This is a genomic window from Nocardioides sp. NPDC051685 (assembly GCF_044453405.1).
Lineage (GTDB): Bacteria > Actinomycetota > Actinomycetes > Propionibacteriales > Nocardioidaceae > Nocardioides.
Genome location: NZ_JBITCR010000019.1, coordinates 1 through 54,072 on the forward strand (window position 1 = coordinate 1; position 54,072 = coordinate 54,072).

62 protein-coding genes (1 of these 62 only partly in view) are annotated in these 54,072 nt (G+C 68.4%); 27 read left to right on the forward strand and 35 right to left on the reverse strand.

Going from position 1 to position 54,072, the window contains the following annotated elements:
• Positions 1-36: 36 nt before the first annotated feature.
• The 4 genes from ACIA03_RS28985 to ACIA03_RS29000 all read right to left on the reverse strand — a co-directional run bounded on the left by ACIA03_RS28985 (position 37) and on the right by ACIA03_RS29000 (position 2,952).
• Complete coding sequence (locus ACIA03_RS28985) at positions 37-540, reverse strand: hypothetical protein (protein ID WP_396988969.1); 504 nt, start codon at positions 538-540, stop codon at positions 37-39.
• A complete protein-coding gene (locus ACIA03_RS28990; RefSeq protein ID WP_396988970.1) occupies positions 537-869 on the reverse strand; it encodes a hypothetical protein in 333 nt (110 codons plus the stop codon). Before ACIA03_RS28990 ends, ACIA03_RS28985 begins: the two co-directional genes overlap by 4 nt.
• Positions 870-932: 63 nt before the next feature.
• Positions 933-1,292: a hypothetical protein gene (locus ACIA03_RS28995; RefSeq protein WP_396988971.1), complete on the reverse strand. Its 360-nt coding sequence runs from the start codon at positions 1,290-1,292 to the stop codon at positions 933-935.
• Between the two features lie 517 nt (positions 1,293-1,809).
• On the reverse strand, positions 1,810-2,952 hold the full coding sequence (locus ACIA03_RS29000; protein WP_396988972.1) for a DUF3560 domain-containing protein: 1,143 nt from the start codon (positions 2,950-2,952) through the stop codon (positions 1,810-1,812).
• Positions 2,953-3,786: 834 nt separating this feature from the next.
• Between ACIA03_RS29000 and ACIA03_RS29005 the strand changes: the two genes are divergently transcribed.
• Positions 3,787-4,911: a response regulator transcription factor gene (locus ACIA03_RS29005; protein WP_396988973.1), complete on the forward strand. Its 1,125-nt coding sequence runs from the start codon at positions 3,787-3,789 to the stop codon at positions 4,909-4,911.
• Positions 4,912-4,951: 40 nt separating this feature from the next.
• Here ACIA03_RS29005 and ACIA03_RS29010 read toward each other — a convergent pair whose 3' ends face one another.
• A complete protein-coding gene (locus ACIA03_RS29010) occupies positions 4,952-5,296 on the reverse strand; it encodes a hypothetical protein (protein WP_396988974.1) in 345 nt (114 codons plus the stop codon).
• Positions 5,297-5,706: 410 nt separating this feature from the next.
• Between ACIA03_RS29010 and ACIA03_RS29015 the strand changes: the two genes are divergently transcribed.
• Together ACIA03_RS29015 and ACIA03_RS29020 are read left to right on the forward strand one after the other, a co-directional pair.
• Positions 5,707-6,069 (forward strand): hypothetical protein, encoded by a 363-nt coding sequence (locus ACIA03_RS29015; RefSeq protein WP_396988975.1) that lies wholly within the window; start codon positions 5,707-5,709, stop codon positions 6,067-6,069.
• A 590-nt stretch (positions 6,070-6,659) separates the two neighbouring features.
• Positions 6,660-7,223 (forward strand): HD domain-containing protein, encoded by a 564-nt coding sequence (locus ACIA03_RS29020; protein ID WP_396988976.1) that lies wholly within the window; start codon positions 6,660-6,662, stop codon positions 7,221-7,223.
• 18 nt (positions 7,224-7,241) lie between these two features.
• On the opposite strand, the gene ACIA03_RS29025 is transcribed toward ACIA03_RS29020, so the two are convergent.
• Together ACIA03_RS29025 and ACIA03_RS29030 are read right to left on the reverse strand one after the other, a co-directional pair.
• A complete protein-coding gene (locus tag ACIA03_RS29025; protein WP_396988977.1) occupies positions 7,242-7,715 on the reverse strand; it encodes an NUDIX hydrolase in 474 nt (157 codons plus the stop codon).
• Positions 7,712-8,458, reverse strand: a complete 747-nt coding sequence (locus tag ACIA03_RS29030) for an XRE family transcriptional regulator (RefSeq protein WP_396988978.1) — start codon at positions 8,456-8,458, stop codon at positions 7,712-7,714. The genes ACIA03_RS29025 and ACIA03_RS29030 overlap by 4 nt, the downstream gene beginning before the upstream one ends.
• A gap of 75 nt (positions 8,459-8,533) precedes the next feature.
• On the opposite strand from ACIA03_RS29030, the gene ACIA03_RS29035 reads away from it, so the two are divergent.
• From ACIA03_RS29035 to ACIA03_RS29045, 3 genes are all read left to right on the forward strand, one after another.
• The gene (locus ACIA03_RS29035) at positions 8,534-9,298 is read left to right on the forward strand and encodes an HAD family hydrolase (RefSeq protein WP_396988979.1); all 765 of its coding nucleotides are present in this window, start codon (positions 8,534-8,536) and stop codon (positions 9,296-9,298) included.
• A gap of 210 nt (positions 9,299-9,508) precedes the next feature.
• Positions 9,509-10,132 carry a TetR/AcrR family transcriptional regulator gene (locus tag ACIA03_RS29040; RefSeq protein WP_396988980.1) on the forward strand — a complete coding sequence of 208 codons (624 nt, stop codon included), beginning with the start codon at positions 9,509-9,511 and terminating at the stop codon, positions 10,130-10,132.
• A gap of 375 nt (positions 10,133-10,507) precedes the next feature.
• The gene (locus ACIA03_RS29045; RefSeq protein ID WP_396988981.1) at positions 10,508-10,858 is read left to right on the forward strand and encodes a single-stranded DNA-binding protein; all 351 of its coding nucleotides are present in this window, start codon (positions 10,508-10,510) and stop codon (positions 10,856-10,858) included.
• A gap of 73 nt (positions 10,859-10,931) precedes the next feature.
• Here the strand turns inward: ACIA03_RS29045 and ACIA03_RS29050 are convergent, their stop codons facing one another.
• The 9 genes from ACIA03_RS29050 to ACIA03_RS29090 all read right to left on the reverse strand — a co-directional run bounded on the left by ACIA03_RS29050 (position 10,932) and on the right by ACIA03_RS29090 (position 20,746).
• Positions 10,932-12,035: a hypothetical protein gene (locus ACIA03_RS29050; RefSeq protein WP_396988982.1), complete on the reverse strand. Its 1,104-nt coding sequence runs from the start codon at positions 12,033-12,035 to the stop codon at positions 10,932-10,934.
• Between the two features lie 248 nt (positions 12,036-12,283).
• Positions 12,284-12,811, reverse strand: coding sequence for a hypothetical protein (locus tag ACIA03_RS29055; RefSeq protein ID WP_396988983.1), 528 nt, complete (start codon positions 12,809-12,811; stop codon positions 12,284-12,286).
• Positions 12,811-13,491 (reverse strand): AAA family ATPase, encoded by a 681-nt coding sequence (locus tag ACIA03_RS29060; protein WP_396988984.1) that lies wholly within the window; start codon positions 13,489-13,491, stop codon positions 12,811-12,813. The genes ACIA03_RS29055 and ACIA03_RS29060 overlap by 1 nt, the downstream gene beginning before the upstream one ends.
• A gap of 713 nt (positions 13,492-14,204) precedes the next feature.
• Positions 14,205-15,773, reverse strand: coding sequence for a ParB/RepB/Spo0J family partition protein (locus ACIA03_RS29065; protein ID WP_396988985.1), 1,569 nt, complete (start codon positions 15,771-15,773; stop codon positions 14,205-14,207).
• 455 nt (positions 15,774-16,228) lie between these two features.
• Positions 16,229-16,831: a hypothetical protein gene (locus tag ACIA03_RS29070; RefSeq protein WP_396988986.1), complete on the reverse strand. Its 603-nt coding sequence runs from the start codon at positions 16,829-16,831 to the stop codon at positions 16,229-16,231.
• Between the two features lie 106 nt (positions 16,832-16,937).
• The gene (locus ACIA03_RS29075; protein WP_396988987.1) at positions 16,938-17,969 is read right to left on the reverse strand and encodes a YhcG family protein; all 1,032 of its coding nucleotides are present in this window, start codon (positions 17,967-17,969) and stop codon (positions 16,938-16,940) included.
• 34 nt (positions 17,970-18,003) lie between these two features.
• Complete coding sequence (locus tag ACIA03_RS29080; RefSeq protein ID WP_396988988.1) at positions 18,004-19,866, reverse strand: hypothetical protein; 1,863 nt, start codon at positions 19,864-19,866, stop codon at positions 18,004-18,006.
• A gap of 236 nt (positions 19,867-20,102) precedes the next feature.
• Complete coding sequence (locus ACIA03_RS29085) at positions 20,103-20,324, reverse strand: hypothetical protein (RefSeq protein ID WP_396988989.1); 222 nt, start codon at positions 20,322-20,324, stop codon at positions 20,103-20,105.
• A 92-nt stretch (positions 20,325-20,416) separates the two neighbouring features.
• The gene (locus tag ACIA03_RS29090; protein ID WP_396988990.1) at positions 20,417-20,746 is read right to left on the reverse strand and encodes a hypothetical protein; all 330 of its coding nucleotides are present in this window, start codon (positions 20,744-20,746) and stop codon (positions 20,417-20,419) included.
• 384 nt (positions 20,747-21,130) lie between these two features.
• Between ACIA03_RS29090 and ACIA03_RS29095 the strand changes: the two genes are divergently transcribed.
• The 11 genes from ACIA03_RS29095 to ACIA03_RS29145 all read left to right on the forward strand — a co-directional run bounded on the left by ACIA03_RS29095 (position 21,131) and on the right by ACIA03_RS29145 (position 32,972).
• Positions 21,131-23,005 carry a hypothetical protein gene (locus tag ACIA03_RS29095; protein WP_396988991.1) on the forward strand — a complete coding sequence of 625 codons (1,875 nt, stop codon included), beginning with the start codon at positions 21,131-21,133 and terminating at the stop codon, positions 23,003-23,005.
• Positions 23,002-23,484, forward strand: a complete 483-nt coding sequence (locus ACIA03_RS29100) for a hypothetical protein (protein WP_396988992.1) — start codon at positions 23,002-23,004, stop codon at positions 23,482-23,484. Before ACIA03_RS29095 ends, ACIA03_RS29100 begins: the two co-directional genes overlap by 4 nt.
• Positions 23,481-24,200, forward strand: coding sequence for a hypothetical protein (locus tag ACIA03_RS29105; protein WP_396988993.1), 720 nt, complete (start codon positions 23,481-23,483; stop codon positions 24,198-24,200). The genes ACIA03_RS29100 and ACIA03_RS29105 overlap by 4 nt, the downstream gene beginning before the upstream one ends.
• Entirely contained in the window at positions 24,197-24,484 is a 288-nt protein-coding gene (locus ACIA03_RS29110) for a TrbC/VirB2 family protein (RefSeq protein WP_183551725.1), read from the forward strand. Before ACIA03_RS29105 ends, ACIA03_RS29110 begins: the two co-directional genes overlap by 4 nt.
• A 70-nt stretch (positions 24,485-24,554) precedes the next feature.
• Positions 24,555-25,271 (forward strand): hypothetical protein, encoded by a 717-nt coding sequence (locus ACIA03_RS29115; protein WP_396988994.1) that lies wholly within the window; start codon positions 24,555-24,557, stop codon positions 25,269-25,271.
• Complete coding sequence (locus ACIA03_RS29120) at positions 25,268-26,626, forward strand: hypothetical protein (protein WP_396988995.1); 1,359 nt, start codon at positions 25,268-25,270, stop codon at positions 26,624-26,626. The genes ACIA03_RS29115 and ACIA03_RS29120 overlap by 4 nt, the downstream gene beginning before the upstream one ends.
• Complete coding sequence (locus ACIA03_RS29125; protein WP_396988996.1) at positions 26,623-28,137, forward strand: SCO6880 family protein; 1,515 nt, start codon at positions 26,623-26,625, stop codon at positions 28,135-28,137. The genes ACIA03_RS29120 and ACIA03_RS29125 overlap by 4 nt, the downstream gene beginning before the upstream one ends.
• Positions 28,137-29,684 carry a hypothetical protein gene (locus ACIA03_RS29130; protein ID WP_396988997.1) on the forward strand — a complete coding sequence of 516 codons (1,548 nt, stop codon included), beginning with the start codon at positions 28,137-28,139 and terminating at the stop codon, positions 29,682-29,684. Before ACIA03_RS29125 ends, ACIA03_RS29130 begins: the two co-directional genes overlap by 1 nt.
• Positions 29,681-31,534 carry a type IV secretory system conjugative DNA transfer family protein gene (locus tag ACIA03_RS29135; protein ID WP_396988998.1) on the forward strand — a complete coding sequence of 618 codons (1,854 nt, stop codon included), beginning with the start codon at positions 29,681-29,683 and terminating at the stop codon, positions 31,532-31,534. Before ACIA03_RS29130 ends, ACIA03_RS29135 begins: the two co-directional genes overlap by 4 nt.
• Positions 31,531-32,415 carry a DUF4913 domain-containing protein gene (locus ACIA03_RS29140; RefSeq protein ID WP_396988999.1) on the forward strand — a complete coding sequence of 295 codons (885 nt, stop codon included), beginning with the start codon at positions 31,531-31,533 and terminating at the stop codon, positions 32,413-32,415. Before ACIA03_RS29135 ends, ACIA03_RS29140 begins: the two co-directional genes overlap by 4 nt.
• Positions 32,416-32,462: 47 nt before the next feature.
• Positions 32,463-32,972, forward strand: a complete 510-nt coding sequence (locus ACIA03_RS29145; protein ID WP_396989000.1) for a hypothetical protein — start codon at positions 32,463-32,465, stop codon at positions 32,970-32,972.
• Between the two features lie 38 nt (positions 32,973-33,010).
• Here the strand turns inward: ACIA03_RS29145 and ACIA03_RS29150 are convergent, their stop codons facing one another.
• The gene (locus ACIA03_RS29150) at positions 33,011-33,250 is read right to left on the reverse strand and encodes a hypothetical protein (protein ID WP_396989001.1); all 240 of its coding nucleotides are present in this window, start codon (positions 33,248-33,250) and stop codon (positions 33,011-33,013) included.
• A 302-nt stretch (positions 33,251-33,552) separates the two neighbouring features.
• On the opposite strand from ACIA03_RS29150, the gene ACIA03_RS29155 reads away from it, so the two are divergent.
• Positions 33,553-34,596, forward strand: coding sequence for a hypothetical protein (locus ACIA03_RS29155; RefSeq protein ID WP_396989002.1), 1,044 nt, complete (start codon positions 33,553-33,555; stop codon positions 34,594-34,596).
• A gap of 98 nt (positions 34,597-34,694) precedes the next feature.
• Here ACIA03_RS29155 and ACIA03_RS29160 read toward each other — a convergent pair whose 3' ends face one another.
• The 6 genes from ACIA03_RS29160 to ACIA03_RS29185 form a co-directional block, all read right to left on the reverse strand.
• The gene (locus tag ACIA03_RS29160) at positions 34,695-35,030 is read right to left on the reverse strand and encodes a YnfA family protein (RefSeq protein WP_396989003.1); all 336 of its coding nucleotides are present in this window, start codon (positions 35,028-35,030) and stop codon (positions 34,695-34,697) included.
• Between the two features lie 12 nt (positions 35,031-35,042).
• The gene (locus ACIA03_RS29165; RefSeq protein WP_396989004.1) at positions 35,043-35,360 is read right to left on the reverse strand and encodes a hypothetical protein; all 318 of its coding nucleotides are present in this window, start codon (positions 35,358-35,360) and stop codon (positions 35,043-35,045) included.
• A complete protein-coding gene (locus tag ACIA03_RS29170; protein WP_396989005.1) occupies positions 35,357-35,779 on the reverse strand; it encodes a MerR family transcriptional regulator in 423 nt (140 codons plus the stop codon). Before ACIA03_RS29170 ends, ACIA03_RS29165 begins: the two co-directional genes overlap by 4 nt.
• Positions 35,776-36,099: a hypothetical protein gene (locus ACIA03_RS29175; RefSeq protein ID WP_396989006.1), complete on the reverse strand. Its 324-nt coding sequence runs from the start codon at positions 36,097-36,099 to the stop codon at positions 35,776-35,778. Before ACIA03_RS29175 ends, ACIA03_RS29170 begins: the two co-directional genes overlap by 4 nt.
• A gap of 91 nt (positions 36,100-36,190) precedes the next feature.
• Positions 36,191-37,039: a sulfite exporter TauE/SafE family protein gene (locus ACIA03_RS29180; protein ID WP_396989007.1), complete on the reverse strand. Its 849-nt coding sequence runs from the start codon at positions 37,037-37,039 to the stop codon at positions 36,191-36,193.
• A 190-nt stretch (positions 37,040-37,229) separates the two neighbouring features.
• Positions 37,230-37,904 carry a class I SAM-dependent methyltransferase gene (locus tag ACIA03_RS29185; protein WP_396989008.1) on the reverse strand — a complete coding sequence of 225 codons (675 nt, stop codon included), beginning with the start codon at positions 37,902-37,904 and terminating at the stop codon, positions 37,230-37,232.
• A 55-nt stretch (positions 37,905-37,959) separates the two neighbouring features.
• On the opposite strand from ACIA03_RS29185, the gene ACIA03_RS29190 reads away from it, so the two are divergent.
• The 5 genes from ACIA03_RS29190 to ACIA03_RS29210 all read left to right on the forward strand — a co-directional run bounded on the left by ACIA03_RS29190 (position 37,960) and on the right by ACIA03_RS29210 (position 40,837).
• Entirely contained in the window at positions 37,960-38,346 is a 387-nt protein-coding gene (locus tag ACIA03_RS29190) for an ArsR/SmtB family transcription factor (RefSeq protein ID WP_396989009.1), read from the forward strand.
• A complete protein-coding gene (locus ACIA03_RS29195; protein WP_396989010.1) occupies positions 38,343-39,056 on the forward strand; it encodes a cation diffusion facilitator family transporter in 714 nt (237 codons plus the stop codon). The genes ACIA03_RS29190 and ACIA03_RS29195 overlap by 4 nt, the downstream gene beginning before the upstream one ends.
• Positions 39,053-39,553, forward strand: coding sequence for a signal peptidase II (locus ACIA03_RS29200; protein ID WP_396989011.1), 501 nt, complete (start codon positions 39,053-39,055; stop codon positions 39,551-39,553). The genes ACIA03_RS29195 and ACIA03_RS29200 overlap by 4 nt, the downstream gene beginning before the upstream one ends.
• 151 nt (positions 39,554-39,704) lie before the next feature.
• Entirely contained in the window at positions 39,705-39,968 is a 264-nt protein-coding gene (locus ACIA03_RS29205) for a hypothetical protein (protein ID WP_396989012.1), read from the forward strand.
• 221 nt (positions 39,969-40,189) lie between these two features.
• Positions 40,190-40,837: a hypothetical protein gene (locus ACIA03_RS29210; RefSeq protein ID WP_396989013.1), complete on the forward strand. Its 648-nt coding sequence runs from the start codon at positions 40,190-40,192 to the stop codon at positions 40,835-40,837.
• Positions 40,838-41,144: 307 nt separating this feature from the next.
• On the opposite strand, the gene ACIA03_RS29215 is transcribed toward ACIA03_RS29210, so the two are convergent.
• From ACIA03_RS29215 to ACIA03_RS29235, 5 genes are read right to left on the reverse strand one after another with little or no spacing between them, the layout of a single operon-like run.
• Entirely contained in the window at positions 41,145-42,854 is a 1,710-nt protein-coding gene (locus ACIA03_RS29215; RefSeq protein WP_396989014.1) for a hypothetical protein, read from the reverse strand.
• Complete coding sequence (locus ACIA03_RS29220; RefSeq protein WP_396989015.1) at positions 42,832-43,245, reverse strand: hypothetical protein; 414 nt, start codon at positions 43,243-43,245, stop codon at positions 42,832-42,834. The genes ACIA03_RS29215 and ACIA03_RS29220 overlap by 23 nt, the downstream gene beginning before the upstream one ends.
• Entirely contained in the window at positions 43,242-44,120 is an 879-nt protein-coding gene (locus ACIA03_RS29225; RefSeq protein WP_396989016.1) for a hypothetical protein, read from the reverse strand. Before ACIA03_RS29225 ends, ACIA03_RS29220 begins: the two co-directional genes overlap by 4 nt.
• Positions 44,121-44,175: 55 nt before the next feature.
• On the reverse strand, positions 44,176-46,215 hold the full coding sequence (locus ACIA03_RS29230; RefSeq protein ID WP_396989017.1) for a relaxase/mobilization nuclease domain-containing protein: 2,040 nt from the start codon (positions 46,213-46,215) through the stop codon (positions 44,176-44,178).
• Positions 46,215-46,673: a plasmid mobilization protein gene (locus ACIA03_RS29235; protein ID WP_396989018.1), complete on the reverse strand. Its 459-nt coding sequence runs from the start codon at positions 46,671-46,673 to the stop codon at positions 46,215-46,217. The genes ACIA03_RS29230 and ACIA03_RS29235 overlap by 1 nt, the downstream gene beginning before the upstream one ends.
• 239 nt (positions 46,674-46,912) lie before the next feature.
• Between ACIA03_RS29235 and ACIA03_RS29240 the strand changes: the two genes are divergently transcribed.
• The 3 genes from ACIA03_RS29240 to ACIA03_RS29250 all read left to right on the forward strand — a co-directional run bounded on the left by ACIA03_RS29240 (position 46,913) and on the right by ACIA03_RS29250 (position 48,629).
• On the forward strand, positions 46,913-47,269 hold the full coding sequence (locus ACIA03_RS29240; RefSeq protein ID WP_396989019.1) for a hypothetical protein: 357 nt from the start codon (positions 46,913-46,915) through the stop codon (positions 47,267-47,269).
• Between the two features lie 361 nt (positions 47,270-47,630).
• Positions 47,631-47,807, forward strand: coding sequence for a hypothetical protein (locus ACIA03_RS29245; protein WP_396989020.1), 177 nt, complete (start codon positions 47,631-47,633; stop codon positions 47,805-47,807).
• Positions 47,808-47,861: 54 nt separating this feature from the next.
• Positions 47,862-48,629: a GNAT family N-acetyltransferase gene (locus tag ACIA03_RS29250; RefSeq protein WP_396989021.1), complete on the forward strand. Its 768-nt coding sequence runs from the start codon at positions 47,862-47,864 to the stop codon at positions 48,627-48,629.
• A 12-nt stretch (positions 48,630-48,641) separates the two neighbouring features.
• Here ACIA03_RS29250 and ACIA03_RS29255 read toward each other — a convergent pair whose 3' ends face one another.
• Positions 48,642-48,989 (reverse strand): hypothetical protein, encoded by a 348-nt coding sequence (locus ACIA03_RS29255; protein WP_396989022.1) that lies wholly within the window; start codon positions 48,987-48,989, stop codon positions 48,642-48,644.
• A gap of 68 nt (positions 48,990-49,057) precedes the next feature.
• Between ACIA03_RS29255 and ACIA03_RS29260 the strand changes: the two genes are divergently transcribed.
• Positions 49,058-49,246, forward strand: coding sequence for a hypothetical protein (locus tag ACIA03_RS29260; RefSeq protein WP_183551823.1), 189 nt, complete (start codon positions 49,058-49,060; stop codon positions 49,244-49,246).
• A 623-nt stretch (positions 49,247-49,869) separates the two neighbouring features.
• Here ACIA03_RS29260 and ACIA03_RS29265 read toward each other — a convergent pair.
• The 6 genes from ACIA03_RS29265 to merB form a co-directional block, all read right to left on the reverse strand.
• The gene (locus ACIA03_RS29265) at positions 49,870-50,400 is read right to left on the reverse strand and encodes a hypothetical protein (protein ID WP_396989023.1); all 531 of its coding nucleotides are present in this window, start codon (positions 50,398-50,400) and stop codon (positions 49,870-49,872) included.
• A gap of 162 nt (positions 50,401-50,562) precedes the next feature.
• The gene (locus ACIA03_RS29270) at positions 50,563-51,573 is read right to left on the reverse strand and encodes a tyrosine-type recombinase/integrase (protein WP_396989024.1); all 1,011 of its coding nucleotides are present in this window, start codon (positions 51,571-51,573) and stop codon (positions 50,563-50,565) included.
• A 122-nt stretch (positions 51,574-51,695) separates the two neighbouring features.
• Positions 51,696-52,595 carry a cytochrome c biogenesis CcdA family protein gene (locus tag ACIA03_RS29275; RefSeq protein ID WP_396989025.1) on the reverse strand — a complete coding sequence of 300 codons (900 nt, stop codon included), beginning with the start codon at positions 52,593-52,595 and terminating at the stop codon, positions 51,696-51,698.
• A gap of 2 nt (positions 52,596-52,597) precedes the next feature.
• On the reverse strand, positions 52,598-53,131 hold the full coding sequence (locus ACIA03_RS29280) for a TlpA family protein disulfide reductase (protein WP_396989026.1): 534 nt from the start codon (positions 53,129-53,131) through the stop codon (positions 52,598-52,600).
• Entirely contained in the window at positions 53,128-53,487 is a 360-nt protein-coding gene (locus ACIA03_RS29285; RefSeq protein ID WP_396989027.1) for a hypothetical protein, read from the reverse strand. The genes ACIA03_RS29280 and ACIA03_RS29285 overlap by 4 nt, the downstream gene beginning before the upstream one ends.
• Before the next feature lie 27 nt (positions 53,488-53,514).
• On the reverse strand, positions 53,515-54,072 hold the 3' portion of the coding sequence (merB, locus tag ACIA03_RS29290; RefSeq protein WP_396989028.1) for an organomercurial lyase MerB. The gene runs 120 nt beyond the window's last position; only the last 558 of its 678 coding nucleotides appear in the window; the start codon falls outside the window, past its right edge; its stop codon occupies positions 53,515-53,517.

Below are 54,072 nucleotides of genomic sequence, written 5' to 3' on the forward strand. Positions count from 1 at the left end.
CCGCCGGCCCGGAGGCCGGCGGTTCGCCGCGAGGGGCTATTCGAGGCGGTCGTGGATGGCGACGGCGCCGTAGAAGTAGTGCCCGAGTCGGCGGCTGATGAGGTCGGTGAAGCGGCTGTCACCGGTGGCGTAGTTGCCTCCGGCCATGGTGGCGGGGACCTTGGTCCAGGTGTGGCCGTCGAAGTCGTAGACGGGGACCAGGGCGGCGGTGATGCCGTGGTAGTGGTTGCGGATCTCCAGGGCGACGGGCCAGGAGGCGGTCGACGGGGTGAAGACCTGGCTGTCGGCCTCGAGCGCGACGACGTGCTCGACGGGCTGGTCGGGGTTGGTGATGTCGTGCCCGGTCCATCCGACGAGGGTGATGCTGTCGTGGCCGGGTGCGGAGATGCCGCCGTTGGTGGCGTCCATGTAGGCGAGGGGCCCGGTGGTCTGGTGGAGCAGGTGCAGGTTGAGGCCGCGGATCTCGTCGAAGGCTCCGCACAGCGGAGTCCGGGCGTTGGCCTGGCTGATGCCTCGGGTTCGGGTGGTCATGGTGCTCATCGGTTGTTCTCCTTCTCGGTGCCGGCGAGGGCGTCGGTCGCGTCCTGGTCGTGCTCGTCGGGCGGGGTGGCGTTGAGGTAGCGGGCGAAGTCGGCTTTGGCTTCGGCGAGGGTGTCGGCGTGGGTGGACCAGCTGGGGCCGCTGCTGCTGGCGACGTCGAGCTCGTAGCCCTTGGTGGTGTCGGCGTGGGTGCTGATGCAGGCGGTGAAGTGGCTGCCGTCGACGTCGGCTTCGGCGAGGAAGATCGGGCCGGTGCCGAAGTGGCGCTCGCCGCGGCTGACGGTGATCCAGGTCGGCTCGATCGCCTCGGTGGTCTGGGTGGTGCTCATCGGTTCGTCTCCTTCGGAGGGGTGCGGGGAGGGCCTGCGGTGGCCCTCCCCTGGTGTGGGTGGTCAGCTCGCGAGCGGGATCGGGACCCGCTGTCCGTGGGCCTGGTGGTAGTGGTCGGCCTTGGCGCTGAGCGCGTCGGCCCAGTCGCGGGTGTCGTGGGTCCAGTCGCACAGGTCGCACTCGACGGTCCCGATCCCGGAGGCGTCGCCGGTGTCGACGGGGACCCAGGACTCGGGGCGTACGTGGCTGAGGCGTACGTCGGTCTCGGGGTTGTAGAGGACGACGTTGGGGAGGGCGAGGCCGTGCTGGTTGACGTCCTGGCAGCAGCACTCGCGGATGAGGTCGTACTCGCCGTGGAGGAAGTGCTGGGAGCCGCGGTAGCGGACCTTCTGCGTACGCTTGCGGGCCTTGGGCGCGGGCATGGCTGGTACTCCTTCTGCGCCGGGAGTCGGGTGGTGGCTTCTGGGTTGCCGACCGTTTTTTGGACCTCCCCGGGCAATGGAGATGGCGACGGCCGGTGGAGCCGCGGAGGGCAACCACCGGGACCGGGCCGACTAGCGAAGTCGGTGAGGAAATAAGCGGAGCTTGCGGAGCGCCGATCCGAGTTCGTGCGGGCGGGCCGGCGCCGTAGGCGCGGTGGTTGCGTGGAGCGGCGCGGCCGTCAGAATCGGAGGCCCGGGGAGGACCAACAACGTCTTGTGTTCAGGGCTGCACGGCCCGAAGGGCCGTTCGATCGGCCGGCCTCTGTCGTCGGCCGCCTGTCGCTGTTGACTGTGCGTTTGCCCCGTCGGGGCTTGGTGCTGTCCAGCGCAGCTGGTCGGCTGGTCGACTTCGCGGTTTCCGGGTGTTGCCGGCATCGCCGCGACGCGGGACAGCTGGCCGGGGGAAGACCGGGAGGTCCTCCCCCGCCGGCCGCCAACTGGCGGCGCTCGTCGCTGGTCAGGACCGACCAGCTGACCTCTTCCGGCTCATCGCGGCCTCGTACGCCTTCAGCTTGAGCTTGGCCTGTTCACCTTCGCCGTAGCGGCGGTCGATCTTGGCGCGGGCGTCGTCGATCAGCCGCTGCAGCTGGTCCTCGGAGAACTCATCGGCCGACTTGTGGTCGGTCACCTTCTCCCAGTCGGCGGTCCACGTGCTCCCCGTGAACCACGGGATCGAGGCCGACTTCGCGTTCGACTTCAGCACCGGATACCAGTCGCCGCCGTACTTGATGAAGTCACCCGGTGCGACCGTGTCGCGGCTGTAGGTCTTGACCCCCGCCGCGTCGAGCTGGGACCGGTCGAAGTCGACCTGGTCCTGGGCGCGCTCGATGTAGCGCTCCAGATCCGTCTTCCGCTGCCCCGTGGCCGGGCGGTTCCCGAACACCGAGTCGCCGTCGGCGTTGGTGTACCAGGTCGGTTTGGTGCCCTCGAGCTCACGACGCCACTTGCGGATGTCGGCCTCGTTCTTCTTGATCCGGTTGCGGACGGTGACCGGGTTGATGGCACCCTTCGCGGCCTCGGCGGCACGTTCAGCGGCCTCGCGGGCCGCGGTGGCGTCCTTCTGGGTCTCCCACGCCCGGGCCCCGAGCTCCTGCATCTTGGCGCGCTTGTTCGCGAACGCACGCCCCGATGCGGTGTCGGTGATGTTCGGCTGCCCCAGCGGGATCGCGGAGAGGTAGTCGTTCGATCGTTTCTCCTGCGCCTCGGCGGCGGCCTGCAACCGGTCCGCCTGTGCGGTCTTCCGCTCGGCGCGCTCGTTCGCCCGCTCGAGCTTGGCGGCGTGACGCTCTGCGGCTGTCTGCCGGCGGCCGTCGGACTCGACCTCGGCACCGGGCAGCGCCCGTTGCAGTGCGGCGACCTTCCGGTCGCGGGTTTCCTGCCGCAGATTGCGCGGCAGGTACCAGGCACCGAGGTTGCGGGACCACTTGAACCCTTCAGCCTTCAACGCGTCGACCTGGGCGTGGTCACCGCGCGTGGTGCCGTGCACGAGGGTGCCTTCGGCGGTGTGCTCCACCCGCACCCCAGCACCAGGCTCAGCCGTCGTCGTAGTGCCGGCGCGCTCCTCGTCCTTGCCGCCGTAAGTCTCGATCTCATGAGCCATCAGAAATGCTCACTTCCTGCGCCGGGACCGGGTGTCGGCTTCTGGGTTGCCGACCCTTTTTTCGCCCTCCCCGGGCAATGGAGATGGCGACGGCCGGTGGAGCCGTGGAGGTCAACCATCGGGACCGGTCCGGGCGGTAAGGAAGTAAGCGGAGCGCCGTCCGGCCGGGCCGGCGCCGCAGGCGCGGTGGTTGACCGGAGCGGCGCGGCCGTCAGAATCGGAGGCCCGGGGAGGACGAAAACTTCACGTTGGTGCCGGCGTACGCCGGCTCGATCCCGGCGGAGCCGGGCCCTGGCTCTGTTGCCTCTAGGTGCCTGGCACACGACCCCTTGCCGGATGGACCGGGCCACGGCGGGGGCTACGACGACCGGCTGCGTCCTGGTCAGCTGTGGTGACGCCCAAAACGGAAAGTGGAGTCGTGGTTCCACCCACGACTCCACTCCGCTGAGAGCCCTGACTGGATCCCTTGAGCGGGTCACCTCGCCGACGGGAGTCAGGACAACGCGGCTCCGGGTGTCCGCGCGCTCTACAGCTGGCAGGTCTCGTGGCGACCAGCGCGTCCAGGACACGCTATTCACAGCTGGCTGCTGCGATAGTTTCTGTGGCTAAGACGCCTTGCTGACCTGCGTGATGAGGACTCTACTGGACCGAGTGCCGAAACTTACGCTCAGAATGCTGCGTCTTTCGCTGAGCAGCTACGCGTGTTCGTCATAGTAGACTAGACACCAAGGCAGTCTTAGCAAGAACGCTAATGTGATAGCAGACGAGTTACTCCGTCGTGTTGTGGAGAAGTATGTAGGACTGCATAGATCCGGGTAGAGCATAGGAGCAACCGTGTCCGCCAAGAGCGTTCAAGTCGCTGCCACCGAGGTGCAGGAGACGGAACTGGAGACCCTCGAGAGGGCGCCCGTGTGGTCGTTGAGAGCGGCCCAGGACCTGGCTGCTCGCACTCCCGCGCGCACGTCGATCCCGGTGCGCCGGACGTTTGTGAACGCGGGCGAGACCGGCGGTCGCGCCCCGCTGGCCGAGCTGGTGGCGCGGCGCGGCCGCGGCGGTGCTGTTCCGTTGAAGTTGTACTTGGCCCTTATCTGGCGGTGTTCGGCACCACCGTTCTCCACTGACATCCAGGCCCGCTTGTGGGCCGCGCTGCTTGGGCTGCCTGAGCCGGACACGCACGGCGCCCGACGGGTTGCCAACGCCCTCGATGTCCTCGAGGGGATGGGCCTCATCAGTCTTGAGCGTCGCCGCGGTGAGTCGACGGTGATCACCCTCCTGGACGAGGCGGGCACCGGTGAGCCGTACTCGTTGCCCTCGGGCCCGAACACGTCTGGCTACACCTACTTCAAGGTGCCGATCGAACTTTGGACGGTGGAGGGCGATATCCAGGTGATGTCGGCGGCCGGGGTTGCGATGCTTCTAGTTCTCCTCGAGGGCCGCAATCTCGACGGCGAGCCGACGTGGTGGAGCACTGAGCGCTTCCCTGCACGCTATGGGCTCACCCCGACCATCAGGTCCCGCGGCACCAGCGAGCTCGTCGGGCGCACTCTCCTGTTTGTGAACAAGAGGGCCGTCTCGAAAACGTCCGGGTTCAGTTCTCAGCGGGTCCGCAACACCTACCAGCTCCTCGGCCGCGCCGTGCCACGGGAGAAGGCAGCGGCGAAGTCTTCCCCGCCGAGCAACACCCCGCGGTCCAAGGCGCCCGTCGGGTCGCCCCGGGTCACGAAGATGACCTACAGGGGCAAGACGTCTGTGTCCGTGTCCGGGTTCACCGCTGCGGAGAACCAAGTCCTCGTGCGCCTCGGCGAGGGGCTGACTAATCGCGAGATCGCAGCCGCGCTGGGCGTCTCGGAGAATGCGGCCAGGAACCTGGTGTCCAGCGTCCTCTCGAAACTCCACGTCCAGCGCCGTACACAGGCTGCCCTGATCGCGGCCCAGCTCGGGATCGTCCCGTCCGACTGAGTCGAACGGGACGACGAGCTCTCTTGACCGACGCTGGGGATCAGATCCGGACGACGAAGAGTCCGGGCTCGACCTGCTCGACGCCAGCGGCGGCGCTGGTGGTGGCGTCGACGTCGTGGATGCCGTCCCAGGCGAGGTTCCACGTGTCGCAGAGGTCGCGGTACCAGTCGAAGAGCTCGGCGGGGCTCTGCTCGCCGGCCGGGTAGAACGCCTCGATATCGATGAGAGCGATCGTCGGCTCGCCGTAGCCGCCATGCTGGACGTGGATCGGCTCGTTGGGGCGGCCGGACCAGACGAAGCTGAGGAGCGATGCTCGGTCGTAGTAGGCCAGGTGAGGCATCCCGTCGACGATGGCCGGGGCGGTCTTGATGTTGTAGCGAGACATCGGTTTGCCCTTCCTGCGCCGGGTCCTGGGTGGCCGCTTGGGTGCTGGCCGTTCTTGGCCCTCCCCGGGCGTGGAGAGGACGTCGGGGCCGGTGGAGCCGGGCCGGTCAACCCTCGGGACCGGCGGGAGCCGAGAAAGTCGGTGAGGAAATCAGCGGAGCTTGCGGAGCGCCGATCCGACTTTGTCGGTGGACGACGGCGCCCCATTGGGGTGCGAGGGTTGACCGGGCTGGCGCGGCCCTGAGGCTTCGCCTAGCGCTGGGGATGCTCTCCGAGAAGCGGCAGTCCCGGGAGCGGACCGTGGTGGCGCGGCTCAGGACGGGCCGATCGTCAGCTCCTGCTCGCGAGCAAACTCGTGGTCGTCGACGTGATCCCCCTGGGCGACCTGGGCGCGGGGTTGATACTGGGTCGATGACGTACGTCGGCCGACCGTTGCACAGCTTCCTCGGGTCGGAGGTCTTCGACCTGCTCGGCCAGCAGGCCGACCGGATCCGTCGTGCCGATGGCACGATCCCCGCCGCCAGCGAGGTGGCGAAAATGCTCGAGGCTGTGCGCGGACACCTTACGGACGCGGCCGCAGCCGCTGACGGCTATGTGCTTGCTCCGCGCCTTGCGATCGGCGAGCTGGTCGACCTGACCGACGATGCAGGCGAGACCGTCCTCGAGCGCGGACTACGGGTCGTCGACGTGCGCGACCACCACTTGGTCGCAGTGGTCGACCGTCAAGGCCGGCGCAGCACACACCTCGACTTGGTGCTGCGCTCCTCGCCTTGAGCCTTCACCAGACCCAGGCCTGACGCGCGGGCATTGCCCCGGGATCTGCTCCCGGGGCAATGCCCCCTCCTTCCGGGAGCCGGCTGACTGAACAGGAGGTGGCAGCACCTCGGGGCTATCCCCCGGCAGGGAGTCCTTCGGGGACCGGGTCCGGGCCGCGCGGGGCGACCCTCTGGCTCGGTGCTTCCCGTGCCAGCCCCGGCCTCGAACGGGACGGTCGGTGTCGGCCGCTATGGAGTTGGAGTCCCTCGACGGGAAGGGTTTTCGCGGGTCGAGAAGAGTGCCAGCGTCTTGTGCGCTGGCTGGGCGACCCTCCGGCTCGTGAAGGACGAGCCAGGTACCGGCTTCCCGCCGAGGGAGTTTGGGGCGGGTGAGACGGGCTTTCCGCCTCACCCGGTGTGGCTTCCCCAACCACGGGACCAGATCGGGCCGCATCAGCTGGCCGAGCTGCAAGGGCCGACGTAGGAGGGCACTGCTTCCCTTGCGGCTCGGCGGCGCGGCCTATGGTCCGTGAGCGGTTGGGGAAGGTGACAACCGGGGAAGGCGTGGACGACCGTCAGGCCCTACTCCCCCGGGTTAGCGTGATGTCTGTGGGAGACCTGGTGGTGAATGCGGCGGTGGTGGCTGAGCAGTACGTCGCGCCTTTGGGTCGCCGATGGCGGCATGTGCAGGGTGTCGCCCGTCGCGCCCTCGAGCTCAGCGTCGGCCTCGAGGCCGACCAAGTCGAGACCGTGGTCTCGGCGGCGTGGCTGCACGACATCGGCTACGCACACGAAATTTCCTCAACTGGCTTCCACCCGCTTGATGGTGCCCGCTGGCTGCGTGGCCAGGACTGGCCACCCGAGGTGGTGAAGCTTGTCGCGCATCACTCCGGTGCCCGGTTTGAGGCACGCGAACGCGATCTCGTGGGAGAACTGGCGGAGTTCGAGTTCGGGGACACCGAGCTCGACGACCTCGTGGCGGCCGCCGATCTAACCACCGGTCCCGGCGGTGAGCGGCTGAGCTTCGATGAGCGGGTCGCGGAGATCCTGACCCGCTACGAGCCTGACAGCGTGGTTCACCGCACGTGGTTGACGGCTGCCCCGACCGTTGGCCAGGTGGTTGCCCGGGCGGAGGCTCAGGCTGCTGCGCGAGCCTCCGTCCGGGGTCTGTGAACGAGTCAGCGGCGCGAGTCAGTCTGCGACCGGGTACCGCTGATTGAGGTAGTCGTCGATCTGGCGGCGCATGGTCGGGTGGATGTCGTATTGGTCGAGCGCGGCCTCGGCAACCCAACGTACGTCGGAGGCCTCGTCGTTGACCGTGGGCTCTCCTGCGACGGGCCGGCCGATGAAGGTGACTTCGTACTCCTGACGGACCTCGCCGTCGCTGAGGTACTCGATCAGGTGCGCGGGGTCGCTATAGACGCCAAGCAGGCCGGTGACCTCTGCGCGTACGCCGGTCTCTTCCTCGCCCTCGCGTATGGCGCAGGCGCTCGGCGTTTCGCCGAACTCCTGCTTCCCACCGGGCAGTGCCCACTGGCCAGTGTCGCGTCGACGCTGGAGCAGGATCTCGCCGGCGTCGTTGACGACCAGGATGTTCGACGCCGGTACCAGTGAGTTGGGCTTGGGGGCGTCAGGGTTGCGCCAATGCTCGATGCGAGTGTTCACGCCAGGCCCCAGGGCTTCGATTGGTCCCAGACCTTCTCGAAGCTCTCGGTGTACTTATGGAACATGGAGTCCTCTCCGAGGTCGCGGATGTGGAGCAGTGGGTTGGCACTGGCCGGGCTGCCCCAGATGTGCGGGTTGATCATGGCATCTGAGTCGTAGCGGAAGATCGAGGCGTACACGGCGCACCCATGCAGCCGGACCTCGCACCCTGGTGAGCGGGCGAGGTCTGTGAAGTAGCTCAGGCTCGCGCCGATCTTCGCTCCGAGCGCGGCGCCAATGCCTTCCTCCTCGCCTCGCAGTGCGACCGCGGCGCTGTCAGGGTCACCGAAGCAGAGCCTGACCTGGGCGCCGGCCGCAGCGCGTCGGATCAGCATCGCAGGCAACCGCGGGTTGCTCTGGGCGAGGAAGGTGCCGGAGAAGACGAGTACGTCGATGTGTTGCTCGGCGTGATCGAGCAGCGTGCGCCACACGGCCTGAGGCACACTGGCGCGATCGGGATAGGTCGCTACCAGCTCGGAGCGGGCACCTGTACTGGCGTAGGAGTCGTGGTGCGTAGAGTCGGGCCACAGGTAGGCCGCGGAGACGCCCAGCGCGGCGGCCGCCGCGCGCTGGTTCCGTGCGTGTGGCTGGCGGCCGGTCGTGATCCATCGCTGCACCGTCTTGGCGTCGGTGTCGATCTTTTGGGCGAGCTCGGCGACAGAAATCCGTTGCTGAGCCAGCGCTCCCCGGAGGCGCTCGTTCATGCCGACCAGCGTACGGGACTTTTAGGGGACGTTTCACGCGTGCCGGGCCGTGAGTTCGTGCGTAGGCTGCTCGGTATGGCCGTGATCTCCGAGACGTTCAGGCCCGCGACGGTGTCGTCGCCGGCTCCTCCCTCCGCAGCGGAGCACGGGTTGTTGGTCTTGTGGGACGTTGACCACACGTTGGTGGACAACGGCGGCGTCAGCAAGGAGACCTACGCAGCGGCGTTCGAGGAGTTGACTGGCGTCGAGCCGCGGGTCGCGGCGAGGACAGGTGGGCGTACGGATCGGACGATCATGCGCACAATGTTCGCCGACCAAGGGCTGCAGATGCCGCGCTGGGCTGTCGTCGCCGGTGCGCTCGAGCGCGCTGGCGCTGCCAGATACGAGGCGATGCGCGCTCGCGGGTCAGTCCTTCCTGGCGTGCTGGCCGCGGTCGGGCACCTGGGATCCGTACCCGGCACGATTCAGTCGGTGTTGACCGGGAACGTCCGGCCCAACGCCGAGATGAAGCTACGAGCGCAGGGTCTCGTCGATGGCTTCGACCTCGACGTCGGGGCCTACGGAGCCGATAGTGAGGACCGTGCCGACCTGGTGACCTGCGCGCAGCGACGAGCCAGCGGCCGCTACGGACGCAGATTCGACGAGCGCAACACGGTGCTGATCGGCGACACCCCACGCGACGTCGATGCCGGCCGGCGCGGCGGAGCGTACGTACTGGCGGTCGCCACCGGCGTCCACACGGTCGACCAACTCACCGACGCCGGCGCTACCGCCGTCCTGCCAGACCTAGCTGACGTCGCCGCGCTTCGCCGGCACCTGGCGCGGCTTATCGACGCCTGAAGCCTCGCGTCCGGCGTCCGCCGGACGCGAGATGGGTTCGTGTCGTCAGATTTCTTGGGACGTTTGGGACGTTTTAGGCGTCCCGAAATGGTTCGGGGACGACGTAGGAATGTCCCCAGGGCCTGCGGTTTCGTGATGACCATGGGACCCACTCGCGACCCTCGACCCGGCCCTGGTCGGCCAAGGCATACGCCTCGACCGACAGCCGGGATGGTGCCGCGTGAGGAGATCATCGACGCAGCCGCGCGGCTGTTCGTCGATCAGGGCGTAGCCGGGACCTCGACTCGGGAGATTGCCGAGTCGGTCGGGATCCGGCAGGCCTCGCTCTACTACCACTTCGCGTGCAAGGAGGAGATCCTCCTCGAGGTGCTGCAGCGCTCGATCCGGCCCACGGTCGACAAGATCGAGAAGCTCGAGCTCCTCGGCAGCGAGCGAGACGCGACGCCATCGACGCTGCTGTACCTGCTGGCGCTCCTCGACGTACGCACACTCGCGCAGGCCCCGCACAACGGCGGCGCCCTGGCACGGCTGCCAGAAGTGCGCGGCATGGAAGGTTACGACCGATTCGACCTCACCCGCAGCGAGCTGCTCGACGCCTACGACCGGTTCGCCGCCCCAGTGGCCGGTGGCACCGACATCGGAGGACTCCGATGGGGTGCACTGCTGATGCAGCTGGTCGAGGTCGTGATCGGGATGCGTACCGATGGAGACCGGATCGACGACCTGTGCGCGGCCGCGGTTGCCTCCAGCTGCCTGCGCGTGTGCGGCGCCGGCGACGACGTCATCGAGGCCGCCTCATGTGCGGCCTTCGATCTGATCGGGGCGATCGAGTGATGCCCGATCCCATGTTCTGGTCGCTGGGCCACTTGCCACAGGTGGGTGTGGGTGGTGGTTCGGCGACCTCAAACCCGAGGGGGCGTCACCTGCCGGTGACGGCTGCCTCACTCCCCCGTCCGGATCTCCAGACGGGCGGGAAATCCCGTGCTCCCGAGGCACCCACGATGACACGGCCGGAGAACCGGGCAAGGGCGGAGCATGTCGCCTCCGGCGACCCTTGCCCGAACACTCCGGCCGCATGGGCGGCCTCTATCGGGAGCACGGGGTCCGAGTGGCCAACAGGACCAAGAACGACCCGGCTCGCGACCGTGAGGTCACTGCCGGCAAACCCAAGTGCCCGGTAGGGCCGCAACCAGTAAGGAGTGAGAGATCATGCCGATCATCGTGTGCTTCGAAGGCCGGCTCGCGGCCGACCCCGAGCTGACCAGCACCCCCAACACCGGAACCTCGGTGTGCGAGGCCGTCGTGCTCGTCAACCACCGGACCAAGCAGGAGACCGACATCGGTGAGCAGTGGATCGATGGCGAGCCGACCCGGTACTACCTCAAGGCCTGGCGCCGCCGGGCCGAGGCGCTCGGCTCGATGTCCAAGGGATCGAGCGTGGTCGTTGTCGGCCACGTCGAGACCGAGTCGTGGACCGACGGTGAGGGGAAGCGCCACTGGCGCGACACGGTCGTGGTCGACCACCTGGGCGAGACCGTCAGGGCTGCAGTAGCTGCCTAACGACACGCCGCACGCGTGACCTAAGGGCCGCAGTCTCCACGCAGTGGAGGCTGCGGTTCACTCATTCGAGAAGTCAGTCCTTCGTGGTCTTGCGGGCCTTGCCGCTCTCGGCGCGGATCGCGTCGAGCTCCTGGCGGTGAGCCTTGGCCGCGGCGGCCGCCTCTGCGCGCTGCTCGGCGAGGTCGGTGCGCAGCCGGTCGATCTGCTCGGTGAGCCCGGAGCGCACGTCGTCGATGCGCTCGGTGGCGTGTTGGCGCTCGCGCTCGATGTCGGCCTTGGCCGCGTCACGCTCGGCCCGGGCGGTGGCCTCGGCGCTGCGTAGGTCAGCGATCTGGGTCTGCAGCTGGTCGACCTGGGCGCGCGTGGTGTCGAGCTGGGCTCGTGCTTCGCGGGCAGCCTGCTCCTCCTGCTGTGCCTGCCGGGTGGCGCTCTCGGCGCGGCCGGCTGCCTCATCGCGTTGGGTACGGGCTGCCTCGAGGTCGCTGGTGCGCTGGTCGCGCTCGCTCACCGCGGTGGCCAGCTGAGCCTTGAGGGCGGCGATCTCCTGGTCGAGCGCTGCCTTGGCCGACTCGGCCTCCTCGCGCTCCTGCTCCAGGACGCTCTGCAGGTTGTCGTTGGCGCCGTAGGCCTGCTCCAACTCAGTGTCGCGCTGGGTGAGCTGGGTGCGTACCTCGGCGAGCTCGGCCTGGAGCTGCTCGACCTGCGCCAGGGCCTCGGTCGCGGCAGCGTCGGCTTCCTCGCGGTCGGTCTCGGCCCGACGCTGCGCCTGCTCGGCGCGGACGGCACGGGCGCTCGCGGAGGCGATGCGTTCCTCGGCCTCGGTCTGCACGGTCTCGATCTGCGCCTCGGCGGCGTCGAGGTCACCAGCGGTCCGCAGCTCCTCGACGATGCGGGGCATCTGCTCCATGAGCAGCTCAGCCATCCCGATCACCTGGGCCGCAGTCTCAGCGGCACGCTGCCGAGCACCGGTGACCGGGCGCTCCTCCGGCGCGACTGGCTCGGCGCTGCCGCTGTTCTTCAGCCGCTGGCGCTCCTTCCACGCGCTGGCCTTGTTGTGCGCGGGGTTGTCACAGAAGCCGGGAGGGCGCCCGGCCCCTTCGGGTGCCGGGGCGGTCGGGCGGCCGCAGCCGGGGAACCGGCAGGTCTGCTGGTCAGTGGGCGCTGGCGTCGAGGTCATAAGGTCACTCTATCACACCAAATAACCGAACCAAACTAAATACCAAACCGAATACCTAATTGCTCAGGGAGTCGGCTAGCGACTCATCCCCCAGCCGGCGCGGGGCGTCGAGACGCAGGAAGGCCCGGCAACCGTCCGGGGTGGATCGGTTGCCGGGCCTGCTGTTGCCCTGGCGTGCTCCCAGATTGCTCGCCGGGGCGTGTGCTGCGCGGGCTCCCAGATTGCTCGCGCTGCGTCTGTGGGTGTGGTTATGAAGTGGCGGGGACTCCGAGGAGGTCGCGGATCTCGTCTTCGGTCGTGGCGACGCCACCGCCCAGGAGCGTGTCGGCCTCAGAGAGGAGCAGGTCGACGGCGACGCGGATGAGGGTGTTGTCGGTGAACCGCTCCCCCACTCCCCCACGGCGCTTGTTGAGCCGACGGGTCAGGACGGTGAGCGCATCGAGCTGCTCTTCGGTGAACCGAGCCTCTTTGCGGGTCAGCTGGAGGTAGCGCGGGCCGTCGACCTCGACGACAGGGGCGGCTTTCGCGGCCTTGGCCTTCGAGGCCGGCTTCGCGGCGTTCCGCTTCTTCGGCGCCGGCTTCGACTCGACAGGTTCCGCGATGACCGCTGTCTCGGCAGGTGCCTCGACCGGCGCGGCGGGCACGCTCTGCAGCGCTGGCGCTGAGCCAGGGTCCTCTGCTGGTGCCCCGTCACGCGGCTCAGGAGAGGCCTCGACGGGCTCTGGGGCGGTGTCCTCGAGGTTGGAGATGAGGTTGGTGAGCTTGGGCCGTGCCATCAGTTGACCGCCTTCAGGTTGGAGTCCCTCTCGACGGCGGCGGGGTTGCTGGCCCAGTGGGTCATGAGCTCGAGGGCGACCTTGCGGAAGTCCTCGGCGGCACGGACGGCTTCGCGGTTGTTGCCGTACTGGGTGACGACCTTGCCCTCGATGGGGGCGTACTTATGGATCTTGTATTCCTTGATGAAGTTGCGGAAGTGCGGGATGCCCGCAGAGTCGAGCAGCTCGGCGGCATCCTCGGCATCCTGAAGCTCCCGCGGGGGCACCTTGTTGATCACCACGCGGTAGTCGACGTCCGCAGGAACGACGAGCTCCTTGATTGTGCGGATCAGCGGAGGGATGGCGAGCGGTGCGGGCTCGCTGGGCAGGATGGCGAAGTCGACCTGGCTCAGGACGGTGCTGAGCACGTCCTTGCCGTCGAGCGAGCCGGGGGTGTCGACGACCACGACGTCGTAGTCGGGCAGCCGGCGCAGGTGCGAAAGGTTCTTCGGGTCGGTGTCGTCGGCCACGTCGAAGGGCAGGTTGTCCCCTGCCTGGTCGGCCCAATAGGCGGCCGACTTCTGGTTGTCGACATCGACCAGGAGCACGCGGGCGCTCTGCTGAAGTACGGCGGCGAGGTTCATCGCCGTCGTGGTCTTGCCGATGCCGCCCTTCTGTCCGGCTATCGCGACGATCCACATATCGAGGCTCCTGTGAGTTCGGGACTCTGTAAGTCCGGTAGTTCCGACGAGGTGTTGGCCTCGTCGAAGTGGCGGGGGTCTGTCACTTCGGTACTTCGTGAATTACGAACTTCCAGAGTTTGGCAGTCCGACTCTCCGGCAGTTAGGGACTGCCGATGTTTGTCAGTTCCGGAGTTCCGCAACTCTGTATGTCTGTGTGTCTGGATCTTCCGAAGTTCGGGAGGTCCGGACTCTCGATGTTCGTGACTCTGATTGTACCGGAGTTCACGAACTCTGTCTGTCCGACACTCCGAATGTCTGCAAGTTCGACAGTTCGTAACTTCCGGAGTTCCGTGACTCTGTTACTTCGTAACATTCGTAGTTCCGTACTCCGTCACTTCCGATGTTCGGTTCTCTGTTTCTTTGCTAGTCCCAGACTCTGTTAGTTCGGCATTCTGGTGCGCCATCTTTCAGAGGTCCGGAGTCTGTGACTTACAGACTCCGGAAGCGGGTCTATTGGGGTCGGGATACCGACGGCGTGTCAGACAGAGTCCGATAGTTCGGGACTTACAGACTTCCGGCCTTGAATTGGGATAGGTGGCTCGCCTGGGCCGTGGCCGGTGGTTGCTTGAGGCTTGTCGACGCCGCGAGGGGCGTTCTGAGACGATTTCAGCCCCTCGGTGGGCCCTGGGAGCCGCTTGTTGCTCCCAGGGCCTCAGATCGAGGATTCCGGATCAGGCGGTTTTGGCCGAGATCGCGTACTTCTCGACCTCGGAGAGGCCGTATCCGGCGCTGGCGATGAACCGGAGGTAGCGGCCGACGGCGTTCTTGGTGCCGTCGTGACGCCAGGAGTTGTCGCGGATGTCGACCTCGTGGGCGGCCAGGACCTGGACCAGGGCGGCCATGTAGGCGCGCTGGTCGGTGGCGGACTTGGCGGGGGAGAGGTCGGCGCGGGCGTACCCTTCGGGCTCCTTTTTGCCGAGCCAGGTGGCGGCGAGGCGGTTGGCGTCGCGGTCGTGGAGGATCTCGGCGTCGTGGCAGAGTGCGGTGGCGAGGAATGCGGCGGTGCCCTTAGGCGGTGTCTTGCTCTTGGCGAAGGTGGCGAGCCACTCGCGGCGTACGGGCTCGGTGGCGGCCCAGGCCTTGTTGTTGTCGATGACCAGCTTGCGGGCGGCGGCCGCTTCGGCGCGCTGCTCCTCGCTCATGTCGGCGGCCTTGGGCTTGGACCGGGTGGCGCTCGCGGTGAACTGGTCGTGGTGACCGTTGGCGCGCCAGTCGGCGCAGCCGAACACGGCGGTGGGGATGGGCATCCGGCGGCACTCGGCGCGGATCCGGTCGGCCTCGGCCTGGTAGGCGGCCTGGCGCTCCTCGTAGTCCTCGGCGTCTCGGTCGGTGGGGCGCGCCGGGTGGGTGACCCGGTTGCCCTGGTCGTCGACGTAGCCGTACTCGTTGCTGATCCAGGCGACGTGGCCGGGGCAGGTGGCGTGCTCCTCTTCGGTGATCCGCGTGCTGTCCTCGGCGGAGACGCGCAGGTCGGAGATCTTGCTGATCCTGGGGTCGTTGTAGCCGGGCTCCTCGATCAGGGTGATGCCGCACTCGTCGAGCATCGCGGCCACCTGCACGCGGAGCCGGTCGGTGATCCGGTCATCCCGCAGCCGCTGGGCGGTGTGGTCGAACTGTCCTTCGTGCGCGGCGAGGACGAGGGCCTTGACGGCTTCGGGGTCGTCTTCGAACTCGGCAACGACGGCGGCCTGGTCCAGGCCGAGCACGTCGTAGCGCTCGGTGGCCTTGGTGGCCATCTTGGAGTTGGCGACGGTGAGGCTGGTCTCGACGGTGGTCTTGTCGATGCGGGTGCGCTTGGCGATCTGGGCGGGGGAGAGCCCGAAGGCGGCCAGCTGGCCGACGACGCCGATCTCTTCGGCGGTGGTCAGGCCGACGCGGTGGGTGTTCTCCTCGCGTTGGGCGATGACTCGGGCGATCTCGTCGTCCTTGGCGGTGGAGTCGGCTCCGGCGACGTAGACGGGGACGGTCTCTCGCTGTGCCTCGATCGCGGCCAGGGTGCGGCGCTCGCCGAAGCGGACGAGCAGGTCACCGGAGGTGGTGGTGACGGCGACGATGGGCTCGAGGACGCCGACCTCGGTGATGGACCGGGTCAGGTCGGTGAACGCGGCGTCGCGGGGGATGGTGCGGATGTTGCGCTCCAGGAGGAGGCTGCTGGGGGCCACGTGCACGGTGGTCCCTGCCTCGTACGCCTCAGGCGTGGCCTGGGCCTTCTTGCTGGTGTTCTTCTGAGTGGTGGTCATGACTGACCCTTCCTGCGCCGGGACAGGGTGGGTGGCTTCTGGGTTGCCGACCCTTTTTTCGCCCTCCCCGGGCAAGGAGAAGCAGGACGGCCGATCGAGCCGTGGAGGTCAACCGCCGGGACCGGCCAGACCGGTAAGGAAATAAGCGAAGCGCCGTCCGGTTTGGTCGGCGCCCGAAGGGCGCGGTGGTTGACCGGAGCGGCGCGGCCGTCATGATTGGACGTCCGGGGAGGGAGAAAACCGACAAGTGCGCGAGGCCGGAGGCCTCGTCCATTCGGTCGGCCGGGGTTGCCGGCCGACCTTGGTCTTGGCTGTTGTGTTGACTTGTGCACACGTGCCGGTAAAGTTGGGCCTGCAAGGGCCTTGTAGGCCTGCGAAGTAAGCCCGGCAGTCTTCCGGACGGTGGATGAGCCGGGCTCGCGCTATTTCTAAGGCCCGTTCCTCGCTCATTTCTCTTAGAGTTCGAGGCGGCGCCGATCGCTGATGAGCGGCTGGCAGGCCTTGGTCCACTCGCCTCCACGCTGGAAACACCAGGCGACGGCGTCGCTGATCCAGAGGAGCGGCTCGGCTCGTGGTGCCTCAAGGCGATAGGTCGGTTTGTCGTTGACTGGGTAGAGCCGCCGGGAGATGAGTTCCAGGTCTGACTTCATGAGGCTCTCGTCGCGCTCGACGACGAGGCTGGCGGCACGGTCCTTGATCACGTCGTCAAGGACGGCGTTGAGACAGGCGGCGCGGCCGGCGCGCTCGTCCCTTGTCGCGGCGATGTAGAGCGTCACCTGGACGTCGAGCTCGCACATCGTCCCGAGGACGCGGTGCCGGTACCGGTTCCCTTCCTTGGCGAAGTGAATCCGGTCCTGGCCCGGGAGCAGTTGTCCACGCAGAGCCTTGCGAGCAGCACCCACGTTGTTCGGGAGGAGCGTCGACGCGGCAACGACGTAGTCCTTCGTCTTGGTCTCGTCGACGAAGACGTGGCCCCGGAGGATGCGGGCTAGATCGTCGCTGCGTGGGGAGTTCACCCCGTAATTGTGGCGGATACCGCCGACAGATTTCGTAGTCACGCGGCGAACCTTGGGCTGCCGCCGTGGTTAGTGTCTCGGGCTCGTGAGCCGGCCGAAGCGCCCGCGGCCATGGTCGAGGTTGAATAGCTCTCCTGCCGCTGCCTGGCTATTGGTCCTTGGAGTCGGCTCCGTCGATCGCGCCGAGGACCTCGGTGGGGGAGGGGAGCAGGGTGCGTACGTCGTCGGGAAGGGTGTCGTAGGTGTAACGGGCGATCGCGACAGGCTGGTCGATGGTCTTCAGTGCGTACTCGACCACTCCGTCGTGCTTGTCGGCGCACAGGAGGATGCCGACGGTCTCGGCATGGGTGTCGGTGTCTCGGAGTCGGTCGTCGACGAGGGCCACGTAGAAGCCGAGCTGGCCGGCGTCTCGCGGGGTGAACCTGCCGCTCTTGAGCTCGATGACGACATAGCGCAGCTGGGTGACGTGGAAGAAGAGCAGGTCGATGTAGAAGTCGTCGCCGTCGACCTCGAAGTGCACCTGTCTGCCGACGAACGCGAACCCGGAGCCGAGCTCGGCCAGGGTCTGCTGCATCCGGTCCATGAGGGCCTGCTCGAGATCTCGCTCGAGCCGTGGCCGGCTCTGGGCCAGGAAGTCGAAGACGTAGGGGTCCTTGGTCAGTTCGCGGGCGAGGTCGGTCTGCGTGGCGGGGAGCACCTCGGTGAAATTCGAGGGAGCCGCGCCGATTCTGCGATGGAGCTGGCCCATGATCATGTTGAGGAGCACGTTGCGCGACCACCCCTCGCGGGCCGCCGCACCGGCGTACCAGTCTCGGGTGGACTGGTCGTCGAGCTTGTCGAGAAGGACAGTGACGTGGCCCCAGGGCAATTGCGCAACAGCTTGTTGCGCAATTGGGCGCGGCCAGGCGCCGGCGGCGGTCGCCATGTACTGAAGGTTCCGCTGGGAGAACCCGCGCATGTCGGGGAACTCGTGACGTAGATCGGTGGCGAGCTGCTTAATGACGCGGGTTCCCCAGCCGTCGCGCGCCTGACGCTCGAGGATCGTGGCGCCGATGTCCCAGTAGAGCGTGATCAGCTCGGTGTTGACCTTGCGAACCGCGGCAAGGCGCGCAGACCGGACTCGGTCTCTGAGCTGTGCGAGGACCTGGTCATATCCCTCGGGGACGGCGGGCGTGCTCACGTGCGTTGCTCCTTCACGTCAGGTAGCGAGTGTCTCAGACGGCGACAGCACCGAGCTCGCGCTCGAGGAGCTCCAGGAGGCTGGTGGTGTCGTCGAACCACGGCGGCGCCGGAGGATCGACCCGTTGGTCGGATCCTCGCGCTAGGCGTAGGGGAGGGTCTGGGTCTTGGGCAGTCTGCTCGCCGGCGGCGAGTAATTGGGGGTCGATGCGGCCGCGGGTGGCGAGCCAGTGCCGCCAAAGGGCTCGTTCGAGGCGGTAGCGGGCCAGCTGAGCGCGGACGGCGTCGGTGATGCCCCAGGCTTCGGCGAGCTGCGCGAGCGAGGCGTCGCCAAGCCGCCATCCACCGCCCTGATCTGGGGGAACGCGTTCGGCCAGGCCGTGGGTGGCCAGGGTCTGGAGAGCGTCGTAGGTGCTGGTGACCCCGACGCGGGCGAGCCGGGCGAGCTCGCGGCCGCCGATGGATGCCTCGCCGCGGTGGCGGACCTGCTCGAGGGCCGCGTAGACGAACGCGGCCGGCAGGCCGAGCTCGCGGAAGACGGGTCGGATGGCGTGGATCCGACCGGCGCGCCAGGGTTTCTCGGCGCACTTGGGAGCGAGCAGGGGCGGGATGCGGAGTTCGTAGGCGTGGGCGTGGACGCCCTTGGCGCGGCGGACCATCTGGAGCAGGAGCCGGTCGGTGGGCTGGTCTTCCAAGAGGCGCAGGATGCGGCCCACGGTGCTGTGGTCGAGGCCGGTGGCGATCGCGAGAGAGCGGTTGCCGTGCTCGACGACGCGGCTCTGGGTGAGTGCAGCGGCTTCGGCCAGGGCGTAGAGGACGGCGCGTACGCCGAGGTGTGTCTCGGGCCCGTGGAGGAAGTCGACGGCGGCTAGCCATTCCCGTACCCATTGTGAGATCGCGGCGGGACGTTGCACTATCGCAGACCCTGGTTGCTGCCCCCGCTGTGCCTTATGCGGGCTTGTGGTGCGTAGGCGAACGGAGTTATCCCGGTGTGATTCGCGGCGTCGTTTTTCGAAGGACAGGGCGCGTTGCCAGTCCCGGCTCAGCGCCTTGTGTCGATGCCCGGCCGCGTAGCGGGCGTAAAAGGAGGCCAGCCCCGGCCAGGTGCCGTCCTCGATGCGGCGGGCGACGTCGACGAGCCGCCAGCCCGCGGCTGCTGACGCCCATAGGACGGCCTGACGCGCCTCGGAGGGGCTGGCGTACCGGGTGGGGTCGTAGTCGCCGGTGCGGGCGATGGCTTGGAAGTTGTCCGAGGGTGCTGCGGTGTAGCCGGGCAGCGGCTCGAGCTGAGTGTCGTCGTCGACCAGCTCAACCGGCGATGCGGCCGGGGTGGGCAGCGGCCCGTGGTGCCGCTGCAGCTCGGCGGTGAACCGGTGCCATGCCTGGGGGCTGTTGGGGCTCTCCAGGACGGCGACGGCGTGCTGGAGCGTGCAGTCGAGGACCTGGTGACCACCGGTGCGGTGGACGGCGCCAGGCGGGCGGATGCAGCCTTCGGAGATCCCGGACATCGGCAGCTTGTCGACGCTGGCCAGCCGGTGCTCGAGCATCCGGGAGGCGTCGCGCGCCTCGGCGAACGGGATACCGCCGGCGACGGGCACGTACAAGTGTCGGCCGCCACTAGGGGAGTGGTCGGAGAACCAGGAGGTGAGTCCAGCGGCCTTCAGGAGCGCGATGAGCGCGACATAGTCCCGCTCTACGGTGGGCTCGGGGCCTTTGGCGTCGAGGTCGACCACGAACACCGGCGCGCAGCCGTTGTCGTCGTAGACGAGCACCGCGGCGGGCTGAGCTGGCAGGGTGCCGGTGACCGTGCGTTCGTGCTTGCGCCGGTAGTTGCGGCCGTCGCGAGCGACGCGGACACGACCTCGCGCTGCGAGGCGGGGCGCCAGGGTCGCCCACACCTGCTCTGCTCGAGTAAGGGGTCGCGAGACACGCCCAGCGTCGTTTGAGACAGTCTGGATGCGTTGGGCAGATTCAACTGTTATCGTGGGTAGCACAAAGCCACCTCACCTCCATGGCAGCGGAGTGGGATGTCATAAGTCGGAATTCCTGAGTTGGTAGCTCAGTCCGATCTCTTCGAAGGTCCTCTGTTGGCGCAGAGGCCTTCGGTCGTTTTCGGGGCCTTGCCCCGATCAGGTCATCCGGTCATCGGGAAGAGCTCCTCTTCCTGAGTCGGCCGGTGCTTCGGCGGCCGACCGACCCGGGGCCGCTCGGAGAGCGGCCGTCCTAGGGCGCGTGCCCAGATCAGTGCCGACAGCGGCACACCCGCGTCAGCGGCTTCTTGCTCGAGCAGTGCGTGGTCTTCCGGCGCGAAGCGCAGGTAGACCCGCCCCGTGGCTGCGGCGGAAGTCATCGACATGGGCGTCATCCTTCCGTGAAAATCAAAACGAGCGGCCAATTTGGGTCGGCGTGTCGGCCGCCTATTAAATCCGCCACTCGGGGCATTCGGCCCTAGCTCGACGCCGCGTCGCGGCGCTGGAGGTACGTGCGCAGCTCGTTGAGCAGCATGTCGACGCGCTCGGGGTCGACGCGATAGGTCGCAGGCTGCGGCCCCGAACCTTCCTGGTCGATGACGAGGACGCCGGCGTCGAGCAGGAGCTTGGTGTGGCGGTTCACCATCTGGCGCGGAACCTCGAGGCTGTTAGCGGCCTCGTTCATGGTCCGCGAGGAGTTGGAGGCGTAGTAGCGGATTAGCGCCGCGATCGGCTCGGACCCGAAGACGCGCGTCGCGATGGAAACGCTCATGGGTGGCGGCGGGTTCGGCCGGACGAACTTGGGCACATGGGCATTCTGCCCAGATCCGCGTTAATCGCGGGACACGGGATCGCCATCGGGGCCCTTCCTTCCGCTAGTGGCGCGTTTAATGTGCCACTATGCTACCGTAGGCGACGCCCGATCGGCGAACGTGTCGCGTTCTCGATGAACCGAGCCGAGCAAGGGCAAGCGAGATCAAACCGTGACGTTCCAAGTGTTTAGGGCACCTGGATCTGGGTAGGACCAAAGACAGCGTGACTTCAACGGGGGAGTGGGAGTGACCATGCGAACGGTGATCGGGCACCGGACCGGACCTGGATTTATTCGGGTTCGCGTCTCGGCAACCCCGCCTACTGTCGTGGGATCGATCGCTGCCATCGGGGGAGAGCAGCGCGATTCTCGGGGGGAGCAGTGAACCAGTCCAAGGGCGTCACCTTCGCGGGCACCGCAGTGGCGCTTGTCCTGGCCGTGTCACTGGTCGTTGTGGTCGCGTTCGTCGCCACTGACGAGCCGGAGACAGCCGGCTGCGGCCCGGAGGGCTCGCTGCAGGTCTCCACCGACGGCGTGAAGGCCGTGGGGGAGTGGAGCCTGGAACAGGCGAAGAACGCCGCGGCGATCATCCAGGCCGGCCAGGCGCTGGGCGTGCCTGCCCGTGGCCAGCAGATCGCGGTGATGACCGCGATCGGTGAGTCGACACTGCGGGTGCTCGATCGCGGCGACGCGGTCGGGCCGGACAGCCGGGGGCTGTTCCAGCAGCGCGACAACGGAGCGTGGGGATCCTACGAAGACCGGATGGACCCGGCCCGCTCGGCGACCTCCTTCTACAAGGCGCTGTTGAAGGTGTCGGGTTGGGAGTCGATGGAGCCTTCCCTGGCCGCACACACGGTCCAGCGCAACGCGGACCCGTACCACTACGAGCGGTTCTGGTCCCAGGCCAAGGACCTCACCGCGAAGCTGACCAGCGCCGGCGGTACCCCGACGAGCCTGCCCGGTGTCGTCGGCCCGGACGGCGAGACCGCGGGCCCGATGCCCGAGGGCGGCTGCGGTGGCGACGGCGAGTTCTCGACGAACGCGGCGGCGGGCTATGTCGGCCCGTTCAACCCGCAGCAGCTCCTTGAGCGTGCCAAGCGGTTCGTCGCGGCTGGACCGCGCGACCCGTACTTCAACTCGGTCAGCACTTGGTATCGCATGTGCCAGCACTTCGTTGCGAACATGTCGGGCCGAGTGAACTCGGGCTACACCACCGCCTCGAGCGCGTGGGCCCACTTCGTCGCGACCGGTGTCGCGCACCCGGCCGACTCGGTCGACGGCGGAGCACCGCCGCCAGGAGCGTGGCTGTACTACAACGGGGGCGGGGCCGCCGGGCACGTTGCCATCTACCTGGGCGGCGGCAAGGTCGCCAGCAACGACACCTGGGGCAGCGGCCGGATCGGGATCGGGCCGGCCAGCGACCTCACCGACGGACCGTGGCATCTGAACTACCTCGGCTGGGCTGCCCCGTGGGGCGCGAAGGTTGCGACCAAGCCCCCGACGCAGTCGACGCCCGACGGCTCGGCTGGTGGCGGGTCGGTGGTGCTCGCGCACGCCAACATCCCGAACCGGTCCGGCATGTCCGGCTACCGCTCCTCGATGAAGGGAGTGCTGTCGAAGTCGCCCGACTTCGTCACCCTCAACGAGATGCAGCAGCGCACCATGAGCGAGGTGCTCTCCGGAGCACCGGGGTACGCCGGCTACCGCGACCCCTCCGTGGGGAAGGACGCGGGTGCTGGCCAAACGCTCGATACGGCGGTGCTGTGGAAGGCCTCGAGCTGGTCGGCGGTCGCCGCGGGCCGGGTGAAGCTGGTCGAGGACGACCGCAACAGCTACCAGGGCAGGGTTGTGGTCTGGGACCGGTTCGCCTCCTACGTCACGCTGCGCCGCAAGAGCGACGGGCTGCGGGTCAGCGTGATCTCCGTGCACCACATGACCGACCCGTCCAAGTACGGACCGAACCGGGCCCAGCGGCAAGCGGCGTACGGCGCGGGCATGGACGTCCTGGTGCAGATGGTCCGGGCCCTGGAGTCCTACGGGCCCGTCCTCGTCGGTGGCGACTTCAACGTCTCGGCGAGCCAGTCGGGTCGGTGGGCGGCGCCGTCGAAGATGGCGGCCGCCGGCTACGGCCAGGTCCACACCGGTGTCGACTTCCTGTTCACCCGCACTGCCTCCACAAGGTTCAAAGCCAGCTGGAGTGGCCGGATGGTCTCTGACCATCGGTGGCTGGCAGCACAGATCGGATTCGGATCATGAACACGAAGACCATCCTTCTAGCCGGCGGGTTGCTGCTCGCCGTGGTCCTGATCGGGGTCGTGATCATCCCCGAGCTGGTCAGCGACGACCCGGAACCTTCGCAGCGACCCAGCCCGACCAGCGCGCCCAGCTCAGCGGGCGAGGCCTCGACCGACCCGGTGGTGTTCGGGTCGGAGGTCTTCGCGGCCTGGTCGAAGCGGGACCAGTCCTATGAGGCCTGGTGGACCGAGCTGCAGCCGTACCTCGACGAGGCCGCCGTCGCGGCCTACCGAGCTACCGACCCGGCGGAGATCCCCGACGTCAAGGTCAACGGCGACCTGAGCGTCGACGAGGAGCCGCCGGATCTTCCGGGACTCTCGGCGATGGTCCGGGTTCCCACCACCGGTGGGGAGTTCGGGCTGTTCCTGGTCCGGGTGGAGGAGAGCAGCCCGTGGCGGCTGCTGCGCATCAACTTTCCCGAGGGAGGGAGCAAAGCGTGACGACCGTAGATGAGACGCCGGCCCGGATGGGGTGGGGAACCCTTCCGCCCCCGGGCGCCGCTTCAACCCGGCGCAGCGGCGGTTGGGAGCCCGAGTCCCGGCCGCAGCCTGCGCCGCGACGTACCCCGGAGATCCCGTGGCGGAAGAAGAACAGCACTACCCGCCCGCAGGAGCCGGCTCCGCGGCAGGCCACCGCGGTGGCCGTTCCCGGCCCCGGCCTGCAGCCCACGCCGCTGCGGCGCCGCGACGACGAGGCTGCGGCGATCGAGCCCAACGACGCGACGCGCGTCGCTCCACAACGCACCCTGTTCTGGGGTGCGCACGGAGGAGCGGGGTCGACGACCTGGGCGGCGATCCTCGGCGGGATCGAAGTGCCTGCCGACCAGCTAGCGCGGCTCGTCACGCGCCGCACCTGGTCGGTGGTCCTCGTCGCACGTGCCAGCGTCGTCGGCATCGAGGCCGCAAAGCGGATCCTCGCCGAGAACCAGGGCCAGATCTCGTACGTGCTGCTGGTCCCCACAGGGCCCGGTCGCCCACACAAGCTGATCCGGAACGAGCGCAAGGTCCTCGCCGGCGCGATCACCGTCGTCGACGCGCCCTGGGTTCCGGACCTCCTGCTGCGACTGCCGGAGGCAGTCCAGCCCCAACACGTCCCCGAACGGGACCTGGCGCGGCTGCGCGCCGACATTCCATCACCTGAAGGAGAAGCACAGTGAGCACCATCCTCAACGTCGCAGCCGCGACGCAGATCCCCACGAGCATCACCGCCCAGCCGAAGCCGCTGCCCACCGAGGTCCAGCAGGGCCTCGACACGATCCAGGCCTGGATCCAGGGCATCGGCGGCTCCGTCGCGGTGATCGGCCTGATGATCCTGTTCATCGGCCTGTTCTTCGCCAACCGCCACGGCCAGGGCCAGGACTTCATGGCCAAGGCCGGCTGGTGGCTCGCCGGCGCCATCGGCCTAGGCACCGCCGCCGTGATCGCGCCAGTCTTCCTCTAAGACCTCGACGTTCCCCTCGGACTAGGAGCAGCCCGTGAACGACCGACTCAAGCAGGCCTGGGACTCCCGCGTGGCCTTCTGGATCGCTGCGATCTTCATCGTGGCGATCGTCATCGCCGCCATCGTCATCGTCGTTGGCGGCAATGACGACACGGGCCCCGACACCAAACCCTCCCCAAGCGCGAGCCCGTCAGCATCAGGGGACCCCTCGACTCCGGCGACCCCGGGAGAAGGCGCGTTCGTCACACTCCCAGCTCCGGCGCAGAACACGGGCGGATACCCCACTCACTACGCTCAGACCGCCGAAGGGGCGGCCGCAACAGCACTCGCCTTCTTCGTCTCCTCCGGCAGCGTTCTCGACTACGAGCGCGGCCCGGAGATCGTCCGCGCCTATATGACTCGCCTGCCGCTCAGCGAGGCGGAGGCGGGCGACACGATGGTCTCCACCCTTCGGAAGGGACTGGGACTTGGGCTGAACGGCGCTGCGCCCCCAGGCGTCTCCGTCTCCTACGTCATCGACGGCGTCAAGTGGACGCAGGACGGCGAAGACTACGTCGTCAGCGCCGAGTTCACACGGACCTTCACCGCCGCGGACAGATCAAAAACAACGACGACCGGCGCCGTGAGCATCGGGACCGTCGTCTGGTCTGGCGGACGCTGGTGGATCGACGGTAGCGCTCAGACCGCTGGGGCACCGGAGTCCTACGTCGAGCCTGGAACCGCTGCGTACGCGTCGGCTGGCTGGAACGTGCTTCGGAGCAACGAGTGGACCGGAGGGCTGCTATGAAGACGCTCGCACGCCTCGTGGTCCTACTGATCACCGCCACGGTCTTGGGTCTGACCGTCGACGCTGCAACCTCGCAAGCCACGGCCGCGCCGAGCACGGTGCGCAACGCTGATCCCTCCTGCGTCTTCGTGCCTGCCATGTGCGCCTTGGACGGGGCGGGCGAGGCTGCCCAGGGCGCCGTCGATGACGCTGTGACCAGTGCTGTCGACTCGGGTGCTCGGAGCCTTGGCGAGGCGATGATGGGCGCCTGGGACGCGCTGATGAAGAAGTTCCTGACCGTCTGGCTGGATCAGGGGCTTCTGGTCGACCTCGAGGGCGACCAGGTCCACTGGTTGTCGAACGCGCTACGTACCTTGACGGTGCCGTTCGCGGTGATCGGGATCATGATCGCCTGCGTCTGGACGATGATGAATCACCGCGGCGACCGGATGCGTACAGCCCTGGAAGCGCTGTTCCGGGTCTTCTTGGTCTCGACGCTGGGAACCGCGTTCGTCGCGCTGATGGTCCCGGTGGGCGACAAGTTCGGGCAGTGGATCCTGTCGAACGCAGGCGTGACGGTCAACGGGTGGCAGTCAGCTGCCGCCGCGGGCATCGTGCAAACCCAGCCTGGTCTGGCGATCCTCGCCGGCATCTTCGGGGCCCTGTCCGTGTTCTTCCAATGGGTCATCATGCTCGCCCGGGTCGTGGTCCTGCCCCTACTGGTGGCGATCTGGCCGACGACGGCGGCCGCGGCGATGATCCGAGGCGGTGAGCAGTCGTTTGCATCGGTGACCCGATGGATCATCGCGTTCCTTCTGTACAAGCCCGCGGCCGCGATCGTGTACGCCTTCGCGTGGCGACTGAAGTCGGACGATGACATCTCGACGGTGATCAACGGCCTGCTGTTGTTGATCATGGCTGTCCTCGCGCTCCCGGTGCTCCTGCGGCTGATGACACCGGCCGCGAACGCGATGGGCTCAGCTGCAGGCGGCGGCATGTCCCTTGCCGCGACCGGCGCGATCGTCGCCACCGGGGTTGCTGCGGGCGCGGCAATCGTCACCGGCGGCACCTCGGCTGCCGCGACTCCAGCGGCAGCGGGTGCCGGCGGTGGAACTTCTGGTGGTGCAAGCCGGTTCACGGCAGGCGGTACGCAGTCGCCGACCGGTGGTGGCCCACAGCCGCCGGCTCCGGCTCCGGGCAGCCAGGGGCAGCCCGGCCAGGCCGGGATCGATGGTGCCTCGTCGCAGCAGAAGCAGACCGCTGAGGGGTCGATGGCCAGGGGCCTCGATGCCGGTGCCCGGCAGCTGCGGAGTTCGGTGGCTGAGGGATCACAACAGACCAAGGGTGACGACATGATCGGAGGTGACGGGCAGTGAGCGAGTCCGCACAGGTGCGAGCTGACCGGTACGGCAACTGGATGCGACCGTCCTCGGCGGGCCTGTTCGGCCTGTCGCTGGCGGCCCTCATCGTCGCCGGCGGCGGTGTCGTGTTTGCGATGCTGTTCATGGTCTCGGGCAAGTGGCAGGGGATGCTCGTCGTCCTCGGGCTGACCGCGGCCGTGGTGCTGATCGGGTTCGTCCGCTTCGGCGGCCGCACCCTGGCCGGCAAGCTGACCGACTGGGTTTCCCTAGCCCGACGTCGGGCCCGCGGCGAGACGTTGTACGTCACCGGGGCGCTCTCGACCCTGCCTCCGGAGGTGGCCGAGCGGCTCCCCGGGGTCCTCCTCGATGTCGAGACCGTCTCTGGCTCGGACGGGCTGGGGCGCCGGTACAGCCTGTTGCACCACAAGGCCGTCGGTCAGCTGGCCGCGGTGTTCGGGTGTGCCCCGAATGGTGCGGCGATGCAGGACCAGGCTGTGGTCAACGGCCAGGTCGCGAACTTCGGCCAGTGGGTCTCCTCGCTCAGCGTCGAGGACGGCCTCACCGGGGCGACGATCGTCGTCGACTCGGCCTCGGAGTCCTCGGCCGGCATGGTCCAGGCGATCAAGGACACCTATGTGGAGAGCGCACCCGAGTTCGCCTCGCAGGTCCTGGGGGCTGCCGCGGACACGCTGCCGGGGCGTACCTCGACGGTGAACGTGTACGCCACGATGGTCTACGACGTCGAGACCCTCGCCGGGTCGAAGAACGACCTCGACGCTGCGGTCGCGGAGGTGGCGGCACGGATGCCGTCGACCTCGACGTCGCTCGCCTCGGCGGGTGGGAACGCGGTGACGCCGCTGGTCGAGCATGAGCTCTCGCAGATCGCCGAGCTGGCCTATCAGCCCTCGCGGGACCAGGAGATGGCTCTCGACGCGCTCGAGGGCCTGACCGTGCCGCGCTCCTGGGAGCACGCGGGCCCGGAGTTCTTCGATGACTCCGCGGGCCGGATCGTGCGCCACGACGGTGTCGCGTCGGCGACGGTGATGATGACGGTGCCGCCGCAGTCGTTCATCCACGCTCGTTCCTTCGATGCGCTGTTCGGGCCGAACCCGAAGTTCCTGCGCAAGCGGGTGGCGATCTTCTACCGGCCGGTCGACCCCGGCCGGGGTGCGCGGACGGTGGACCAGCAGGTCAAGAACGCGCAGTGGCGCATGGACACACGGCGCTCGCGCCCCACGGCCTATGACCGTGCCGCGCGTGCTGTCGCAGAGAAGACCGAGGAGGAGCTCGCCGCCGGTGCCCGGCTGTCGATGTTCTCGATGATGGTCACGGTCACCTTCGCCGATGAGGAGAAGGCGCAGCGCGAGGCGCTGCACCAGCTGAAGATGCTGATGACGCCGTTGATGATGGAGCACCGCTTCGTCGAGCACGCCGGCTCGGCAGCGTTCCACATCACGCTGCCGTTCGGGGTGCTGCCGTGGCGCTACTCGGCCAAGCCAGTCTGGCTCGAGGGGGCGATGGACTGATGAGCCCGACCTCGAAGGCCTCCCAGAAGCTCGCCCAGCGGGCGGGCCGGAAGGCGCTCGCGCGTACGCACCAGGTCACGCCGCGCGGCATGACCGGTCTCGGTGGTGGCCGCTGGGGGAGCATCCCGCAGCCTCCGGGCTGGTACGGCTCCTCGGCGCAACTGTGCGGGATCTACCCGTTCTCGGCCGGAACCTTCCGGCCGGGGATGGGCACGCCGCTGGGCCGGGACATGGAGGTCGGCACGGCGGTCGCCGGCGACATGAAAACCTGGTACGACCAGGGCCTGATCTCCTCGAGCTCGATGATGCTGTTCGGTCTCAACGGCAACGGCAAGAGCTCGGTGGCGCAGCGGTTCATGTACGGGATGGCCGCGCGCGGGATCGCCCCGGCGGTCTTCGACCCGATCAAGAACGAGCACTCCGAGGCCGTCGCGGCGCTCGGGGGTCATGTGGTCTCGATCGGGCCGCGCTCCAAGCACCGGATCAACCCGCTCGACCTCGGCGCCCTCGGCGAGGCCGCCGACAGGATCGGCGGCACGCTGGGTGATGACATGCGCGAGGCCGCCGTCCGGCAGGCCGTCGACCTGGTCGCGCTGATCGTCCAGGTCAACCGCGGCCGGCCCCTGGAGGACATCGAGGACACGGCGCTGGGGCAGATGGTCCGCTCTGTGATCGCCCGGGTCGAGGACCCGTGGATCAAGGACCTGCTGGCCGGGTTCGACACGCCTCCTCCCGAGGTTGTCGCCGCGACCGGTCGCTTGGACGCGGCCGAGTTCCAGCGCGACTTCCGCAGCCTGCGCGATGCGGTGATCGCGGTGGCCCACGGCGACCTCGGTTACCTGCTGGGGGCGAAGGAGTCGGTGCGGCTCTCGGTTGGCAACCCTGGCGGGTTCTGCTTCGACACCTCCAGCATTCCCGAGTCCAACACGCGGCTGCTCTCGGCCGCGATGCTGGCTACCTGGTCGATCGGGTTCTCCACGATCGACGCGCACTGGGAGCTGTCCCAGTACGACCCCTCGATCCGGTGGGGCGGCTACCTGACGGTCCAGGACGAGTTCTGGTTCCCGATGCGCGCCGTGGAGGGCATCGTCGACCGTGCCGACCGGGTCGGTCGTACGAACCGGTCCCTGGGGGTCTCGGAGTTGAAGATCACCCACTCCCCGAAGGACTTCTTGTCCTTGACCAACGCCAAGGACCGCGAGGCCGCACGTGGGTTCGCGGAGCGCTCCGGCGTGCTGGGCCTGATGGCGCTCTCGCGCGATGACCTGATGGCGCTCTCCCAGAACGTGGTCCGGCTCAACAACCGGGAGATGGACCTGGTCAACTCCTTCAACTCCCCGCCAGGGTGGAAGGCGCAGCTCGATCCAGACGGCCGGCCCCTGCCGCCGCCAGGTGCGGGCAAGATGCTGTTGAAGATCCCCGGCCAAGTCGGGATCCCGATCCAGGTCAGCCTGACCGACCTGGAACGGAACAAGCACGTCACCGACGAGCGGTCCCGGCGTACGCCCACCCGCCCAGCTGCCTCTGCGCCGGAGGTGCGGTCATGAGCTCCCGGGGGAGCAACCGGCAGGCGCAGCCCGGCGCCGGGCTGACCGGCGGCGTCGCCGCCGGCGTCTTCATGGTCCTGGTGCTGGTCGTGCTGTTGGGCTTCTATGCCTCCATCCAGCTCGGTGCGCGGCTCAGCGGACAGGACTCGTTGCCGACGGGGATCTCCGCGACACTTGAAGGCGTACGGGCCGGCACGATCAGGTGGACCACCGCCTCGACGGTGGTCGCGACCGGCCTCGGCACGCTGGTCGTGACGATCGCTGGCCTGGCCGGTGGGCTCGTACTGCGTCGCCGCCGGCGCGCCTCGCGCGCGGACTGGTCGGCGAAGGTGATGGGCCGCGGCAAGGAAGTTGCCGGGATCACCGAGAAGAAGGTCGCCGAGCACGCCAAGACACTGGTGGCCGACTCGGTCACCACCCCGGGCCTCACGCTCGGCGTCACGGTCGCCTCACCGCATCAGCGGCTGTTCTCCTCCTGGGAGGACATGCTGCTACTGATCGCCGGCCCCCGGACCGGTAAGTCGACCTCGTATGCGATCCCGGCCATCCTGGACGCTCCCGGCGCGGCGCTGGTGACGTCGAACAAGCGGGACCTGGTCGACGCCACCCGCGACGTACGCACCAAGGCCGGCTCGGAGGTGTGGGTCTTCGACCCGCAGCAGGTCGTCGGCGACGAGCCGACCTGGTGGTGGAACCCGCTCTCGTACGTCACCGACGAAGTCAAGGCGGCCACCATGGCCGACCACTTCGCCACCAACTCCCGCCCCGGGGACGCGAAGACCGATGCGTTCTTCGAGCCCGAGGGCAAGGACCTGCTCGCCAACTTCCTCCTCGCCGCGGCGCTCGATGGCCGTCCTGTCACCGACGTCTACAAGTGGGCGACCGGCCCCAACGAGGCCGGCGACGCGGTCAGGATCTTGAAGGGGCACGACTACGAGCTCCAGGGCGACAACGTCGCCGCGGTGCTCGCCTCACCGGACAAGCAGCGCGGTGGTGTCTTCGGGACCACCAAGCAGATGGCCTCGTGCCTGACCACCCGCACGATGCAGCCGTGGGTCGTCGAGGGTGGCGGCCGGCGACGTCGTCACTTCGACCCGCATGCGTTCGTCCGCGACGGCGGGACCCTCTACTCCCTCTCGCGGGAAGGACGCGGCAACGCCGGCGCCCTAGTGACGGCACTGACCAACGCGGTCGCCGACGCCGCGGAGGAGCAGGCCACCATCACCCCCGGTGATGGCGTACGCCAGGCGGGCCGGCTCCCGGTCCCGCTCGTCGGGGTCCTCGACGAGGCCGCCAACGTGTGCCGGTGGCGCGACCTGCCCTCGCTCTACTCGCACTACGGCTCACGCGGCATCGTGCTGATGACGATCCTTCAGTCTTACGCCCAGGGTGTGGGCGTGTGGGGACGGGAGGGCATGGACTCTCTGTGGACCGCGGCCAACGTCGCGATCTACGGCGGCGGTGTCCGCGATGAGGACTTCCTCCGCAAGCTCTCCGGGCTGATCGGCACCTACGACAAGACCGCCAACTCGGTCTCGACCCGGTCTCAGACTGGGTCACTGTTCGGGGCGGGTGCTCAGGTCAGCACCCACCTGCAGACCGAGCACATCATGGACGCGGCCGATCTCGCGAGCCTGCCCAAGGGCCGGTCGGTCGTGCTCTCGTCCGGTAACCGGGCCACGCTCGTGGAGACGCTGCCCTGGATGGCGGGCGATCGCGCGGCCGAGGTCCGCGCGTCGATCGCCGCGCACGACCCGGCCGCCTCGCAGACTCTGTCGGGGATCTCCGAGCAGCTGCAGGTGATCCACAACGCCAGCACCATCCAGCCCATCGAGGAGCTCCGCCGATGAACGACGACGCCAGCGGCACCGACGTCGACGACCTCGAGCAGGTCGACGGGTTCGACGAGCTGGGGGAGTGGGACGTGCCCGGGACTGAGCCCGACGACGGCACGGAGACTGATCCGTCGGTGTCGACGATCGAGCTCACCCCGGAACTGCTCGACGCGCAGGCGGCCGCGGTCGCGGCCGAGGAGGCCGCGGTCGACCAGGCCGATGCACTGCGCGCCGCGGAGGACCTGGTGGCAGATGCTCGAGGTGTCGAGGCCGTCGCACGGGCGAGGCTTCTCGAAGTCCAGGCAGACCAGACCGGCGCTCGCTCCCAGGTCCTGGCCGCCGAGGAGGCCGTCGCGAAGGCGACCCGTGACCGCAGTCGCGCCGAACTGCGCGTCGAGCGTCTCCAGGAGCGCGCCACGGCCGCAGAGCGGGCCGTCGAGGAGGCGTACGCCCAGGTGCAGAACGTCGTCGACCAGGCCGACGCCGGCGCCAGCGACTCACGTGATGATGACGAGCCGGCTCTGATCTACCCGACGCTGCCAGACTTCGTCGAGGAGTTCCTCGTCCCGACCTACCGTCGTTGGATCGGTGGCGTCGGCGGCCGCAACCCAAACGGCGAGGACTCGTTCTGGTGGGACGCGAAGTGGTGGCTCCACCCCGAGGCCGTCCAGCGGCTCGAAGCGCTCTGGCGAGCCTTCGAGCACCTGCGTCGCGACCCGGCGCTCGGGATGAGCGTGTGGTGGCGCGATCACGCCGATCACCACATGCCGATCTTGCTCTCCAAGTTCGGGCCCTTCGGCGACAGCAAGGACAACAACGAGCGCGGCGAGCCGCTGCCCCACACGACACCACCCAAAGGGATGTACGAGTCGACTCCGGACGAAAGGGACGAGTGACCTATGGTCATCATGGCCATGAGCGCCTGGGCATCGGACATCGTGTCGTGACCACGATTCAGCCCAGGAGCCAGCCCAGCACGAGTGAGCCGCGACCCCTGATCTGGGTGTTCGAAGTGGTTCCGGAGACGCCGAACGGCGAGCGTCACCAATGCGATCCACGCCTCAATGAAGCGATCGCCAGGCAGATGAGGACGATGCCGGGGTTCGTCGCCTCGGCGTGGAACCGCGAGCGCGTGGAGACGGTCTTCGAGCAGGTTGGTGTTCTCAACGACCGTGGACCAGCCATGAAGCTGGTTACTGATCGGGTGCAGTTGGCCGACCCCCGCTCTGATGGCCGCCGCCTGGATCGCTCATACGAACTTGGTCACTGGCCTGACCCGTGCGACTGGGATTGGCTGCTCGCTCCTATCGAGGTCGCGGCACGGTCGGCCCTAGAGGGTCGGCACCAATGCGGTACGCACAGCTGGTGCGACTGCGGTCGCATCGGCAACAAGTTCGACCCGAAGAAGAACGAAACCCTTCCGCTGGGGTCGTTCGTCGCCAGCGCCAGCTGACCACCCTTCGTGGCGCGCCTGCCGCCGCTAGCTGCCCCCTATTGGGGCGTCACGACGACGTCGGACTCGGTCGCAGCGTTGAACGCGGCGACGAGGTCACGGGACAGGTCGTACTCAGCCATCGTGATGACGGCGGCCGGCCTCATCACGATCACCCCGTCTGGCTCACGATGGGCCAGATAGCGCCGATGCATCGGATCCAGCGGGCTCAGGTCGACACAGCCTTCCTCGTCGACTGTCACAGCCAGACCGAGCTCCCGATCCTCCGCACTCGTCATGGGTGCGATCCTACGTTCCCCCGGAACTCGGGGTGTCGGTAAGGAACGTGTCACCAGCGGCAAACCAAGTGGTGCGCATGCGTGGACGAATGAGCGGTTACCGACCGTCTACTGGCGGAGCCGCTCTGGGTGCCTTCTCCTTCTCCCTGCTGTGAGGCGGGAGAGTGACACCACGAAATGCGCCGTCGGTGCCGCGAGCCCCGGTACGGACCGGGGCTCGCGGTTCTATGCCGTCCGGAAACGGCCGAATCCGAACACCCAAGGCACGCCCGTCTGCGCGCGCAGGCGAATAGGATCAGGCGATGCCCGATAGCGTCGAAACTTGGCGGCTCTATGCCGCCGAGCACTCGGTTCCCCTGGGGAAGACGATCAACGATCTGGACGACCTGCAGGCGTTCTACGACGACGTCATGTCGTCGGACTGGTGGAGAACCAACATCCCGTACAACCCCACGCTCAAGGTGGAAGTCGCCGGCCACCACTTCACCAATGGCGAGGGGATCGAGCAGCACGTCTCCTACCAGGAGTACGAGCCGCAAAGGTACGGCCGCGCGACCCCGTCGAAGATCAGCATCCTCCCGGAGCACCTGTGCGACATGATCGCGTTGCACGAGCTCGCCCACGCCGTGCAGCCACGGTTTGAATATGTGCGGCCGCGACAGCCCGACAGGATCCCAGAGCATCGGGCGTTGAGTGCGCACGGGCCAGGGTTCGCGGGGGTCTTCGCCGAACTGGTCCGCGAGTTCGGCGACGGCGCCATCCATGACGATCTGCGCGACGCGTACGCCCACTTCGGCGTGCCGTGCCTGTCGTTGTCGGAGTACGTGGCTGCGGCTGAGTCGAGCATCGCCGCGGAGGCCGACTACATCTCGATGCACGAGGAAACGGAGGCCTACCTCAAGGAGCTTGCCGCCGAGCGAGAACGAACCGGGCAGGTGCTGCCGACACCCCAGGGCCGAATCCCGACGATGACGTGGGGCGACTGGCTTCGGTTCGTTCGAGGTAAGCACTACGGCCGCTTCGGTCCCGGCCGGATGACGCAGGCGCAGTGGGCCGACATGGTCTCCCCCGTTGAGCGGTGCACGCGGAAGCAGATTTCGCTTCTCGAGCGGGCGGAGAAGATGCCGCACGAGGTGCGGCTCCGGCGGATCGCGATGTGCATGATGGTGGCACTCGGCATGGACCCGATCTGGATGCGGCACACGCTTGGGCTGGTCCGTTGGGATTGTGGGATCGACCTCGATGAGCTGCGGGTGTTGAACCCGGAGTGGGTTGACCTGGTGGAGGAGTTGAACCGGCTCGGTGAGGAGCGGCCGCCGCGGTGGACTGCCGATTCGTACGACTAATCTCGGAAGGGTCGCTTGGAAGTACCTAGGTTTAGACATGCGAGGTTGCCGATAGTTACCTCTACCGGCGTACTCGGAGATCCGCATCCAGCGCAGGATCAACTGGCGCGCGGGGAGTACATGATCACGGCGACCCCGACCAGGCAGATGAGGGCGCCGGCGACGTCGTAGCGGTCGGGTTTGAAGCCGTCGAGAGCCATTCCCCAGGCGAGGGAGCCAGCGACGAATACCCCGCCGTAGGCGGCAAGGATGCGTCCGAAGTGCGCGTCGGGCTGGAGGGTGGCGACGAAGCCGTAGATGCCGAGTGCGATGACGCCGGCGCCGATCCAGACCAAGCCTTTGTGCTCACGGACCCCCTGCCAGACCAGCCAGGCGCCGCCGATCTCAGCGATGGCGGCGACGACGAACAGGGAGATCGACTTGAGCGTGTCCACGCGGTGATCCTGTCAGCGACCGGTGCCTACGTCGTGAGGTGCATCCGTCGGACGAGCGGTGATGGCCAGGTCGACCGGCTCGTCGACCGGTCTGTCGTCGGCACACGTGGCTGTGCGTGCCAGCTGTCGGCGGCGGCCCCATACGGCGAGTAGCGAGGCGGCCAGCACGACCGCTCCGAAGGCGAGGCCGGCGAACGCGGCCGTGGCGATGGTGGCGGCCAGGCCGGCCCCGGCGAGGCCGAGCAGGGCGAGTAGTGGTGGTGCGCAGCAGACCGCGCAGGCGGCGACCCCTGCCCCGAGTAGGTGCCGGTCCTTGATCTTCGTGCTCACGCGTCGGCCTTCCTGGTGGTGATCTCGACGAAGGGCAGCGGGCAGCAGTCGCTGCTCGCGCACTGGTGCAGGTCGTCGCAGCCGGCGTCGAGCGCGGCGCGGAGGTTGTCGCGGATGGCGACGAGGTCGGCCATGCGGGCTTCGACCTCGAGGAGCTTCTCTTGAGCACGCGCCTGGAGCCCGGAGTCGCGGCCGCGGCGCCGACCCACCTCGATCAGGTCGGCCACCTCGTCGAGGGTGAACCCGAGCCGTTGGGCGGCCTTGATGATCCGCAGCGTGTGCACGGCCCGCTCGTCGTAGAGCCGGTGGCCACCGGGGCTACGGTCGGGCTGCTCGATCAGCCCGCGTCGCTCGTAGTAGCGCAGGGTTTCTCGGTTGACCCCGGCCGCCTGGGCGACATCGTTGATCCGCAGGCTCACGCCGACAGCTCCTGCGCTCGCTCGGCCAGTGCGTCGAGGATCTCCTGGCGGGCCGGCGGGACCGAGATGTCCAAGGTGAGGTCCTGATCGTTGCCGTCGACGGTGAAGGCGAAGAACGAGCAGCACGACGTCTCCCGTGCCGTCAGGTCGCGGACCCGCTCGACGAGGCCGTCACCGCCCGTCAGGCGCATCCGCACGTCGTTGCCGCGCCGCTCGACGCTGCGGACGGCGGAGGCGAACAGCGCGTCGAACTCTGCCAGCCGCAATGGCCGCTCAGCAGTGGGCATCGTGCAGGCATCTGTGTTCAGCAAGCTCTCCATGCTGATCACGGTAAACCCGGACCTAGGTACAAGTTGCAAGCCCGAGGTCGTCGACCGTCGAGCAGACGGCAGTTGCCGATAGATACACCTCTCACGCCGGGTCCGGCGTCTGATGGCGCCAGACCTTGATCGATGAGGCGAGGAGTAGCAGGACGAGGACCGGGATGAGGACGGCCTCGGGGACGACATTGAGTAGTAGGCCGCCCAGGATGGTGCCGGTGATGGAACCGGCGCTCATGGCGATGACGAAGCTCTTGTTGGTGTGCAGGACGCGGAAGCTCTGGTCGCGGCTGTAGCGGGCGAAGGCGACGAGCATGGTGGGAAGTGAGACCGCCAGAGACAGGCTGCCTGCGGTCTTGATGTCGAGGGCGAAGAGCAACACGATCGTGGGGATGAGCAGTTCGCCGCCGGCGACGCCCATCAGGGCGGCGACCACGCCGATTCCCGCGCCGGCTACCACCCCGAGAACGGTTCGGGTGACTGGGTCGAGGTCAAGTGCTTGGAGGTTGCCGAAGTGGTTCCATGCCAGCGCCGCAGCGATAAGGACCAGCAGAGCGGCCAAGATCTTGTAGAGGGTGGCCGACCGTAGTTTGGTCGCCCAGGTGGCGCCTGCCCAGGCGCCGATGAGGCTGCCTGCGAGCAGGTTGAGCACAACGTCCCAGTGGCCGGTGATGGCGCTGGGCGGGACCGCGAGGAGCCGAGCGGGCAGCGCGGTAAGGACCACGAGGAGGCTCATTGCCTTGTTCAGGATGATGGCCTGCAAGGCGATGAATCCAAAGACGCCGATGAGCAGGGGCAGCCGGAACTCGGCACCGCCCAGGCCGATCATCCCGCCCAAGACGCCGATCATCGCGCCAGCGGTGAAAGCCAGGGGCCGCGATCCCTGCATCTTGGGCGGTCGGCTGTTGCTGCTGGTCTCAGCCGGGTGGGCGGTCGTCATGGATGGTCATGGTATTGCGCAGGATGGCTGCGCGATGCGGCCGCAAGCGCTGTCGAACCTGACCGACATTCACGCCCAGAACGCCCCGAAATCCCTCGGACACCTGCAGGTATCCGTGGTGTGGTGCCTGAGCGCGACGTTGCCGATAGTTACCTCTACCGGCGAACCCCAGATAACTCTGAGGAACGCGTTAGACGGCCTCGTGCTCACGCGGGATACGCACTGCTTCTCGCCATCCTGGGTCAGGATGGTCCGGGTCTTGCTTGTGAGCTGCGCCGAGCAGGTAGTCGTCGCTGATGCGAGTGAACGCGTCTGTGACCGCCAGGCCGTGACGGGGCAATTCGGCCAGGAACTCGTCTGCGGTGAATCGGTCGTGCTCGGGGTGGTCGAACAGTACGCGGTAGGTGGGGCGGGCCAGGGCGTGTGCGGTGACCTCGTCGAAGACGAACACGCCGCCTGGCTTCAAGACGCGAGCGATCTCGGCAACGGCGGAGCGCCAGTCGGGGATGTGGTGGACGATCGCGAAGTCGAACGCGGCGTCGTAGGTGTTGTCCTCGGCCCCGAAGGCCGACTTCAGGTCGGTGGCGTCCCCCACCTCAAGGCGCACCCGGCCCGACCGGTCCGCTAGGCGACGTCGGGCCTTGGCGACCATGTCCGGGTCCAGGTCGAGGGCGTCGACGTCGGCAGCACCGAAACGGTCGAGGATCAGCCGCGTGCCGTATCCGGAACCGCAGCCGATCTCCACCGCCCTTGCACCGGGCGACAGTGGCCCGCCGGCCAGCTTCAGCAAGGCTGGGACCTCATAGAAGCGTTGCAGCGCCCGGCGGGCGGGGCTGTTGATCGCAGCCTTTTCGATCCAGTTCATCATCATGACGAGACCCCCTCTAGATTGCATCGGTCTAGACCGTTATCATCGTTTCATGACGATTAGTAGCACGGAGGCCACGCCGTTGGCCACCACCTCATGTGGGGCACCGTCCGCGGCCGTGGCCCTGTTCCGCTCGCTGGGTGACCCGGCCCGGCTGGCGATCCTGCGCCGGCTCGCCGAGGGCGAGGCCCGCGTCACCGACCTGGTCAACTGCGTCGGCTTGGCGCAGTCCACGGTCTCGGCGCATCTGGCCTGTCTGCGTGACTGCGGCCTCATCACCTCCCGGCCGCAGGGACGCGCCACGCTGCACTCACTGGCCCGCCCGGAGCTGCTGGACCTGCTGGCCTCCGCCGAGCAGCTGCTCGCGGCGACTGGCGAGGCCGTCGATCTGTGCCCCACCTATGGAACTCACTCCGAGACCGAGGAGCCCACCCGATGAGCAGCACCCCGAGCTCGGCCAGCACCCCGGATGTGACCGGCCCGGCCGCACACCGCGCGGTCCGATACGCGAAGTTCACCATCGGCTACAACGTCATCGAGGGCATCATCGCGATCTCGGCCGGCACGGTCGCTGGAGCGGTCTCCCTCATCGGCTTCGGCATCGACTCCTCCATCGAGGTCGCCGCCGCCACCGTCGTCCTGGTACGACTGCTCGCCGAGATCAAGGGCGGCGAACCGGATGAGGCCAAGGAACGCCGAGCCCTGAAGTTCATCGCGATCACCTTCTTCGCGCTCGCTGCCTTCGTCACCGTCGAGGGCATCCGCGACCTGGTCAGCGGCGAGAAGCCCGACACCTCACTGGTCGGCATCGCCCTGACCGGCATCTCGATCGTGATCATGCCGTGGCTGGCCCGGGCCAAGCGCAAAGCGGGCCTGGAGATGAACTCGCGCCTAGTGGTTGCCGATGCCGCAGAGACCCGGCTGTGCGCGTGGCTGTCGGTCTCGACCTTCGTCGGCTTGGTCGCGTTCGCGCTGCTCGGCTGGACCTGGATCGACCCGGTCGCCGGATTCATCATCGCCGGATTCGCGATCATGGAAGGCAAGGAAGCCTGGGAAGGCGAACTCGTCTGCGACGACGAGTGCGACGATGAGGACCAAGCATCTGCCACCGCGACCGGGAGCTCTTCCCGCTCGGACGACCGCAAGTGACCGCCCCCACCACGGCCACGGCCACGGCAGGCGCCCTCAGGCGCCGCACGGGGATGCTGGCTCTCGCTTTCCTCATCGCTGGGGTCGACCTGGGTATCAAGGCATGGGCCGAACGCACCCTGCCGGGCGCCCCAATCGAGGGCGGCCCACTCGACCTCCAGCTCACCTTCAACCCTGGAGTCGCCTTCTCCTTCGCCGCCGACGCGCCGCCGTGGACGGTCATCGTCGTCACAGCCCTGATCACCACCGCTGTGGCTACCGTCCTGTGGCGCGCCGCGCCGACCGGCCGCCGGGCATGGAGTATTGCGCTCGCCGTGATCCTCGGCGGAGCCCTCGCCAACCTCATCGACCGAGCCCCGGACGGACATGTCACCGACTACCTACACACCGGCTGGTGGCCCACCTTCAACCTCGCCGACGTCTTCATCGTCTGTGGCGGGCTGCTGCTCGTCGCGCTCTCCTTGCGGGATGACGAGCCTGAGCCCTCCCTCACCTAGCCGTTGCCGATAGTTACCTCTATCGGCGGAACCACCCCGCCGGGACCGCCGATAGAGCGCCCCGAGACTGTCGGTGCCCAGCGGTAGCGTCCCCAGCGGCCCACCGCCGATAGTGCGATCCGCCGGCGGACCGCAGAGTGAGGAGCCGGCCATGCCCGACCCGACCGACGAGACCAGCGCGGAGACGAGCGGCCTGGTCGACGACCTCGCCACTGTGCTCGAGGACACCGGCGTACGCGTCGAGGAGCTGATCGAGGAGCTGCTCGAGGCCGTCGACCTGGCCGAGACCATCGCGGCCGCGCTGCAGGGCGGCGAGCGCGACGAGATGGCCTGGAACTCCCGAAGGTGTCCCCAGGGGCAAAGTAGGCCGGAAAAGGGCCTGGAACTCCCGAAGCTGGCCCCAACCGACAAGTAGAGGCTGGAACTCCTGAACGTGTCGCCAACTGACTAGTAGCGGCCCCACGCTCCTGGGAATAGGCGCTCGAGGTGCGCCTCCCGGCGCTCACGCCGTTCAGTTCGACGTCCCCGGGTCTCGACGTCTTTGGCCCTATGCGTCCTGGGTGGGTCGCGGGCGAGCGGTGACGATGTTGTGCGACGTGTCGACGGGCGGTATTAAAGCGCGCTATAAATTTCTCCATGGAGTACTCGGCGGTCGCAACGCTTACGCACCAGGAGCCTGAGCATGTGTGCGTTCAGGTGGTATCGAACGAGCCTGGAGGGCCTGACGGGGAACTGACTCCCGTGGCAACGATCACCGCGCCGCTACGGCCTGGCGGACCGGACCCAGATCCGTTCGTCTCAGAGGAGCACCGGGCGGGCTATCTGCTTCGAGAGATCGGGTGGCAACCGATGGACGCGGTGGCCTTCGGTGCGCCGTTCCGGGTCACTCGTCACCCGTCGTTCAGGGCTAACGTCGTCACGTACGAGGGGGAGTCCGTCGAGCTCGTGCAGGTAAGGAACAGCGACGGCGAGGTTCTGGCCGAACTCCCGGTCATGAGCACGCCCGAGGCAGCTCTCCGTGCCGCGGGCTGGGGCGTGCTAGGGGCCGCGGGGGTCGGCTGGCCAGATGACGTCCTCGCGGTCGCGCCGAGCGATTGGCTTGATGTCGTCCGGCACGCCCGAACTGAGCGAGAGGGCGCCCAACGCGAAGCCGACCGGCGCGAGCAGTTCTGGGCCAGCTGTCTGCGGGAGGCCGTCCTGGCTGGTCACACCGCCGTCGAGCTTGCAGAGATTGCTGGCGTCACGGCGCAGCGTATCTACCAGATCCGGGACCGGCGCCGGTAGTGCGTTGGGTCGTAGCAAGTGGGACCGCGAAAACTTGGGCCGTTCGACAGGATCTGGATCGGTCGACTCGAATTGGCGTTGACGCCACGGAAAACCCCCCCGGAGTATCACTCACCGTCCGCATCACTAGACGGCCCGGGACTCCTAGCGCTGGCCCTAGGGTGCAAAGTAGGGGGCTGTGGGCCGCGTCCTGGCGTGTCGTTTGCCGCTGATGACACGTTTCTTACCAACACCCCAACTCGGGGTGTGTCGGCACTTTGCCGCTCGACGCCCAGCTGGGCGTAGCCGGCCTGGGAGCCGAGCGCATTCAGATCTCTGTCTCGCGGGCCGTGCGGGTCACCTGCGCTGGCGCCGGTTTCGCGCGCTTGTCTTCGCCGGCTTCAGCGATGCCGGGCCTGGGTGTCTGGGCGATCTGTGCGGCTGGTGAGGCTTGTGCTGCTCGGCCGAGGCGGGCCGCCTCCTGGGCGCGGGCGAGGTCGTCGCCCGCCCCGACGGTGGCGACGTGTGTTCCTGCAGCTGCGGCGGCCGCCGAGCTCTCGCCGGCTCGGTCGGTCGACCGGTGGAGGCCGTCGACGACGATCTCCGGTGCCGGCACGGTGAGGTTGAGCCGCTTCTGGTCAGTGGTGATTCCAGTCGACTCGATGAGCATCTCGGGGCCGGGCTGTTCTGGGCGTGCGGCCTTGATCTCGCTCCGCGCTCGCACGTCGAGCGGTCGGGCCGGACCGGTGAGGTTCTGCGAGTCGCTTAGCGCTGTCCTGGTGTGCTCGGCGATTCCCGCGGCGGCCTCGAACGCGCCGGCCAGGGTTCGAGTCGCCGCGGCGACGTCGACCCGGCTGGCGATCGTCTCGGCCGGGGCGACCTGGTCGCGCATGTGGGTGATCTCGCGGCACGCGGCGCGCAGTTCGCCTGCGGCTTGGACCAGTCCCGGTTGGGCGGGTCGTTCGCCGGGGGAGAGGTCGCGCCAGCGGTATCCGAGGTCCATCCAGGCCTCGCCGCTGGTGGTGATCGCAGTGTTCATCCGCTGCGCCGACGTCGTCTCCAAGGCACCAGTCTCGACGCCGGCGTTGGTGATCGTCAGCGTGGCGCCGGCGAGCATGCCGTGGGTGCGGGCGATCAGGCCGATCTCGGCCGGGATCGGGTCGGCGGCCAGGGTACGTCGGGTTTGGGTGCCGAAGGCCTCCACCGCAGCCGTCAGGCGCGGCAGCCCCACCGGGGCCGGCTCATGCTGGTGCGAGACAGCGGTCGCCAGGGGCCGCTGGGCGATCGCGCTGGCGAGGATGGCCTCGGCCGACTCGACGCGGCGCAGCCAACTCACGGCGGGGGAGACGTCGCGCCGACGAGCTGTGCCGGGCTCGGGCACGTAGGTGTCGCGCTCGATCCGCAGATGCACCGCCACGGCGTGCGTGGCGATGTAGGAGATGTGGAGCGCTCGAGCGCGAGTGGCGGCCAGGTCGCTGGTGACGGCGGCGTTGTTGATGTCGAACTGCGGCGCGAACCTGGTGACCAGGTCGTGCGCCCTGCGCAGGTTGCCCGACATCTCCTCGAGGCGCTGGTCGCCCGGGCCGGGGCCGGGCCACTCCGAGGCGGCCACGTCGCTGGCGACCGACCCGCTGAGGCTGCGTAGCCGGGTCGCGGTGATCTCCTCGCGCATCTCTCGGTAGGCCGTGTTGCGGTTCACGCCTGCCGCGGTCGCGCGCTCGCTCATCATCGATGCGCCGGCACGGGTCGGCTCGACGTTGGCCTCGCGCAGCCTCTGTTGCACGGCAGAGGTGGCCGGGATCGTCTCGACGAGCTCCGCGACGTTCTCCATCAGCTGCGGCCACGCACGCAGCACGCGGCCGGCCGCGTGATCGTCGACGTCGAACAGCAGCTGACGGGCGATCGAGTCGGCGTCGGTGACGAGTTCACCGACGCTGCGGAAGTCACGCGCGAGACCGAGCTTCCCGGTGGCGTTCTCGCCTTTGGTCAGCTCGGTCTCGATGATGCGGGGGCTTCTACCTGGTGGCACGTCCGGCATCGCCGGCCTCCACAAGCAGGTCTGCGATGGCGACGACCAGACCGCTCACCCCGGGCAATTCGCCGGGCACTCGGTCGAGGGCGCGGCCGGCTTCGCTCAGGAGGCGTACGCCGGCCTCGAGGTCGGTCTCGCCGTTCTCGCGGTTTCCGTTGGCCAGGGGTGCTCGGGAGCCCTCGCCGAGGATCCGAAGTGCGTCGTGGGTGGCGAGCTCTGCGCCCAGCGCAAGGCTGTGCAGCCCCGACTCGAAGCCGGCGGCGTCGGCGGCCGCCAGGAGACGGGTCGTGCTCTCACGCAGCAGGCCTGCGGTGTGCGCGATCGCCGTCCGGTACGCCGCTTCGATCCCATTCGCGCTGGTCGCATCGGTGGTGGTCTCGCCGTGCATCTGGCTCATCGGGTGATCGTCCTCTTCTTCTGGCGGTTCTGCCCCTGGCCCGGCGACTGCCCGCGGCCCTTGCGGGCCTGCGCTCGGGGCGGCTTGTTGTCGCGGACGATGTCCTCGGCCGGGCGGGCCTGGGCGTAGTCGGCGAGCATGCGCGCTTCCACCGCATTCTCGGGGTGACCGTTGCTGCGCAGCTGCTCCTCGGTCTGAGCCCGTCGCTCGTGGCTGTCCCACTCGGCTGCCGGGCGGCCCTTGCCTGCGTCGACGTCGGCCTCAGCTGCAGTGGCGCCGGCTCGCGCGTTGTCGCCGTCGGACAGGTGTCCCTGCTCCTGGGTGTTCTCGCTGCCGGCCTCGGCCACGCTGACTGCGTTGTCCTCGCGGCGGGCGTGCTCGGCGGCCGACTGGTCGGCCGCCTCGGCGGCCACGAGGTCGCGCACTGCGCGGGCCTGGTCGAAGTTGGTGCCCTTCGCGAGCTGCTGCTCGGCGTGCGTCAGCGCCGGTCCTCTTTCGTCGGCGTTGAGGCTGGCCAGGTCGAGGCCGTGGCGCTGCTGGATGGTGGTCTCGATGCTGTGTGCGGCGTGCTCGGCGCTCGGGTCGGCCTCGCGCCAGGCGCGGGCCAGGGTGTAGGACTCGGCGACCTGATCGGGTGTCGCGGTCTGCCACCACGCCGGGTCGTCCACGCGCCCGTAGGTGGCGCGCGCGGCTTGCCGTTCGGCGTCGAGCCGGGAGCCGAGTGCGCGAGCACGTTCGGTGCTCTCCGAGGCGGCGCGCTCCTGCAGCTGGTGGCGTACGCGGGCGAGGACCTCGCCGACGCGTGCGGCGGTGGTCATCGCGACTCGTAGGCTCTGCTCGATGGTCTCGTCGAGACCGTCGCTGTTCTGGCTCATCGGTGTGTACCCCCTAGATAGATGATGCGCTCTCGGTCGTCGTTGCCGCGACCACTTACCGGTCTAGGCCGCGGTCGCGGCGCTGGCCTGGCGTCTGCCCAGGCGGTGTCTTGCCCGGTGCCTGGCCCGGTGTTTGGTTGGGTCGCGGCCGGTCTGCCGGCGGCGCGGTTGGCGGTGTGTTCGACGGGGCGACAGGGGCGTCTCCGAAGGCGTCCCGGCGGAGCCGCAGTGCCTCTTCTGCGCGCGGGTCCAGCGTCGTCGTGGTGCCCGCCGCAGGCGTACGCGGACCCGTCTTCTCGACGCTCGGCTCGGGCGCCGGTGCGCCGGCCCGGGCCTCGTCCTGGAGGCGTCGTGCCACGCTCATCAGCTGACCGCGGATGACGGTCTCGATGCGCTGGGCGCGCAGTGCGTCCTGGCTGCTCTTGTGCATGTCGTAGAGCGCCTTGGACAGGTTCATCACTGCCTTGAGCATCGCCAGCTCGGCGGCCGGACCGGTGCCGCCGGCGGCGAGCAGCAGGTAGGCCGCACCCGAGATCGACGGGAGCCTGCCCCGGGTCTTCGTGGTCTCCAGGCGACGCTCGACCCTCGTGCTGGTCTCGGCCGAGCGGGCCAGGATGTCGCTGGTCGCGGCCAGCGGTCCCGGTGTCTTCTCGACGCGGTGTGACCACGCCGCGAGGATGCCGGAAGACTCCCTGGCCACGCGTGCCCAGGTGGCGTAGTCATCGGGCGCGATCTCGCGGAGCTGGGTGCGCAGCTGAGTCAGATCGGCGGTCGCCTTCGCCCACACCTCGGGGCCAGGCTTCATGGCCTCGCGGCCGCGCCCAACCGGGGGCTTGCGGTTCTTCGCTGCGGTCCATTCCTGGACCGCGGCCGATGCCGTGGCCGGGTCGTCGGGCCACTGCTCGCGCAGCCGTGGCAGCGACAGGTCGCGTGCGATCGAGCCGCCCCCGCGCCAGATCGGACGCTCACCCTTGTACGGGCGTGTGGCGACCGAGTAACCGGTGACGATGTCGGTGCGGCCCTTCTCGAAACGAGGACGCACCAGCAGTCCGCTCTGGCGTAGCCGGCGGACGAACTCGGCCTCGTCCTCGGCGGCGGTCGAGCATGCTCGAACCGTCCGCGCGAGACGCACCTTCGGGTCTTCGGCGGCCTCGACCAGGCGGGCGCGTGCCGTCTTCGACAGGCTGCTCCACGGGGTGCTTTCCTCGCCGGCCTGGACGCGCTTCTCGTACGCGACGCGGGCGGCTTTCTCCTGGGCGCCCTGGTGCTTGAACTTGGCGGCGACGTCGGGGTCGGCGTGCTCCTCGCGGGTCTCCAGGATGCGTCGCCACTCGGCCGGGTCGGCAACGTGCGCGGCCATCAGCTGGTGCTGCCCGGGCTCGTCGAGCTCGGCCCACGGGATGCGCGGGTTCCCGCCCGGGGTGGCCTGCTCGCGACGTCGCGCCGTCTCGTATTCGGCGCGCACGCTGGAGCGGGTCAGGTCGTACTCGTTCGGGTTCAGCGGCATCAGCCCGAACTCGGTCTCCAGCTCGCGGCAGACCTCTTTAGCGCGCAGGAAGTCCATGTGCGTGGACACCTTCGAGGCGTCCTCGCGGACCAGGTTCACCACGATGTGGATGTGGTCGTTCCCCGACACGGACAGGCCGTGGTGGACCGCTGCCCAGCGGGTCGGTGCGTCCCCGCTGGTGATCCCCATCCGGTCGACGAACTCGCCCGCGATCTCGCGCCAGACCTCGTCACCGAGCTCGCCTTCCTCGGCCCTGGCCGAGAGCGCGATCTGGTAGACGTGTGCGTCGACCTCGCCGGTCTTCGTCCGCTCGAGCACGCGGGTTCCGTGACCGTCGCGGCCGGCCGCGACCTGCTCGTAGCGGCCCTTCTTCACCGACTCGTTCAGTGCCTTCGTTGGCCGCTCGAGGTACTTCGCCACACGCAGCGCCTGGGCGCGTGTGAGTTCCTCCTCGCCGGCGTACCACGACATCACGCCGGCGTCGCCGGCGACGATGTGCGGGCGGGTGTGCTCGTCACGACGGCCGGGGCCCTGGAGGTAGACCATCAGGCCGGCCATCCGGTCGCCGCGGTTGATCTTCGCGAACATCAGTAGCTCATCTCGTCGAGCACGTCCTCGATGCGCAGTGCGACCTTCCGCACCGCGGCGGTCACCGCCGGCAGGCGCGGCAGCTCGGCCGCGACCATCTCTTCGATGTCGGCGTTCACCTCGCCCTTGCGGACCGCCTTCGAGGCGGTGTTGGTCGCGTGCGCGATCTGGTTGACGTTGTTCGCGATGTTCGCCAGGAGCCGGTTCATCTTGAACAGCTCCTGGACGAGCTCCTGCTGCTGTACGGCAGCCACGGTGCTACCCGAAAGTGCCGAGTCGATGAGCAGCTTCGGCACCGACACGTGCTGCGCAGCCGCGAGGATCTGAAGGCGAGCGTCCTCCTCGACGGTGAGCCGCACATTCGGGCGGATCGGACGCCCGCCCTCCTGACGGCGCCGGCGCCGCGTCGGGCGCGCAGCGACCTCGCTGATCGGCTCCTTCGAGTCGTCAGTCGTCATGGTCTTGCACCTCCCAGCCAGCGCAGCGACCCGCAATCTGCGGGACCGTCCATCACCCAGTGTGGACCATCGGGCGCGACGCGTCCAGAGATCAGGCCGCCTGATCTTATAACTTGCTCCGTCGGGACTCAGTTGGCCGCGTCGCGCCGCGAAGCGGCGCGTGTCGCCGCAGGCGACAGTCAGGAACGCGACTCGAAGAAGTCGCGCATTTATTGCGCCACTATGGCATCATGGGAGTCATGGACAACATCGAAGAAGCAGCTCGGGCACTCCTCGATGCCCGCATCACGTCGGTTCGGGCACTCGTCGCCGCTCGCCAGAAGCTCGCCGATCTCCGTACGGAGGTGACGGCCGCCGAGCGTGAAGACGCCCGGCTCTACCAGGCCGCACTGCGTGACGGCTGGAGCGTCGACGAGCTCAAGAAGCTTGGCCTCGGCGAGGCCGAGAAGGTCGCCCGCACGCGCAGCAAGAAGGGCGGGCCGAAGCGGACCACGCCAGCCGCACGGCCCACCACCGCAGCGGCACCGACACCACCGTCGACTCCCGCCAACCCACAGGCTCCGAGCACGCCTGCGCCTGCTGCACAGGCGTCGTGACCACTAACGTGGTCAACAAGGAGAGGCCGACCACTGACGTGGTCGGCCTCGATCTGTGTGAGGGACATGTCCTGCCCCCGGCCAGTAAGTCTCTGAGGACCACTGGCCAGCCTCAAGGGCTGCGCCCCGGGGCTCCGAAACTTTCGGCACGCGCTCGCTGCGCTCGCTTATTTCGCGCCGAAACTTTCTCCACCCCGCCCTACGGGTTGACCCTGACCAGCGCTCCTTAGGGCGGCCGGTTATCGGGGGCAGGGGGGGTGGTGTGGCTCTGACGCGCAAGCCGGACCTCTGGGCACGCTAACCGAGGCGTCCGCCGGTTGCGCTCAGGGCGGAGCGCGATGCGCTCCAGGAGGACATCACCATGGAAACCCTGCTCCTGCTCTCGATCGCTCTCATCGGCACCGGACTACTCACCATCAACCTCACCCAGCGCACCTACAACGGATGGATCATCGGCTGGTTCATCGTCGCCGCCGGCATCAGCGGAACCGTGGTCGCCGGATGGAGCTGGGCCGCACAAGCAGCACTGATCAGCTGACCACCAGAACACAACGACCACGCACAACGAGCGTTCTTCAACGAGGAGTAAGTGATGGGCAAGGGAAGTCGAAACAGAGCACGACGTGCCGCGGTCAGCGCCCGCAGCGCGACCGTACGAGCTCAGCGCGAGCTGGAGCATCCGGTGTGGCCGGGGCTCGCCCAGGGCATCCCAGGATCCGCGGACACCCGGGTCCGACTGGCGCGCCCCGAGGACGAGGCTGCGATCCGGCACTACCTCGTCCAGGCCACCGAGGACCAGGGCATCAACGACCCCACCAAAGCAGTGCCGACCGTGTGCCCGAGCATCCAGGCCGGGCTCGAACGCGGCCAAGACGGGTTCCTTGAAGGGGCCGCCGAGCAGCTCCACGCCTACACCATCGAGCCCGACGATGCTCACGTGCTCGCCGGGTTCAGCCTGGTCGCCGTCAACGACAGCGACGTCGTGGTCGGTGCGATCACCGTCGCCCCACCGTGGCGGTACCTCGAGGACATCACCCGCGGGCTAGGGCCCCAGGAGATCAAGCCGCTGCTCATCCAGACCATGCTCGGCCTGGCCAAGATCATCGGCGTCGCCGTGCGCGACGACCTCCGCGGAAACGGGATCGGCGCCGACCTCGTCCGCGCGGCACTTCAGGTCATCAACCGCTGCGGAACGTGGCGGATCGCGTTCGGCTCCTGCGAGTCCAAGCGGACCGAGTTCTACCGTCGGCTCGGGTTCAACATCTCCGCCCTCAACGACCCGATCGACACCTACCTCGCCATCGGCATCCACGGCCTCATCTCCACGCCCGGTCACCACATCTTCAGCCTCGAGCGCTGAGGGCCGGAGTGATCAGTACGGAGGCTCGTCGTGCGCAGCCCGGCGCTGTTCCTCGCGGAGCTCGAGCGCGTCGCGGCGGGCTTGCTCGCGCCCGAACTTCTCGAGCTTCTGCAGACGGACCCACGCCGCGGTGACTCCGTCACGGTAGCCGCGCTGCTCGGGCGAGCCGGGCCGGAGGCCGGCCTCGTAGCGCAGGACCGAGGGCCCTGAGATGGTGCCCAGGTGCTTCACGCCGAGGTCGTACGCAGTCCGGTAAGCAGCTGTGGCCGCGCTGTGCGGCCGGTAGGGCGTCGGCGGGTAGCGGCGTTCCTGACGACGAGCCGGCGGCTGGTTCTGGTTCTGGTCCTGCGGGTATGGCAAAGGGGTCGTCTCCAGGCTTGCTCGGATCGACCCCTTAGGACACCGAGTGTACGACGTACCATCTGGTCGTGGCCTCCGAACCTGACCTGGTGACGCTCTACGCCTCCGCACGTCCTCGCCCCGTCGACGGCGTCGACGATGGCCGGCGCGAACAGATCAGCGTCACTCGCGCGACCTATGAGGAAGCCCGCACCGCGGTAGACGCCAGGGTCCCCGACGGCTGGCAGCTGCTCGGCCTCAGCACCTGGCCCTGCTAGGGCCCAGGCGGCGTGATGACGAGCGTCGAGATACCTCCCGACCCGCACCCGCAGATCCACGGCCGCGCCGTCGCCGGCAGAGCACTGAGCTCAGCCAGGCCGATCCCGAGGCGATCGAAGATGATCCCCGGATCGGTCACCCACGACCCTTCCTGACCACAGTCGGGACAGACCGGCTTCACCGCCAACGCCTCGTCGGCTGTCAGCCCCGTCAGGTCGGCGAAGGTGCCGCCCTCTCGCGCAATCCTTCGTGCCGCGCGCGTACGTCGTGATCGGTTGCCCATGAGCTCGATGCTCGCCCACGCCCCCTGCGGTCAACCTAATGTTGATCACGGTATTTGAGACGGGGCGATGGCTCTTAGATCGACGCTGGACGAAGTTCGGTGTCGTTGGGCCGCCGCAGACAGGCGGCTCGTTCTCTCAGAGCGGTTCTAAGGCTATGCCGAGGTGCCCGGGGCGCTCCGCGATGGACTGGAGGATCCGTTCGCTCTTGGCGGACGACGGGCCGCCGTGTCGGGGTGAAAGGTGTCGGCGGCCTGCATCACACTCGTAGTCACATCCCAGAGCACCAGCGCGTGCATGCGGGAGACCGCACCGCGGCTATCGGCCGTATCGGCTTGATATCAGCGTGTCGGGTTCATTGTCGGCAGGCACTCTTTAAGCACGTCGATGACCGCCTCTTGCGCTTCGTCGGGCAGGTCACCACCCAGCGTCATCGGCATCGCCTCTAGGAACTCCTCCACCGTCATGCGAGGCAGGTCGTTGGCCGCGTCCGCCTCCTGGATCGCATCCAGGGTGTCGGAGGCGAACTGCGCGAACATCGCGCGATGGCCGTTCATCCAGAGCGCTGCCGCAACGAACGGCCACGGGTCACCGAGCATATAGACCTTCTCGTTCGGCGTATGGCGGCGCCGCCCCCCGACCGAGTGGCCGGTCTCCCTCGCCATGGCGCCGAGCAGCTGCGGCAGCAGCCGGACGATCTCCGGAGCGACCAGAGCTGCGCCAGGCTCGCGATAGCGGCCGATCACCGGAACGCGTCCCTGCTTCGTCGTCGCGATCAGCTCAGTCAGCTTGTCGCGTGCCTCGGACACCGGGATGACAGTGCCGGAGTCGCTGAACATGAAGGCGCCGCCGAGATCAACAGGTGTGAGCATGGCTCGACCGTAGCAGATGTTGGGGCACATGTGCCCCAACATCTTCCCCAACATCGAGAGGCCGGGGATGGTCCGCTCGACATGCTCGGTCCACGAGGAACGCCGATGCCTGTTGTCGTGGGTGAGAAATAGGTGGCCCGTCGTGTGGACCCTGACAGAGTCTCAGTCAGCGAGGAACGCGGCGAGCGTGTAGGCGGGATGGCGGTCCAGGTTGTGTCGGCCGCGGTCATAGCGCCGCGTGGTCCGGGGGTCCGCATGACCGGCGGCGTCTTGGACGTCCTCGAGCGGGACGCCGGCCTCGCGGGCGAGGGTGACGAAGGTGTGCCGGAGGCTGTGCGGGGAGAGCTTGTCTGCGTGCTCGATCCCGGCGCGACGGGCGAGCATCTGGATGGTGGTGTAGGCGCCGGGCTGGGTCCAGCGCCGGCCGGTCTGGGTGGTGAAGATCGGTCCGTCCTCGCGATCGTCGAGGTAGGTCGCGATGGCTTCGGCGGTCGAGGGTGCGAGCACGACGTCGCGGCGTGCTCCGCCTTTGCGGGTGATCGACAGGGTGCGGTGCCCTCGTGCTGAGGAGAGGTCGTCGACGTCTGCGGAGAGCGCCTCGTTGATGCGTAGCCCGTCGTGCAGCAGCAGCGTGACCAGCGCCTGCGAGCGGGCCGAATGTTCCCGGGCGGCCTCCAGGAGCGCCTTCGCCTCAGCTCGGTCCAGCCCGAGAGTCGGCGAGTCCGTCGGGGTGCTCGGTCGCTTGACGTGCTCGAGGGGTGACCGGTCGAGGACCCCCTCGGCTGTGGCGTACTTGTAGTAGCCGGCCAGGGCGGCGAGCCGGCGGGCGATCGTCGAGGGCTTGGCCGGTGGCTCCCGGTTCTCCATCTGACGGCGGTAGCCGTCGACGGCAGCCCTGTTCGCGTCGAGCGGGTCGATGGCCAGCACCGTGCACCAGCTGAACCACTCCTCCAGGTCGCGGCCGTACGCCCGTCGGGTGTGGCCGGTGTAGCCCAGCAGGAACCGTTGCGCGAGAGCATTCGCGCGCTTCTCGCGTGGGAGCTGCCACAGCGGCTCGAGGAACGTCGCGTGCACGCGCGCCAGGTCGACGTCGAGCTCGCCGGCGACCACCTCCGGGCGTACGTCAGGCCCGCCGGCCGGGGCGGTCTCGGACACGTCTTCAGCCTCGCTCATACCCTTATGATAATGACTCTTATCATGTCGTCTCGTCTGGAACTCCCGGCGAAATGTCGGCGTGCGTCTCCACGGCGTGGACTGCCACGACGGTGTGGCTTGGCTATCTCGTCAAGGCGAGGTCAGCAACAGGGGGTGTTGTCGGTGTCGGCTCGTGGGGTCGTCGGGGGCTGCGGCTGTGTCGGGCGTGATCGGCGCGTGGCGAGGACCGCGGTGGTGACAACGGTCAGGGCGGCGAGCCCGACGGTCAGGGCCAACGGTGTGGAGTGGGCCTGGATCCAGTTCGACGCGGAGGCGGAGACGGTGGCCAGTCCTCCCGTTCGGCTGGTGGTGGCAGGGCCGCTGTTGAGCGCGGGGTGCCAGTACCAGGCCAGGTAGGCGCCAGTGAGGAGGAGCACGACTGCGGTGGCTCGTGGCCCATAGCGGGCCAGGGTGCTGGCCTGTCTGGTGAGAGCGGTGCCGGCGAGGCCGGTGGCGAGTGCGAGGAGGATCAAGATGGTGGCCGCCCCGGCGGCGTAGACGCCGAAGACGAGCAGCAGCCCGGTGAAGCTGGTGGTGGCCTGGGCCTGGGCGATCACGGCGAGCAGGACCCCGAAGGTGCAAGACAGTGAGGCGGCGGCGTAGCCAACGCCGAAGGTCACCATGCGGGTGGTGGTGAGCCCTTCGGTTGCCCGGCGGGGGACTCGAGGTAACCGAAGGGACAGCGAGCGGCCGGCCAGCATCGCCGCGCCGAGTAGAAGCAGCACGATGCCGACGGCGAAGCCGATTACGGGCGCGGCGCGGATGATCGAGCGGGCACCGATGCTGACCAGGACGCCCGCGACCGCCAGCGTGCCAGCGAATCCGACCGTGAGGGCGGCTCCAGCGCGTAACGCGCGCAGCAGCCGAACTGGTGTCGGCGCGGTGACGGCGTGGGTGTCGTTCAGGGTCTGGGTGATCCAGGCCGGGAGCAGCGCGAACCCGCAGGGGTTGATCGGGGCGACCATGCCGGCGACGAACGCCATGGTGAGCAGCGGGCCCATCCTCAGGCGCCTGCCTCGTTGAGTTCGGCTGTGATGGTCTCGGCACTGGGGTCGGTGGCCCGGTAGGTCACCTTGCCGTTGCCGTCGACCACGATGAGGGTGGACAGAGCCGCAACCTGGTAGCGCTGAGTAAGCGTTGCGTCGGCGTCGATGACTGATGGCACCTGCTCGGCGTCGATGGACTTCATGAACTCGTTGATCGTGTCGGCAGACTCACCGGGATCGACGTCCACGGCGAGGAAGCTGGCCTTGACCCCAGCTTGGTGGGCGTCGGCGGCCGCTTGGCCGAGCGACTTCATGCCGCCGGCGCATTCGCCGCAGCCGACGGAGAAGAAGAACACCGCGGTCGGTCGGCCGGCGGCAGGCAGGGTGATCTTCTGCCCGCTGAGGCTGGTTAGCGTGGCCGCCGTGTCGGCAGATGCCGCCGTGCCGTCGGTCGGGGCGTTGGTTCCGCAGGCGTTGAGGGTGAGCGTCGCGACGATTCCTGCGGCTACGAGGCCCAGGAGGGTTCGGCGACGAATACGGTTGGGCCTCATCGGTGGTGCTCTTCCTTCGTGTCTTCGGCGGTCTCGTCGGCGGTATCGCCGGTCGTCTCAGCGGCCGTGTCTGCGGTGGTGTCGGCGGGCGAGTCGGCGGGCGAGTCGGCGTGGCGGGTTGGGGTGCAGCAGTCGTTGGTGGCGCCGCTGCGGCGGCGCGCGATGCTGAGCACGGCGAGGGCCAGCACGGCGATGCCGGCACCGATCACCCAAGGGTTGCGCAGGAGGCCTCCGATCCCAGCTAGGGCGCCGCCCGCGATCAGGGCCGGGCCAGCGCAGCACAGAATCATCAGCAGTGCAGCGCCAGCGCCCAGGAGCAGGCCGCCGCCGGTCTGGTTGTCGGGCTTCTGTGCCATGTCCGGTCTCGCTCTCGTGTCCTGTGGTCAGCCACAGCAGTGGCTGGCCTCGGCCGACTCGTCAGCCGTCGTTTGTGCCTGATCGAGGAACTGGGCCGCGAGGGTGAGGGCGAGCTGGTGAGCCTCGGCCACCGGCAGCAGTTGCGCCTCCGGGATGTCGGCCGCCCATGGGGCTGCCTCCTCGGGTGAGGTGAAGTAGTGGACCTGGTTGCAGAACCCGGGCCGGATCGAGCAATCAGCCGCGGGGACGACCAAGGACACCACGGCGGTGGGGGGCTCAACCGAGGTCACGCCGGCGGAAGGGTCGATGCTCACCCGTACGGTCTTGCCGCTCGTCGGGGAGGTGGATTCGACGTGGGCAGGCCGGTCGAGCAGTCTGGGGAAGATCAGCGTGTCGAGTGCGCACCAGGTGTAGAGCTCTTGGCCGGCGACGGTGAACCGGTGCGGGGTCGGGCGCAGGGTCAGGCCCTGGCCGATGATGCGGCCCTGATCGTCGTACTCGGTGTCCGGCACGGCGTCCAGGCTGCCGCGGACGTCGGCGACGCCCCGGCCGGAGGCGGCGGCGAGCTGATCGAGGGTGACCGG

Bases quoted from the DNA above. Each gene is read 5' to 3' on its own strand.
- ACIA03_RS28985 (WP_396988969.1), bottom strand. From the start codon at position 540: ATGAGCACCATGACCACCCGAACCCGAGGCATCAGCCAGGCCAACGCC.
- ACIA03_RS28990 (WP_396988970.1), bottom strand. From the start codon at position 869: ATGAGCACCACCCAGACCACCGAGGCGATCGAGCCGACCTGGATCACC.
- ACIA03_RS28995 (WP_396988971.1), bottom strand. From the start codon at position 1,292: ATGCCCGCGCCCAAGGCCCGCAAGCGTACGCAGAAGGTCCGCTACCGC.
- ACIA03_RS29000 (WP_396988972.1), bottom strand. From the start codon at position 2,952: ATGGCTCATGAGATCGAGACTTACGGCGGCAAGGACGAGGAGCGCGCC.
- ACIA03_RS29010 (WP_396988974.1), bottom strand. From the start codon at position 5,296: ATGTCTCGCTACAACATCAAGACCGCCCCGGCCATCGTCGACGGGATG.
- ACIA03_RS29015 (WP_396988975.1), top strand. From the start codon at position 5,707: ATGACGTACGTCGGCCGACCGTTGCACAGCTTCCTCGGGTCGGAGGTC.
- ACIA03_RS29030 (WP_396988978.1), bottom strand. From the start codon at position 8,458: ATGAACGAGCGCCTCCGGGGAGCGCTGGCTCAGCAACGGATTTCTGTC.
- ACIA03_RS29035 (WP_396988979.1), top strand. From the start codon at position 8,534: ATGGCCGTGATCTCCGAGACGTTCAGGCCCGCGACGGTGTCGTCGCCG.
- ACIA03_RS29040 (WP_396988980.1), top strand. From the start codon at position 9,509: ATGGTGCCGCGTGAGGAGATCATCGACGCAGCCGCGCGGCTGTTCGTC.
- ACIA03_RS29045 (WP_396988981.1), top strand. From the start codon at position 10,508: ATGCCGATCATCGTGTGCTTCGAAGGCCGGCTCGCGGCCGACCCCGAG.
- ACIA03_RS29050 (WP_396988982.1), bottom strand. From the start codon at position 12,035: ATGACCTCGACGCCAGCGCCCACTGACCAGCAGACCTGCCGGTTCCCC.
- ACIA03_RS29055 (WP_396988983.1), bottom strand. From the start codon at position 12,811: ATGGCACGGCCCAAGCTCACCAACCTCATCTCCAACCTCGAGGACACC.
- ACIA03_RS29060 (WP_396988984.1), bottom strand. From the start codon at position 13,491: ATGTGGATCGTCGCGATAGCCGGACAGAAGGGCGGCATCGGCAAGACC.
- ACIA03_RS29065 (WP_396988985.1), bottom strand. From the start codon at position 15,773: ATGACCACCACTCAGAAGAACACCAGCAAGAAGGCCCAGGCCACGCCT.
- ACIA03_RS29085 (WP_396988989.1), bottom strand. From the start codon at position 20,324: ATGTCGATGACTTCCGCCGCAGCCACGGGGCGGGTCTACCTGCGCTTC.
- ACIA03_RS29100 (WP_396988992.1), top strand. From the start codon at position 23,002: ATGAACACGAAGACCATCCTTCTAGCCGGCGGGTTGCTGCTCGCCGTG.
- ACIA03_RS29120 (WP_396988995.1), top strand. From the start codon at position 25,268: ATGAAGACGCTCGCACGCCTCGTGGTCCTACTGATCACCGCCACGGTC.
- ACIA03_RS29130 (WP_396988997.1), top strand. From the start codon at position 28,137: ATGAGCCCGACCTCGAAGGCCTCCCAGAAGCTCGCCCAGCGGGCGGGC.
- ACIA03_RS29135 (WP_396988998.1), top strand. From the start codon at position 29,681: ATGAGCTCCCGGGGGAGCAACCGGCAGGCGCAGCCCGGCGCCGGGCTG.
- ACIA03_RS29140 (WP_396988999.1), top strand. From the start codon at position 31,531: ATGAACGACGACGCCAGCGGCACCGACGTCGACGACCTCGAGCAGGTC.
- ACIA03_RS29150 (WP_396989001.1), bottom strand. From the start codon at position 33,250: ATGACGAGTGCGGAGGATCGGGAGCTCGGTCTGGCTGTGACAGTCGAC.
- ACIA03_RS29155 (WP_396989002.1), top strand. From the start codon at position 33,553: ATGCCCGATAGCGTCGAAACTTGGCGGCTCTATGCCGCCGAGCACTCG.
- ACIA03_RS29175 (WP_396989006.1), bottom strand. From the start codon at position 36,099: ATGGAGAGCTTGCTGAACACAGATGCCTGCACGATGCCCACTGCTGAG.
- ACIA03_RS29180 (WP_396989007.1), bottom strand. From the start codon at position 37,039: ATGACGACCGCCCACCCGGCTGAGACCAGCAGCAACAGCCGACCGCCC.
- ACIA03_RS29185 (WP_396989008.1), bottom strand. From the start codon at position 37,904: ATGAACTGGATCGAAAAGGCTGCGATCAACAGCCCCGCCCGCCGGGCG.
- ACIA03_RS29190 (WP_396989009.1), top strand. From the start codon at position 37,960: ATGACGATTAGTAGCACGGAGGCCACGCCGTTGGCCACCACCTCATGT.
- ACIA03_RS29195 (WP_396989010.1), top strand. From the start codon at position 38,343: ATGAGCAGCACCCCGAGCTCGGCCAGCACCCCGGATGTGACCGGCCCG.
- ACIA03_RS29205 (WP_396989012.1), top strand. From the start codon at position 39,705: ATGCCCGACCCGACCGACGAGACCAGCGCGGAGACGAGCGGCCTGGTC.
- ACIA03_RS29210 (WP_396989013.1), top strand. From the start codon at position 40,190: ATGGAGTACTCGGCGGTCGCAACGCTTACGCACCAGGAGCCTGAGCAT.
- ACIA03_RS29215 (WP_396989014.1), bottom strand. From the start codon at position 42,854: ATGCCGGACGTGCCACCAGGTAGAAGCCCCCGCATCATCGAGACCGAG.
- ACIA03_RS29220 (WP_396989015.1), bottom strand. From the start codon at position 43,245: ATGAGCCAGATGCACGGCGAGACCACCACCGATGCGACCAGCGCGAAT.
- ACIA03_RS29225 (WP_396989016.1), bottom strand. From the start codon at position 44,120: ATGAGCCAGAACAGCGACGGTCTCGACGAGACCATCGAGCAGAGCCTA.
- ACIA03_RS29230 (WP_396989017.1), bottom strand. From the start codon at position 46,215: ATGTTCGCGAAGATCAACCGCGGCGACCGGATGGCCGGCCTGATGGTC.
- ACIA03_RS29235 (WP_396989018.1), bottom strand. From the start codon at position 46,673: ATGACGACTGACGACTCGAAGGAGCCGATCAGCGAGGTCGCTGCGCGC.
- ACIA03_RS29240 (WP_396989019.1), top strand. From the start codon at position 46,913: ATGGACAACATCGAAGAAGCAGCTCGGGCACTCCTCGATGCCCGCATC.
- ACIA03_RS29245 (WP_396989020.1), top strand. From the start codon at position 47,631: ATGGAAACCCTGCTCCTGCTCTCGATCGCTCTCATCGGCACCGGACTA.
- ACIA03_RS29250 (WP_396989021.1), top strand. From the start codon at position 47,862: ATGGGCAAGGGAAGTCGAAACAGAGCACGACGTGCCGCGGTCAGCGCC.
- ACIA03_RS29265 (WP_396989023.1), bottom strand. From the start codon at position 50,400: ATGCTCACACCTGTTGATCTCGGCGGCGCCTTCATGTTCAGCGACTCC.
- ACIA03_RS29270 (WP_396989024.1), bottom strand. From the start codon at position 51,573: ATGAGCGAGGCTGAAGACGTGTCCGAGACCGCCCCGGCCGGCGGGCCT.
- ACIA03_RS29275 (WP_396989025.1), bottom strand. From the start codon at position 52,595: ATGGGCCCGCTGCTCACCATGGCGTTCGTCGCCGGCATGGTCGCCCCG.
- ACIA03_RS29280 (WP_396989026.1), bottom strand. From the start codon at position 53,131: ATGAGGCCCAACCGTATTCGTCGCCGAACCCTCCTGGGCCTCGTAGCC.
- ACIA03_RS29285 (WP_396989027.1), bottom strand. From the start codon at position 53,487: ATGGCACAGAAGCCCGACAACCAGACCGGCGGCGGCCTGCTCCTGGGC.